47 protein-coding genes, 3 tRNA genes and 2 pseudogenes (1 of these 52 only partly in view) are annotated in these 56,820 nt (G+C 68.9%); 19 read left to right on the top strand and 33 right to left on the bottom strand.

Annotated elements, in window-relative coordinates:
• Positions 1 to 179: 179 nt before the first annotated feature.
• Positions 180 to 1,217 carry a YgfZ/GcvT domain-containing protein gene (locus tag ABFO07_RS09280; RefSeq protein ID WP_059890539.1) on the top strand — a complete coding sequence of 346 codons (1,038 nt, stop codon included), beginning with the start codon at positions 180 to 182 and terminating at the stop codon, positions 1,215 to 1,217.
• Positions 1,218 to 1,290: 73 nt separating this feature from the next.
• Positions 1,291 to 2,136 (top strand): NRDE family protein, encoded by an 846-nt coding sequence (locus tag ABFO07_RS09275; protein ID WP_347466975.1) that lies wholly within the window; start codon positions 1,291 to 1,293, stop codon positions 2,134 to 2,136.
• An 18-nt stretch (positions 2,137 to 2,154) separates the two neighbouring features.
• Here ABFO07_RS09275 and ABFO07_RS09270 read toward each other — a convergent pair whose 3' ends face one another.
• From ABFO07_RS09270 to ABFO07_RS09225, 10 genes are all read right to left on the bottom strand, one after another.
• Positions 2,155 to 2,595 (bottom strand): GNAT family N-acetyltransferase, encoded by a 441-nt coding sequence (locus tag ABFO07_RS09270; RefSeq protein WP_059809466.1) that lies wholly within the window; start codon positions 2,593 to 2,595, stop codon positions 2,155 to 2,157.
• Positions 2,596 to 2,623: 28 nt separating this feature from the next.
• Positions 2,624 to 3,583 carry an alpha/beta hydrolase gene (locus tag ABFO07_RS09265; protein WP_059567350.1) on the bottom strand — a complete coding sequence of 320 codons (960 nt, stop codon included), beginning with the start codon at positions 3,581 to 3,583 and terminating at the stop codon, positions 2,624 to 2,626.
• A 62-nt stretch (positions 3,584 to 3,645) separates the two neighbouring features.
• A complete protein-coding gene (locus ABFO07_RS09260) occupies positions 3,646 to 4,644 on the bottom strand; it encodes an NADP-dependent oxidoreductase (RefSeq protein ID WP_059809470.1) in 999 nt (332 codons plus the stop codon).
• A gap of 127 nt (positions 4,645 to 4,771) precedes the next feature.
• Positions 4,772 to 5,251: a PaaI family thioesterase gene (locus tag ABFO07_RS09255; protein WP_059567354.1), complete on the bottom strand. Its 480-nt coding sequence runs from the start codon at positions 5,249 to 5,251 to the stop codon at positions 4,772 to 4,774.
• Positions 5,248 to 5,562 carry a Dabb family protein gene (locus tag ABFO07_RS09250; RefSeq protein ID WP_059567356.1) on the bottom strand — a complete coding sequence of 105 codons (315 nt, stop codon included), beginning with the start codon at positions 5,560 to 5,562 and terminating at the stop codon, positions 5,248 to 5,250. The genes ABFO07_RS09255 and ABFO07_RS09250 overlap by 4 nt, the downstream gene beginning before the upstream one ends.
• A gap of 420 nt (positions 5,563 to 5,982) precedes the next feature.
• Positions 5,983 to 7,383, bottom strand: coding sequence for a sensor domain-containing diguanylate cyclase (locus tag ABFO07_RS09245; protein ID WP_059567358.1), 1,401 nt, complete (start codon positions 7,381 to 7,383; stop codon positions 5,983 to 5,985).
• A 303-nt stretch (positions 7,384 to 7,686) separates the two neighbouring features.
• Entirely contained in the window at positions 7,687 to 8,865 is a 1,179-nt protein-coding gene (locus ABFO07_RS09240) for an acetyl-CoA C-acyltransferase (protein WP_059567360.1), read from the bottom strand.
• A gap of 124 nt (positions 8,866 to 8,989) precedes the next feature.
• Positions 8,990 to 9,622, bottom strand: a complete 633-nt coding sequence (pncA, locus tag ABFO07_RS09235) for a bifunctional nicotinamidase/pyrazinamidase (RefSeq protein WP_059921452.1) — start codon at positions 9,620 to 9,622, stop codon at positions 8,990 to 8,992.
• A 37-nt stretch (positions 9,623 to 9,659) separates the two neighbouring features.
• A complete protein-coding gene (locus tag ABFO07_RS09230; RefSeq protein WP_124490573.1) occupies positions 9,660 to 11,744 on the bottom strand; it encodes a 3-hydroxyacyl-CoA dehydrogenase NAD-binding domain-containing protein in 2,085 nt (694 codons plus the stop codon).
• A 163-nt stretch (positions 11,745 to 11,907) separates the two neighbouring features.
• Entirely contained in the window at positions 11,908 to 13,551 is a 1,644-nt protein-coding gene (locus ABFO07_RS09225) for a 3-(methylthio)propionyl-CoA ligase (protein ID WP_347466970.1), read from the bottom strand.
• Positions 13,552 to 13,706: 155 nt separating this feature from the next.
• Between ABFO07_RS09225 and ABFO07_RS09220 the strand changes: the two genes are divergently transcribed.
• From ABFO07_RS09220 to ABFO07_RS09200, 5 genes are all read left to right on the top strand, one after another.
• Complete coding sequence (locus ABFO07_RS09220; protein ID WP_059809476.1) at positions 13,707 to 15,284, top strand: protein adenylyltransferase SelO; 1,578 nt, start codon at positions 13,707 to 13,709, stop codon at positions 15,282 to 15,284.
• Positions 15,285 to 15,322: 38 nt separating this feature from the next.
• Positions 15,323 to 15,754: a peptide-methionine (R)-S-oxide reductase MsrB gene (gene msrB / locus ABFO07_RS09215; RefSeq protein WP_059567371.1), complete on the top strand. Its 432-nt coding sequence runs from the start codon at positions 15,323 to 15,325 to the stop codon at positions 15,752 to 15,754.
• Between the two features lie 114 nt (positions 15,755 to 15,868).
• The gene (locus ABFO07_RS09210; RefSeq protein ID WP_059567373.1) at positions 15,869 to 16,399 is read left to right on the top strand and encodes a septation protein A; all 531 of its coding nucleotides are present in this window, start codon (positions 15,869 to 15,871) and stop codon (positions 16,397 to 16,399) included.
• A 1-nt stretch (position 16,400) separates the two neighbouring features.
• Positions 16,401 to 16,721, top strand: a complete 321-nt coding sequence (locus ABFO07_RS09205) for a BolA family protein (protein WP_059809482.1) — start codon at positions 16,401 to 16,403, stop codon at positions 16,719 to 16,721.
• A 9-nt stretch (positions 16,722 to 16,730) separates the two neighbouring features.
• Entirely contained in the window at positions 16,731 to 17,510 is a 780-nt protein-coding gene (locus ABFO07_RS09200) for a peptidylprolyl isomerase (protein WP_059567375.1), read from the top strand.
• 74 nt (positions 17,511 to 17,584) lie between these two features.
• Here ABFO07_RS09200 and ABFO07_RS09195 read toward each other — a convergent pair whose 3' ends face one another.
• Positions 17,585 to 18,115, bottom strand: a complete 531-nt coding sequence (locus ABFO07_RS09195; protein WP_059959106.1) for a GNAT family N-acetyltransferase — start codon at positions 18,113 to 18,115, stop codon at positions 17,585 to 17,587.
• Between the two features lie 4 nt (positions 18,116 to 18,119).
• Complete coding sequence (purL, locus tag ABFO07_RS09190) at positions 18,120 to 22,184, bottom strand: phosphoribosylformylglycinamidine synthase (protein ID WP_347466966.1); 4,065 nt, start codon at positions 22,182 to 22,184, stop codon at positions 18,120 to 18,122.
• Positions 22,185 to 22,413: 229 nt separating this feature from the next.
• On the opposite strand from purL, the gene ABFO07_RS09185 reads away from it, so the two are divergent.
• The 3 genes from ABFO07_RS09185 to pgi all read left to right on the top strand — a co-directional run bounded on the left by ABFO07_RS09185 (position 22,414) and on the right by pgi (position 27,040).
• Positions 22,414 to 23,718 (top strand): FAD-dependent oxidoreductase, encoded by a 1,305-nt coding sequence (locus tag ABFO07_RS09185; protein WP_059567381.1) that lies wholly within the window; start codon positions 22,414 to 22,416, stop codon positions 23,716 to 23,718.
• 43 nt (positions 23,719 to 23,761) lie between these two features.
• Complete coding sequence (locus ABFO07_RS09180; RefSeq protein WP_059987301.1) at positions 23,762 to 25,306, top strand: NAD(P)H-hydrate dehydratase; 1,545 nt, start codon at positions 23,762 to 23,764, stop codon at positions 25,304 to 25,306.
• Between the two features lie 111 nt (positions 25,307 to 25,417).
• Positions 25,418 to 27,040 (top strand): glucose-6-phosphate isomerase, encoded by a 1,623-nt coding sequence (gene pgi, locus ABFO07_RS09175; RefSeq protein ID WP_060017053.1) that lies wholly within the window; start codon positions 25,418 to 25,420, stop codon positions 27,038 to 27,040.
• A gap of 56 nt (positions 27,041 to 27,096) precedes the next feature.
• On the opposite strand, the gene ABFO07_RS09170 is transcribed toward pgi, so the two are convergent.
• Positions 27,097 to 27,810, bottom strand: coding sequence for an ABC transporter ATP-binding protein (locus tag ABFO07_RS09170; protein ID WP_059921465.1), 714 nt, complete (start codon positions 27,808 to 27,810; stop codon positions 27,097 to 27,099).
• Between ABFO07_RS09170 and ABFO07_RS09165 the strand changes: the two genes are divergently transcribed.
• Positions 27,809 to 28,486 (top strand): arylesterase, encoded by a 678-nt coding sequence (locus ABFO07_RS09165; protein ID WP_059809494.1) that lies wholly within the window; start codon positions 27,809 to 27,811, stop codon positions 28,484 to 28,486. The two genes, ABFO07_RS09170 and ABFO07_RS09165, sit on opposite strands and share 2 nt — an antisense overlap.
• Before the next feature lie 88 nt (positions 28,487 to 28,574).
• On the opposite strand, the gene ABFO07_RS09160 is transcribed toward ABFO07_RS09165, so the two are convergent.
• From ABFO07_RS09160 to tig, 7 genes are all read right to left on the bottom strand, one after another.
• The gene (locus ABFO07_RS09160) at positions 28,575 to 30,476 is read right to left on the bottom strand and encodes a peptidyl-prolyl cis-trans isomerase (protein WP_347466964.1); all 1,902 of its coding nucleotides are present in this window, start codon (positions 30,474 to 30,476) and stop codon (positions 28,575 to 28,577) included.
• 169 nt (positions 30,477 to 30,645) lie between these two features.
• Positions 30,646 to 30,722: transfer RNA gene (locus ABFO07_RS09155), tRNA-Asp, on the bottom strand.
• 23 nt (positions 30,723 to 30,745) lie between these two features.
• A tRNA-Val gene (locus tag ABFO07_RS09150) sits at positions 30,746 to 30,821 on the bottom strand.
• Positions 30,822 to 31,001: 180 nt separating this feature from the next.
• On the bottom strand, positions 31,002 to 33,425 hold the full coding sequence (gene lon, locus ABFO07_RS09145) for an endopeptidase La (protein ID WP_059567391.1): 2,424 nt from the start codon (positions 33,423 to 33,425) through the stop codon (positions 31,002 to 31,004).
• Positions 33,426 to 33,620: 195 nt separating this feature from the next.
• The gene (clpX, locus tag ABFO07_RS09140) at positions 33,621 to 34,892 is read right to left on the bottom strand and encodes an ATP-dependent Clp protease ATP-binding subunit ClpX (RefSeq protein WP_010092138.1); all 1,272 of its coding nucleotides are present in this window, start codon (positions 34,890 to 34,892) and stop codon (positions 33,621 to 33,623) included.
• A 156-nt stretch (positions 34,893 to 35,048) separates the two neighbouring features.
• On the bottom strand, positions 35,049 to 35,702 hold the full coding sequence (gene clpP / locus ABFO07_RS09135) for an ATP-dependent Clp endopeptidase proteolytic subunit ClpP (RefSeq protein ID WP_010092137.1): 654 nt from the start codon (positions 35,700 to 35,702) through the stop codon (positions 35,049 to 35,051).
• A gap of 140 nt (positions 35,703 to 35,842) precedes the next feature.
• Positions 35,843 to 37,189 carry a trigger factor gene (gene tig, locus ABFO07_RS09130; protein WP_059567393.1) on the bottom strand — a complete coding sequence of 449 codons (1,347 nt, stop codon included), beginning with the start codon at positions 37,187 to 37,189 and terminating at the stop codon, positions 35,843 to 35,845.
• A gap of 369 nt (positions 37,190 to 37,558) precedes the next feature.
• Between tig and ABFO07_RS09125 the strand changes: the two genes are divergently transcribed.
• Entirely contained in the window at positions 37,559 to 38,704 is a 1,146-nt protein-coding gene (locus ABFO07_RS09125) for a glycerate kinase (protein WP_347466960.1), read from the top strand.
• A 62-nt stretch (positions 38,705 to 38,766) separates the two neighbouring features.
• Entirely contained in the window at positions 38,767 to 39,216 is a 450-nt protein-coding gene (locus tag ABFO07_RS09120; RefSeq protein WP_059885109.1) for a MarR family winged helix-turn-helix transcriptional regulator, read from the top strand.
• Between the two features lie 66 nt (positions 39,217 to 39,282).
• Here the strand turns inward: ABFO07_RS09120 and ABFO07_RS09115 are convergent, their stop codons facing one another.
• Entirely contained in the window at positions 39,283 to 40,281 is a 999-nt protein-coding gene (locus ABFO07_RS09115) for a 2-dehydropantoate 2-reductase (protein ID WP_059809504.1), read from the bottom strand.
• 80 nt (positions 40,282 to 40,361) lie between these two features.
• Positions 40,362 to 40,514 (bottom strand): annotated as a pseudogene (locus ABFO07_RS09110) (LuxR C-terminal-related transcriptional regulator); the annotation flags it as partial.
• Between ABFO07_RS09110 and ABFO07_RS09105 the strand changes: the two are divergent.
• Positions 40,509 to 40,733, top strand: a pseudogene (locus tag ABFO07_RS09105) (class II histone deacetylase); the annotation flags it as partial. The pseudogenes ABFO07_RS09110 and ABFO07_RS09105 overlap by 6 nt on opposite strands.
• 107 nt (positions 40,734 to 40,840) lie before the next feature.
• Positions 40,841 to 41,056 (top strand): hypothetical protein, encoded by a 216-nt coding sequence (locus tag ABFO07_RS09100; protein ID WP_017332029.1) that lies wholly within the window; start codon positions 40,841 to 40,843, stop codon positions 41,054 to 41,056.
• A gap of 29 nt (positions 41,057 to 41,085) precedes the next feature.
• Here ABFO07_RS09100 and ABFO07_RS09095 read toward each other — a convergent pair whose 3' ends face one another.
• The 7 genes from ABFO07_RS09095 to ABFO07_RS09065 all read right to left on the bottom strand — a co-directional run bounded on the left by ABFO07_RS09095 (position 41,086) and on the right by ABFO07_RS09065 (position 50,114).
• Positions 41,086 to 42,129 carry a DUF4438 domain-containing protein gene (locus ABFO07_RS09095; RefSeq protein ID WP_060351975.1) on the bottom strand — a complete coding sequence of 348 codons (1,044 nt, stop codon included), beginning with the start codon at positions 42,127 to 42,129 and terminating at the stop codon, positions 41,086 to 41,088.
• A gap of 71 nt (positions 42,130 to 42,200) precedes the next feature.
• Positions 42,201 to 43,046 (bottom strand): hypothetical protein, encoded by an 846-nt coding sequence (locus tag ABFO07_RS09090; RefSeq protein WP_347466957.1) that lies wholly within the window; start codon positions 43,044 to 43,046, stop codon positions 42,201 to 42,203.
• A gap of 22 nt (positions 43,047 to 43,068) precedes the next feature.
• Positions 43,069 to 44,157: a hypothetical protein gene (locus tag ABFO07_RS09085; RefSeq protein WP_059567407.1), complete on the bottom strand. Its 1,089-nt coding sequence runs from the start codon at positions 44,155 to 44,157 to the stop codon at positions 43,069 to 43,071.
• 65 nt (positions 44,158 to 44,222) lie between these two features.
• Entirely contained in the window at positions 44,223 to 46,307 is a 2,085-nt protein-coding gene (locus ABFO07_RS09080) for a hypothetical protein (protein WP_347466955.1), read from the bottom strand.
• A gap of 61 nt (positions 46,308 to 46,368) precedes the next feature.
• Positions 46,369 to 47,640, bottom strand: coding sequence for a hypothetical protein (locus ABFO07_RS09075; RefSeq protein WP_059567411.1), 1,272 nt, complete (start codon positions 47,638 to 47,640; stop codon positions 46,369 to 46,371).
• A 31-nt stretch (positions 47,641 to 47,671) separates the two neighbouring features.
• A complete protein-coding gene (locus ABFO07_RS09070; RefSeq protein ID WP_059809517.1) occupies positions 47,672 to 48,751 on the bottom strand; it encodes a hypothetical protein in 1,080 nt (359 codons plus the stop codon).
• A gap of 25 nt (positions 48,752 to 48,776) precedes the next feature.
• Complete coding sequence (locus tag ABFO07_RS09065; RefSeq protein ID WP_347466953.1) at positions 48,777 to 50,114, bottom strand: hypothetical protein; 1,338 nt, start codon at positions 50,112 to 50,114, stop codon at positions 48,777 to 48,779.
• Between the two features lie 396 nt (positions 50,115 to 50,510).
• Between ABFO07_RS09065 and ABFO07_RS09060 the strand changes: the two genes are divergently transcribed.
• Positions 50,511 to 51,017, top strand: a complete 507-nt coding sequence (locus tag ABFO07_RS09060; RefSeq protein ID WP_059885123.1) for a helix-turn-helix transcriptional regulator — start codon at positions 50,511 to 50,513, stop codon at positions 51,015 to 51,017.
• A 74-nt stretch (positions 51,018 to 51,091) separates the two neighbouring features.
• Here the strand turns inward: ABFO07_RS09060 and ABFO07_RS09055 are convergent.
• Positions 51,092 to 51,178, bottom strand: a tRNA-Leu gene (locus tag ABFO07_RS09055).
• A gap of 222 nt (positions 51,179 to 51,400) precedes the next feature.
• Between ABFO07_RS09055 and hpnD the strand changes: the two genes are divergently transcribed.
• A complete protein-coding gene (gene hpnD, locus ABFO07_RS09050; RefSeq protein WP_059809538.1) occupies positions 51,401 to 52,234 on the top strand; it encodes a presqualene diphosphate synthase HpnD in 834 nt (277 codons plus the stop codon).
• Positions 52,235 to 52,241: 7 nt separating this feature from the next.
• On the opposite strand, the gene ABFO07_RS09045 is transcribed toward hpnD, so the two are convergent.
• From ABFO07_RS09045 to ABFO07_RS09035, 3 genes are all read right to left on the bottom strand, one after another.
• On the bottom strand, positions 52,242 to 53,456 hold the full coding sequence (locus tag ABFO07_RS09045) for a DUF1501 domain-containing protein (RefSeq protein ID WP_347466950.1): 1,215 nt from the start codon (positions 53,454 to 53,456) through the stop codon (positions 52,242 to 52,244).
• 61 nt (positions 53,457 to 53,517) lie between these two features.
• Positions 53,518 to 54,993, bottom strand: a complete 1,476-nt coding sequence (locus ABFO07_RS09040) for a DUF1800 domain-containing protein (RefSeq protein WP_059885125.1) — start codon at positions 54,991 to 54,993, stop codon at positions 53,518 to 53,520.
• 111 nt (positions 54,994 to 55,104) lie between these two features.
• Positions 55,105 to 55,383: a hypothetical protein gene (locus ABFO07_RS09035; protein WP_059565533.1), complete on the bottom strand. Its 279-nt coding sequence runs from the start codon at positions 55,381 to 55,383 to the stop codon at positions 55,105 to 55,107.
• Between the two features lie 258 nt (positions 55,384 to 55,641).
• Here ABFO07_RS09035 and ompR point away from each other — a divergent pair, with 258 nt between their 5' ends.
• Both ompR and ABFO07_RS09020 read left to right on the top strand, forming a co-directional pair.
• Positions 55,642 to 56,376, top strand: a complete 735-nt coding sequence (gene ompR / locus ABFO07_RS09025; RefSeq protein WP_004192636.1) for an osmolarity response regulator transcription factor OmpR — start codon at positions 55,642 to 55,644, stop codon at positions 56,374 to 56,376.
• A 41-nt stretch (positions 56,377 to 56,417) separates the two neighbouring features.
• Positions 56,418 to 56,820, top strand: the 5' portion of a protein-coding gene (locus tag ABFO07_RS09020; protein ID WP_059565535.1) for an ATP-binding protein. It continues 956 nt past the right edge of the window; the window shows 403 of its 1,359 coding nt (coding positions 1–403); it begins with the start codon at positions 56,418 to 56,420; its stop codon lies off the right edge, out of view.

Here is a 56,820-nt window from a genome sequence, read left to right as displayed (position 1 = left end):
GCGAGGTACTAGAATGATGCGGTCGGTTGCGGCACTCTTTATAGGGTATTGCGTCCAGTCGGGTGCCGCAACTCCGCATAACTTGAGTAAGTATTTGATTTGAAAATAGAAATATTTTCAGCAGCCCCAGGTAATATTTACTCGCCTACGTCAATCAGGGTTGACTGTTCCCTCATTCCATGAGCACTCCGTTCGCCTCAACGGCCGCCCCGGCTGCCGCCCCCGCATCGCTCCCCGTCTTTCCCCGCCCGCCGGCCGCCGATTTCGACGCGGCGGGCGCATACATGCTGCTTCCGCAATTCGGCGTGATCGACGTCGCGGGCGACGACGCGGCCACGTTCCTGCACAGCCAGCTGACCAACGACATCGAGCACCTCGACCCCGCGAGCGCGCGGCTCGCCGGCTACTGTTCGCCGAAGGGGCGCCTGCTCGCGTCGTTCCTCGCATGGCGCGCCGGCCACGACGTGCGCCTGCTGGTGTCGAAGGACGTGCAGGCCGCGGCGCAGAAGCGGCTGTCGATGTTCGTGCTGCGCGCGAAGGCCAAGCTGACGGATGCCAGCGGCGCGCTCGCCGTGGTCGGCTTCGCCGGCGACGTGCGCGCGGCGCTGTCGGGCATCTTCGACGCGCTGCCGGACGGCGTGCACGTGAAGGTCGACGGCCCCGCCGGCGCCCTGATCCGCATGCCGGACGCCGCCGGCAAGCCGCGCTATCTGTGGATCGGCCCGCGCGCGGAGGTCGACGCGCGCCTCGCCGCGCTCGACGGCAAGCTGCCGGCCGTATCGCCGGCCGTGTGGGACTGGCTCGACATCCGCGCGGGCGAACCGCGCGTCACGCAGCCGGCGGTCGAGCAGTTCGTGCCGCAAATGATCAATTTCGACGTGATCGGCGCGGTGAACTTCCGCAAGGGCTGCTATCCGGGCCAGGAGATCGTCGCCCGCAGCCAGTATCGCGGCACGATCAAGCGCCGCACGGCGCTCGCGCACGTCGCGGGCGACACCGATGCGGTGCACGCCGGCATCGAACTGTTTCACAGCGACGACCCCGGCCAGCCGTGCGGGATGATCGTCAATGCGGCGGCCGCGCCGGCCGGCGGTGTCGACGCGCTGGTCGAGATCAAGCTCGCCGCGCTGGACAGCGGCAGCGTGCATCTCGGCGCGGCGGACGGCCCGGCGCTCGCGTTCGAGCCGCTGCCGTACGCATGGCCGACGGAAGTGTGACCCTTTCCCCCCTTCGTACGCCGGCCTTCGCTTCACGGCCGGCGCCCGAGGTTTCAAGCGAGAGATTCGCCCGATGTGTCTGATTGCCTTCGACTGGCAGCCTGATGCCGCCGCCGGTCCCGTGTTCACCCTTGTCGCCAACCGTGACGAGTTCTTCCGCCGCACCAGCGCGCCGCTGTCGTGGTGGGAAGAGGCGCCCGGCGTGCTGGCCGGCCACGATCTCGAAGCCGGCGGCACGTGGCTCGGCGTGTCGCGCGACGGGCGTTTCGCCGCGCTGACGAACTATCGAGCGCCGTTCGACATCCGCGCGGGCGCACCGACCCGCGGCAAGCTCGTGTCCGACTACCTGAGCGGCCCGCCTGCCGCGCCGCTCGACTATCTCGCGCGGCTCGCCGAGCACGCGGCGGTGTACAACGGCTTCAACCTGCTGGTCGGCGACTGGAAGCGGCGCGAGCTCGCGTGGTTCTGCAACCGCGCGGCCGAAGGCGCGAGCGGCGTCGACGCGCCCGCGCGCGTGCCCGCCGGCGTGCATGCGCTGTCGAACGCGCGGCTCGACACGCCCTGGCCGAAGGTGGTGCGCAAGCGCGCCGAACTCGGCACGCGGCTGACCGATGATCCGGCCCCGCCGCTCGACGACCTGATCGCGATGATGCGCGACCCGCACATCGCCGCCGACGACGCGCTGCCGCACACGGGCATTCCGCTCGAGCGCGAGCGCGCGCTGTCGGCCGCGTTCATCGAGACGCCGGAGTACGGCACGCGCGGCACCACCGCGCTGCGCGTCACGATGAAGGAAGGGGTGCGGCTGACGGTCGAGATCAAGGAACGCTGCGACGACGACGGTTCGCACCGCATCGTCCGGCCCGGCGCGTTCGAGCGCGCGTTCACGTTCGACATCGACGCGGCACAGGTGCGCTGATACACCGCCATCGCACGCTCACGGCGCGCGCGTCATTTCGACGTGCGGCACGCCGATCTCGACGAACGGATCGCCGATCGCCGTGAAGCCGTGCCGGACGTAGAACGGCACGGCGGCTGCCTGCGCATAGAGCCGCACGAGCGGCTCGCCGCGGCGCCGCGCCTCGTCCATCAGCGCGCACAGCACCGCGGAACCGGCGCCCTGCCCGCGCGCGCCGGCCAGCACCGCGACGCGGCCGATCGTGCCCGACGGCAGCAGCCGCCCGGTCGCGATCGCGCAACGCGTGCCCGCCGCGGCGTCGAACCGGTAGGCGACCGCATGGCGCGACAGCGGATCGTCGTCGTCGAGTTCCCATTCCGGCGGAATGCGCTGCTCGCGCACGAACACCGCGTCGCGAATGCGTGCGGCGTCGCCGCCGAGCCTCGCCCAGTCGCCCGTTTCTACCACGCAGTCCGCCATATGCGCCCTCCGCGCGGCCGTGCCGCCGTCAGATCTCGTCGAATGCCGCCTTCAGCGCCGCCACCGCGTCCTCGTGCGCGGCGCGCACCTCGGGCACGAAGCCGCCCATCTTGAAGAATTCGTGAATCATCCCCGCGTAGCAGGTCAGCGTGACGGGAACACCCGCCGCGCGCAGCTTGTCCGCATACGCGGCGCCCTCGTCGCCGAGCGGATCGTATTCGGCGGTCGCGATCCACGCGGGCGCGACGCCCGCGAACGACGGCGCGCCGCGGGTGCCGTCGAGCGGCGCGAACCGCCAGTCGTCGCGGTCGGACGGCTCGCGCAGGTATTGCGAGAAGAACCACTGGATCGTGTCCTGCGACAGCAGGTAGCCGTTCGCGAGCCGCGCGTGCGAATCGGTCTGCTGATGGCCGGTCACGCCCGGATAGATCAGCAACTGCAGCGCGAGCCGGATGCCCGCGTCGCGCGCCAGCGCCGCGCAGACGGTCGCGAGCGTGCCGCCCGCGCTGTCGCCGCCGATCGCGAGCCGCGCCGCGTCGATGCCGAACGCGACGGCCTCGCGATGCAGCCAGCGCAGTGCGTCGTCCGCATCGTTCACCGCGGTCGGAAACTTGTGTTCGGGCGCGAGCCGATAGTCGACCGACAGCACCGCGCATTGCGCATCGCGCGCGAACATCCGGCACAGCGCGTCGTGCGTGTCGACGCTGCCCACCGTGAAACCGCCGCCGTGGTAATAGACCAGCGCCGGCAGCGGCTCGGCGAGGCTCGGCGCGACCGGCAGGTAGAGGCGCGCGCCGATCGAGCGGCCGTCGCGGGTCGGCACGACGCAATCGTCGACCGAATGCATCGGCGCGGGCATCACGTCGAGGATCGGCGCGCTCTTCTCGTAGGCCGCGCGCGCCTGCTGCGGCGTCTGGTGATGATAGGACGGACGTTTCGCGCGCTCGACCATGTCGAGTATCTGGGCGATCTTCGGATTCAGCGGCATCGAAATACCGGCGCCTGCGCGGCGCCGCTCACGGACAAGCGTCGTATGATGCCACGCCCGCGTCAGACGAGCTGAACGAGCTGCTTGCCGAAATTGTGGCCCTTCAGCATCCCTAGGAAGGCTTCCGGCGCACGCTCGAGACCGCATGCGATCGACTCGCGGTAATGCAGCTGCTTCGTCGCGACGAGCTCCGTCAGCTCCGCGAGCGCCGGCGGCCATGCGTCCGGATGCTCGAACACGATGAAACCCTGCATTCTCAGCCGCGAGCGCAGGATCAGCGCGGGATTCGTCAGCGGCGCGCTCGCGCCGTCGTAGGCTGCGATCATCCCGCACACGGCGATGCGGCCAAACGCGTTCATGCGGGCCATCGTCGCGTCCAGCACCGCGCCGCCGACGTTCTCGAAGCAGCCGTCGACGCCGTCGGGCGTCGCGGCCGCGAGATCGTCGACGAGCCGGCCGGCCTTGTAGTCGACGCATGCGTCGAAGCCGAGCGTGTCGACGACGTAGCGGCATTTGTCGGGGCCGCCCGCGATGCCGACCGCGCGACACCCGGCGCGCTTCGCGAGCTGGCCGACGACGCTGCCGACCGCGCCGCTCGCGGCGCTGACGACCACCGTCTCGCCGGCCTTCGGCACGATGATCCGGTTCAGCCCGTACCACGCGGTGACACCCGGCATCCCGGTTACGCCGAGGCAAGCCGACAGCGGCACACGCGACGTGTCGACCTTGCGCAGCCCGTGTCCGTCGGACGTGCCGTATTCCTGCCAGCCGAGGGTGCCGACCACGCGATCGCCGACCGCGAAGCCCGGATGCCGCGACTCGATCACCTCGCCCGCCGTGCCGCCGATCATCACCTCGTCGAGCGGCTGCGGTTCCGCGTACGACTTCGCGTCGCTCATGCGGCCGCGCATGTACGGATCGAGCGACAGGAAATGGTTGCGCACGCGCACTTCGCCGCTGGCGAGCGGTGCAAGCGGCGTCTCCACGAGCCGGAAGTTGTCGACGCTCGCCGCGCCCTGCGGACGCGACACGAGCAGGATCTGACGATTGACGACGCTCATCGCTGCCTCCTGTCGACCCGAGCCGGCGCTTCAGCGCCGACGCGGGCCCCATGCCCCGCGGCGCGCCGCAGCCCGCCGCAGGAAGAAAAACGGCCCTGCCGGACCGGCAGGGCCGCGCATTGCCGGCTTACGCGTCGCTCGGGCCCGGATGGGCGTCCGGCGCGGTGCGGCTGCGCTGCCGCTTGATGTCGCGCCCGACCGCGAGCCGCCGCATGTACTTGAACGTGCCGAGCGCCTTCGCGACGAAATGGCCTTCGCTGTCGCGCACCTCGCCTTCACAGTACGCCATCGTCGTCGAGCGGTGCATCACGCGCCCGTAGGCGCGCAGCTCGCCGCTGCCCGGCTGCATGAAGTTCACCTTCATCTCGACCGTGACGACGCCGACGCCGTCGTCGGTCAGGCTGCGCGCGGCCATCGCGAGCGCGACGTCCGCGAGCGTCATCGTCACGCCGCCGTGCGCGATGCTCCACGTGTTCATGTGGCGCGCGTCGAGCGGCAGCAGGATCTCGCTCTTGCCGTCCTTCGCGGACACGAGCTGCACGCCGAGCAGGTCGACGAACGGGCTCTCGATCGACGGACCGTCCGTCTGCGGTGCCGCGTCGCTCATTGCGCTGCGTCGACCAGATAGTCGATGCACTGGCGCGCTTCGCGCACCGCGCCGATGAACTTCTTCACTTCCTCGTGCACCGGATGCACCTGGTAGGCATCGAGGGCGGCCTGGTCGACGAAGTCCGAGACCAGCACGACGTCGTAGGTGGCTTCGAGGCCCGGCGTCGCGAGGCCGACTTCGAGATGAAGGATACCCGGCACGATGTTGCGGCACGCGTCGAGCTTGTCCTTGAGCCTGAGCGCGTTTTGCGCGCGCGTCGCGCCTTCCGCCGTTTCCTTCAACTTCCACATGACGATATGTCGAATCACTTCTTTGCTCCTGTTCGTGATGCTCCGCCGCACTGGCCGAGCCCTCTGCTGGCCGGGCATGCCCGGCGCGCCATCGTTCGCCTTCGGTCGCGATGATTCGCGATCGGACGGGAAAAAGCGCGTATCGAATCGGGTGGCCGACCGAATGTGCGGCGACGATACCCGCTTTTCCCCCTCCTGCTTGCCGACGTCAGCGCCCGGCAAGCGAAGGCAGGCACCAAGCCTACCAAACTTACCGGCTTCGATGGGTTGTATCTGGAGGGTGGCCGTTCGTGGCCGTGCGCGGGCCAGCGATGTCACGCACCTGAAAAACCGACCGGCGTCGCGACGCGTGAATCACCAGGGATGGGCATGCATCTCCACCGCGAACCGGGCCGCGATGGAGACGCTGGACTGGAACGTACTCGCGGCTTCAGGCCATCAATGCGCGACAACCCGATTGCGCCCTTCCCGCTTCGCCTGGTACAGCCGTTCATCGACCGCGCGCAGCAGCGCGTCGACCGTGCCGCCGTCGATCCCGTATTGCGCGACGCCGACGCTGACCGTCACCTGCACCCGCTTGAAATCGAGCCCGAACGGCGCGCTCGCGATCGCCGAGCGCACGCGCTCGGCCGTCATCCGCGCGCCCTCGAGCGGCATCTCCGGCAGCAGCGCCATGAATTCCTCGCCGCCGACCCGCGCGAGCCCGCCCGCCGGCCGGATCGCCTCGAGGCATTGCCGCACGACGCCGCGCAGCACCTCGTCGCCGATCTGGTGCCCATACGCATCGTTGATGTTCTTGAAATTGTCGAGGTCGAGCGCCAGCAGGCAGAACGGCGTGCCGTCGCGTTCCGCGCGCTGGATCTCGCGTTCGACCAGCGCGATGAACTGGCGCCGGTTCGACGCGCCCGTCAGCGGGTCGGTCGCGGCCAGGTATTCGAGCTTCTGGTTGGTGCGCCGCAGTTCCTGCAGCGCGCTTTCGGTGCGCGCCATCGACTCCGACAGCCGGCTCATCAGGTCCTCCTGGCTGTAGATCGCCGAGAACGAGCGCGTGGTCTGCAGCGCCTGCACGACGCCATAGCTGAGCAGGAAGAAACCGCCCGCGAAGATCGCATGCGCGAGCCACCACATGTGATTCCACGGCTTGCCGAGAATGAACGCGAGCGACGACAGCGCGAACGCGGTGATCGACATCCCGTAGATCAGCATCAGCGGCGAGCGGATGCGCCGCGCGAGCAGCACGCCGACGTTCAGCAGCGAAAACACGAGCGCGCCGCCTTCCATCGTGAGGCGCGTGCCGAGCGCGCCGGCCACCGGCGAATACGCGATATACGCAACGGCGACGTCGACCACCAGGAAAAACACGATCCACGGCAGCCACGTGCGCACGCTCGTGCGCCGGTCGACGCGATCGGACGGCTGCGAATACGACATCAGGCCGATCAGCAGCAGGATCGACATCACGAGCCGCGATGCCGGCCCATACAGCAGGAACAGCCAGATATTGTGATGCGCCATGCCGGTGAACATCCCGTGCAGCGCATAGATCATCGCGAAGCCGAGAAAGCCGAGCGTCAGCCAGCGCAGCAGCGGCTCGCCGGACGAGCGGTAGCAGACCCACGTCACATAGGTGACGAACGCGCCCTCGAGCGTCGCCGCGGCAATCGCGAGTTCATGGAATACGTGGCTCTCGTAGGTCAGGCGAGGATCGCCGAAGAACCACAGGTACGCAATGAGATACGCAGGCAACAGCGCAAACCCGACCATCAGGCACTTCGCGTAGATCTTCGCGACGGCGCTGACGGCGCGCGGCGGCTCGCCCGCAGAGAAAGTCGTGCTCAATTCGGCCCCCGATCGATCCGCTGCATTGTTCGAATGCGGAAGACGCCGGATCACGACACGCCGCCCGCTCCAGACTGCTTCAGACTTCGGGTCATGCACCGCGGTGGTCGGCTTGACGCGCGACGCGCGATCCGGCCCGCACTGCCGAAAGGCAAATGTCAGAGCTTAGTATAGGTGGGGCGATTCGTTTGACAAGTAAGGGGAAACGGCATCGCCACAATGGCACGAATTGAATCGTATACGGAATGGATCGCGAAGGCGGCCTTGCGATTCGCAATGAAGGCCGCCGCCGCCGCGCAATACTCAGATGATTTCGAACAGGCCGGCCGCCCCCTGCCCGCCGCCGATGCACATCGTCACGACCGCGTATTTCACGCCGCGCCGCTTGCCCTCGATCAGCGCATGGCCGGTCAGGCGCGCGCCCGACACGCCATACGGGTGGCCGACCGCGATCGCCCCCCCGTTGACGTTGAGGCGGTCTTCGGGAATGCCGAGCGTGTCGCGGCAATACAGCACCTGCACCGCGAACGCCTCGTTGAGTTCCCACAGGCCGATGTCCTCGACCTTCAGCCCTGCCCGCTTCAGCAGCTTCGGCACCGCGAACACCGGGCCGACGCCCATCTCGTCCGGCTCGCAGCCGGCGACCGCGAAGCCGCGGAACACGCCGAGCGGCTGCAGGCCCTCCTTCTGCGCGGCATCGGCGCTCATCACCACGCACGCGGACGCGCCGTCGGAGAACTGGCTTGCGGTGCCCGCGGTGATTACTCCGCCCGGCACGGCCGAACGGATCTTCGACACGCCGTCGAGCGTCGTGTCCGGCCGGATGCCTTCGTCGGCCGACACCGTCACCTCCTTCGTGAACAGCCGCCCGGTCGCCTTGTCGGCGATGCCCGCGCGCACGGTGATCGGCACGATCTCCGCGTCGAAGCGCCCGGCCGCCTGCGCGGCGGCCGCCCGCAGCTGCGACTGCACGCCGTATTCGTCCTGGCGCGCCTTCGAGATCCCGTAGCGCTTCGCGACGTTCTCGGCGGTCTGCAGCATGTTCCAGTAGATCTCCGGCTTGTGTTCGAGCAGCCAGCCCTCAGCCAGCATGTGCCGGTTCATCTCGTTCTGCACGCACGAGATCGATTCGACGCCGCCCGCCACGTACACGTCGCCTTCGCCCGCGATGATCCGCTGCGCGGCGAGCGCGATCGTCTGCAGTCCGGACGAGCAGAAGCGGTTCACCGTCATGCCCGGCACGCTCACCGGCAGCCCCGCGCGCAGCGCGATCTGGCGCGCGATGTTGCCGCCGGTCGCGCCTTCCGGGTTCGCACAGCCCATGATCACGTCCTCGACGCGCGCCGGGTCGAGCTTCGCGCGCTCGAGCGCGGCGGCCACCACGTGGCCGCCGAGCGTCGCACCGTGCGTCATGTTGAAGGCGCCGCGCCACGATTTCGCCAGCGGCGTGCGTGCGGTCGATACGATTACGGCTTCGGTCATGCGAGTCTCCTGTCGATTCAGAGTTGGCGCTTTGGCGCTTACGCTGATCCCATGCAGAACTGTCGATTCAGCGTTGGCGCTTTGACGCCCTCTCCCTGCTTCCGGGATTGAATGAGTGAATGCGCTACGCCGCAGGGCGCGCGCCGGCCGACGTGACTCGCGCCACGCCTGCCGCCTGCATCTGTTGCCATGCGCGCGCGAGCGACCCGTCGAGGTCGATCGCACGGCACGCGTCGTCGATCACCGCGGCCTCGAAGCCTGCCGAGCGCGCGTCGAGCGCCGACCACGCGACGCAGAAGTCGGTCGCGAGCCCGCAGCACCACACGCGCTTCGCGCCGAGTTCGCGCAGGTAGCCGGCAAGGCCCGTGCGCGTCGTGCGGTCGGCCTCGACGAACGCGGAGTAGCTGTCGACCTGCGCGTCGCTGCCCTTGCGGATCACGAGCCGCGCGTGCGGGATATCGAGGTCGCGATGCAGCGCCGCGCCGTCGGTGTCCTGCACGCAGTGCACGGGCCACAGCACCTGTTCGCCGTACGGCAGCGCGAGCGTGGAGAACGGGGCGCGCCCCGGGTGGTTGGCCGCGAACGACACGTGCGTGCGCGGGTGCCAGTCCTGCGTGAGCACCACGTGGTCGAAACGCGCGGCGAGCGCGTTGATGACCGGCACGACCGCGTCGCCGTCCGGCACCGCGAGCGCGCCGCCCGGCATGAAGTCGTACTGCGCGTCGATCACGAGCAGCACGTCGTCGGTGTGTTTCATCGTCCCTCTCCCCAAGCTGTCGCGCGCCGCGCGGCGGTCAGCCGTTGAAGCCGCGTCCGGCCTGTGCAAGTTCGGCGATCGACGGCGCGAGCTGCCATGCGTCGCCGTTCGCGCCGGCCGCGTAGCGGCGAATCGCCCGCTCGACGTTGTAGAGGCCGACCGTGTCCGCGTACAGCATCGGGCCGCCGCGCCACAGCGGGAAGCCGTAGCCGGTCAGGTACACCATGTCGATGTCGGACGCCTTCGACGCGATCTTCTCCTCGAGGATCTTCGCGCCTTCGTTGACGAGCGCGAACACGAGCCGCTCGACGATCTCGTCGTCGCCGATCTTGCGCCGCGCGACGCCGCGCTCCTGCGAATACGCGACGACCATCTCGTCGACCAGCGCCGACGGCTTCGCCTTGCGCTCGCCCGGCACGTAGTCGTACCAGCCCGCGCCGGTCTTCTGGCCGAAGCGGCCCTGCTCGCACAGGCGATCGGCGATCTTCGAATAGTGGAGGCCCGGATTCTCGACATAGCGGCGCTTGCGGATCGCCCAGCCGATGTCGTTGCCGGCGAGGTCGCTCATCCGGAACGGGCCCATCGCGAAGCCGAACTTCTCGATCGCGCGATCGACCTGCGCGGGCAGCGCGCCCTCCTCGAGCATGAACAGCGCCTGGCGGATGTACTGCTCGATCATCCGGTTGCCGATGAAGCCGTCGCACACGCCCGACACCACCGCGGTCTTGCGAATCTTCTTCGCGATCGCCATCACGGTCGCGAGCACGTCCTTCGCGGTCGCTTCGCCGCGCACGACCTCGAGCAGCTTCATCACGTTCGCCGGGCTGAAGAAGTGCATGCCGACGACGTCCTGCGGCCGCTTCGTGAACGCGGCGATCCGGTTCACGTCGAGCGTCGACGTGTTCGACGCGAGGATCGCGCCCGGCTTCGCGACTTCGTCGAGCCGGCCGAACACCTGCTCCTTCACGCCGAGTTCCTCGAACACGGCCTCGATGATCAGGTCCGCATCCTTCAGGTCGTCGTAGGACAGCGTCGGCGCGATCAGCGCCATGCGCGCGTCGAGCTTCTCCTGCGTGAGCTTGCCCTTCTTCACCTGCGCGTCGTAGTTCTTGCGGATCGTCGCGAGCCCGCGCTCGAGCGCGTCCTGCTTCGTCTCGAGCAGCGTGACGGGCAGGCCCGCGTTGACGAAGTTCATCGCGATGCCGCCGCCCATCGTGCCGGCGCCGATCACCGCGACCTTGCGGATTTCGCGCACCGGCGTATCGGCCGGCACGTCCGGAATCTTGCTCGCTGCGCGCTCGCCGAAGAACGCGTGCCGCAGCGCGCGGCTTTCCGGCGTCATCATCAACGCGACGAAACCCTCGCGCTCGGCCACGCTGCCCTTGTCGAAGCCGTTCAGCACGCCGGCCTCGATCGCGTCGATGCACTTGTGCGGCGCGGGGAAGTTCGGCGCGGCGGCCCGCGCCGAGTTGCGCGCGAACTGGATGAAACCCGCGGCGTTCTCGTGGACGATCTTGCGATCGCGCACGCGCGGGTGCGGCCCCGGCTGCGCGCCGGCCTTGCGGGCGAACGCGACGGCCGCATCGAGCAGGTCGCCTTCGGCCATTTCGTCGAACAGGCCGCTCTTCGCGAGTTGCTCGGACGGCACCGGCGCGCCCGACACGATCATGTTCAGCGCAACCTCGAGCCCGACCGCGCGCGGCAGCCGCTGCGTGCCGCCGGCGCCCGGCAGCAGGCCGAGCTTCACCTCGGGCAGCGCGATCTGCGCGCCCGGCGCCGCGATCCGGTAGTGCGCGCCGAGCGCAAGCTCGAGCCCGCCACCCATCGCGACACTGTGGATCGCCGCGACGACCGGCTTCGCGCTCGCCTCCACCGCGCGGATCACGGTGTGCAGCGACGGTTCCTGCAGCGCTTTCGGGGTATTGAATTCGGTGATGTCGGCGCCGCCCGAGAAGGCGCGGCCCGCGCCCGTCAGCACGATCGCGGTGACCGCCGGATCCTGCGCGGCGCGATCGAGCCCTTCCATGAGCCCGAGCCGGGTCGACAGACCGAGCCCGTTGACGGGCGGATTGTTGAGCGTGATGACGGCCACGCCGTCGCGAGTCGAGTAATCCACTGCCATCTGCCTGCCTCCATGCATCGCGCGCCGGGGTGGCTGCGCTTCATTGTGCGCGGTCGATCGGCCGCTTGTCCAAGACGAACGGAGGCAGCATACAACGAAAAAGAACGGTCGTTCAATTTATTCTTGCGCCGATCCGGGGGACGGATCGGCGCAGAGCAGACGCTTACTGCTGGCTGGCCGCCGTCGGCAGCACGTAATCGCGGAACATCTCGCGCAGCTTCAGCTTCTGCAGCTTGCCCGTCGCGGTGTGCGGCAGCGATTCGACGAACACGACGTCGTCCGGGATCCACCATTTCGCGACCTTGCCGTCGTAGAACGCGAGCAACGCGTCGCGACTCACGTCGGCGCCCGCCCGCTTGACCACGACGAGCAGCGGCCGCTCGGTCCATTTCGGATGCGCGCACGCGATGCACGCCGCTTCGGCGACGGCCGGGTGCGCAACCGCGACGTTCTCGATGTCGATCGAGCTGATCCACTCGCCGCCGGACTTGATCACGTCCTTGCTGCGATCCGTGATCTGCAGGAAACCGTCCGGGTCGATGCTCGCGACGTCGCCGGTCGGGAACCAGCCGTCGGCGAGCGGCGATGCATCGCTGCGGAAGTAGTGGTCGACCACCCACGGCCCGCGCACCTGCAGCTCGCCGAACGCGACCCCGTCGCGCGGCAGCTCGCGGCCATCGTCGCCGACGATCCGCATGTCGACGCCGAACAGCACGCGCCCCTGCTTCTCGAGCAGCTTGCGCTGCGCATCGCGCGGGCGCTGCGACTGCGCCCAGTTCAGCTTCGCCAGCGTGCCGAGCGGCGACATCTCGGTCATCCCCCATGCGTGGATCACGCGTACGTCGTAGTCGTCCTCGAACGTGCGCAGCATCGCCGGCGGGCATGCGGAGCCGCCGATCACGGTGCGCTCGAGCGTCGAGAACCGCACGCCCGCCTCGCGCATGTAGTTCAGCAGGCCGAGCCACACGGTCGGCACGCCGGCCGAGAACGTCACGCGCTCCGTCTCCATCAGCTCGTACAGCGACTTGCCGTCGAGATCCTTGCCGGGCAGCACGAGCTTGCCGCCCGTGAGCGGCACCGCGTACGGCAGCCCCCACGCGTTCACATGGAACATCGGCACGACGGGCAGCACCGCATCCATCGCGGACAGGTTCATCGAATCGGGCAGCGCCTCGCCGTACGCGTGCAGCACGGTCGAGCGATGCGAATACAGCACGCCCTTCGGATTGCCGGTCGTGCCCGACGTGTAGCAGAGCCCCGATGCCTGCTGCTCGTCGAGACGCGGCCAGTCGTAGCGGCCGTCCTCGGCGTCGACGAGCGTCTCGTAGCACAGGTACGGCGTCGCGCCGGACGGCAGGTGCGCGGCGTCGGTCATCGCGATCCAGCCCTTCACCTGCGGGCATTGCGGCGCGAGCGCGTCGACCAGCGGCGCGAAATTGATGTCGAACAGGACGTAGCGGTCTTCCGCGTGCTGGATGATGTATGCGATCTGCTCGGGAAAGAGGCGCGGATTGATCGTGTGGCAGACGGCGCCCATCCCGCTGATGCCGTAGTACGCCTCGAGATGCCGGTAGCCGTTCCATGCGAGCGTGCCGACGCGGTCCCCGGTGTCGACGCCGAGCCGCGCGAGCGCCTGCGCGAGCTGCTTCGCGCGCCGTTCGCAATCGCGGTACGTGTAGCGATGCAGGTCACCCTCGATCCGCTTCGATACGATCTCGACATCGCCCGCGTGACGCGCGGCATGCGCGATCAACGAGGACACCAGGAGCGGCATGTCCATCATCTGGCCCAGCAACGGCTTTCCCATCGTGTTGTTCTCCGGAAGGTCGCGAATCGGTACACGGCCCCGGGCCGGCGCACGCCCGTCGGCCGCGCGAACATGCCCTCGGGCACGGTGCGCGCGCGGCCATGCGGGCGGCGCAGCGCCGCCTTACAATATCGGCTTACCCAGAGGCGCTCAACATGTCGTTTTCCCGAAGCGCAGCCGACGCGGCTGACACCCTGCCCGACCTCCCCGATCTCGCCGCCACGCTCGGCGCCCCCGCCGACGGCGCATTCGTGCGGCTCGGCGCGGCGTTTCATACGCGCCTGCCGGCCGCGCCGCTGCCGGCGCCGTACGTGGTCGGCTTCTCCGACGAAGTCGCACAACTGCTCGGGCTGCCGGCGTCGCTCGCGGCCCACCCCGAATTCGCCGCGCTGTTCGCCGGCAACCCCACCCGCGACTGGCCCGCGGAAGCAATGTCGTACGCGTCGGTCTATTCCGGCCACCAGTTCGGCGTGTGGGCCGGCCAGCTCGGCGACGGCCGCGCGCTGACCATCGGCGAGCTCGCGGGCGCCGACGGCCGCCGCTACGAGCTGCAGTTGAAGGGCAGCGGCCGCACGCCTTACTCGCGGATGGGCGACGGGCGCGCGGTGTTGCGCTCGTCGATCCGCGAATTCCTGTGCTCGGAGGCGATGCATCATCTCGGCATCCCGACCACGCGCGCGCTGACCGTGATCGGCTCCGACCAGCCGGTGGTCCGCGAGGAAATCGAGACGTCGGCCGTCGTCACGCGCGTGTCGGAGAGCTTCGTGCGCTTCGGCCACTTCGAGCATTTCTTCTCGAACGACCGCCCCGACCTGCTGCGCGAACTCGCCGACCACGCGATCGACCGCTTCTACCCGGCCTGCCGCGACGCCGACGATCCCTACCTCGCGCTGCTCGAGGCCGCGACGCTGCGCACCGCCGACCTCGTCGCGCAATGGCAGGCGGTCGGCTTCTGCCACGGCGTGATGAACACCGACAACATGTCGATCCTCGGCGTGACGATCGACTACGGCCCGTTCGGCTTCGTCGACGCATTCGACGCGAACCACATCTGCAACCACTCCGACACGCACGGCCGCTACGCGTACCGGATGCAGCCGCGCATCGCGCACTGGAACTGCTACTGCCTCGCGCAGGCGCTGCTGCCGCTGATCGGCCTGCAGCACGGGATCGCCGACGACGATGCGCGCGCCGAACGCGCGGTGGAAGATGCGCAGGCCGTGCTCGCGAAGTTTCCCGAGCGCTTCGGCCCCGCGCTCGAAGGCCTCATGCGCGCGAAGCTCGGCCTCGAACTCGAACGCGACGGCGACGCGGCGCTCGCGAACCAGCTGCTCGAAGTCATGCACGCGAGCCATGCGGACTTCACGCTGACGTTCCGCCACCTGTCGCAGCTGTCGAAGCACGACGCGAGCCGTGACGCGCCGGTGCGCGACCTGTTCATCGACCGCGACGCGTTCGACGCATGGGCGAACCTCTACCGCGCGCGCCTGTCCGAGGAAACACGCGACGACGCGGCGCGCGCCGCCGCGATGAACCGCGTGAACCCGAAGTACGTGCTGCGCAACCACCTCGCCGAAGTCGCGATCCGGCGCGCGAAGGAAAAGGACTTTTCCGAAGTCGAGCGCCTCGCGCAGGTGCTGCGCCGGCCGTTCGACGAACAACCCGAATACGCGTCGTATGCGGCGCTTCCGCCCGACTGGGCCGGCTCGCTCGAAGTGAGCTGCTCGTCGTGACGCGCACGCACCGACCATTCCATCAGGAGAAACGAAACATGCCCCAGGATTCAGACGACAAGTCCTATCCGTTCCAGAAGGACGACGCGGAGCTGCGCCGCCGGCTCACGCCGATGCAGTACGAAGTCACCCAGCATGCGGCAACCGAGCGCGCGTTCACCGGCGAATACACCGACACCGAGGATTCGGGCATCTACAAGTGCGTCGTATGCAGCACGCCGCTGTTCGAATCCGGCGCGAAATTCCATTCGGGCTGCGGCTGGCCCAGCTACTTCAAGCCGATCAACGGCGAGGTGATCGAGGAAGTGATGGACTACACGCACGGAATGGTGCGTGTCGAGGTCCGCTGCAACCACTGCGGCGCGCATCTCGGCCACGTGTTCGAGGACGGCCCGCGCGACCAGACCGGTTTGCGGTACTGCATCAATTCGGCTGCGTTAAACTTCGACTCCCGGCCCGAAGACGAATAAGCGGCGTGCGGGCGAGCCTGCCGGTCATCCGGACGGTTCGCACCGGCCGCGCCCGGCGGGTCCCTACAACGGTGAAAGGCCGCGCCAGCGGCCTTTCACGCAGCTGCGATCACCATGAAATTCCTGTTCGATCTGTTTCCGATCATCCTGTTTTTCGCCGCCTTCAAGGTGTGGGGCATCTTCACCGCCACGGCAGTCGCGATCGTCGCGACGCTCGCCCAGGTCGCCTGGGTCGCATTTCGCCACCGGAAGGTCGACACGATGCTGTGGGTCAGCCTCGGCGTGATCGTCGTGTTCGGCGGCGCCACCCTCGTGCTGCATGACGAGAAATTCATTCAATGGAAACCGACTGTGCTGTACTGGCTGTTTGCAATTGGCCTGCTCGCCGCGCGCTATGCGTTCGGCAAAAACCTGATCGAGAAGATGATGGGCAAGCAGCTCACGCTGCCGCATCCCGTCTGGGACAAGCTGAACGTCGCATGGTCGATGTTCTTCGCGGTGCTCGGCGTCGCGAACCTGTACGTCGTGCGCAACTTCACCGAGTCGCAGTGGGTGAACTTCAAGCTGTTCGGCACGACGGGCGCGATGGTCGTATTCATCATCCTGCAAAGCCTCTGGCTCACGAAATACATGAAGGACGAATGACATGAGCGATGCCTTCCTGAACGCATCGCCCGACGCGCGCATCGCGCTGATCGAGGCGCGCCTCACCGCCGCGCTGGCGCCCGCATCGCTCACGGTGCGCGACGACAGCGCGCAGCACGCGGGCCACGCGGGCGCTGCCGCCGGCGGCCACTTCGCGGTCACGATCGTGTCCGCCGCATTCGCCGGCAAGCCGCGCGTCGCGCGGCACCGGCTGGTGTATGATGCGCTCGCTGATGCGATGCAGCGCGGCATCCACGCGCTCGCGATCGTGGCGTACACGCCCGAAGAATTCAACGCTTCTTCAATCCAGTCGTCTCATTAGGAATTCCCGATGACCCTGAAATCCCCCCGCCTGTGGGCCGCGGCAGTCGCTCTCGCAGCGGCGCCGGCATTCGCCCAGAACATTGCTGTCGTGAACGGCACGCCGATTCCGAAGTCGCGCGCCGACGCGATGGTCGCGCAGCTCGTCCAGCAAGGCCAGGCCGACAGCCCGCAACTGCAGCAGGCCGTACGCCAGGAACTCGTGAACCGCGAGATCCTGATGCAGGAAGCGATCCGCCGCGGCATCCCGAATCGTGCCGACGTGAAGGCGCAGGTCGCCGTCGCACAGCAGACCGTCGTGCTGCGCGCGATGATCGAGGACTTCCTGAAGAAGAACCAGCCGTCCGACACCGAGGTGAAGGCGCGCTACGACGAGCTCGTGAAGGGTGTCGCGAACCGCGAATTCCACCTGCACCACATCCTCGTCGACAACGAGCAGCAGGCGAAGGACCTGATCGCGAAGATCAAGGCCGGCGCGAAGTTCGAGGATCTCGCGAAGCAGTACTCGAAGGATCCGGGCTCGGGCAAGAACGGCGGCGACCTCGACTGGTCGGACCCGAAGGCGTACGTGCCGGAATTCGCGGCCGCCGCGACGAAGCTGCAGAAAGGCCAGATGACCGACGAGCCGGTGAAGACCCAGTTCGGCTGGCACATCATCCGCGTCGACGACATCCGCAGCATCGCGCCGCCGCCGTTCGACCAGGTCAAGGCGCAGATTGCGCAGCAGCTGGTCCAGCAGAAGCTGCAGGCGTTCGAGGAAAGCCTGCGCCAGCAGGCGAAGGTGCAGTAACGCCACGCGCTGTCCGCATGCGAAAAAGCCGCTCCTCGGAGCGGCTTTTTTCGTTCTGGCGGGCAGCGGCTCCGCTACGCGTAGAACGACGCGTGATACCGCACTTCGCCCGCCGCGCGCGGCGCGGCGTCGTCGAACGACAGCGCCGTCAGGTACTCGGGCGGCGCCTGCGGGAAGACGATCTCGCCCGCCGGCCCGAAGCCGAAGCGTGCGTAATACGCGGGATCGCCGAGCACCACGCAGCCGTGCGCGCCGAGCCGCCGCAGCGCGTCGAGGCCCGTGCGCACGAGCCCCGCGCCGACGCTGCGCCGCCGGCAGTCCGGCAGCACCGCGAGCGGGGCGAGCCCATACCAGCCGGGGCTGCCGTCGCCGATCGTCACCGGGGAAAACGCAACGTGCCCGATGATGCGCTCGTCGCGCTCCGCGACGAGCGATACGCTCAGGCAACCGTCCGCGCGCAGCGCCTCGACGATCCCCTGTTCGAGCCGCCCGCCCTGCGGCGCATCGGCGAACGCGGCGGCGATCACGCGGGCAATCGCCGCGGCATCGCGCGCGCGCTCGTCGCGCAGCGTGACGATGTCGACCGGGGCGTGCGGATCGAACATCGCGTCAGCCGAGCCAGCGGCGCGCGTTGCGGAACACGCGCATCCACGGGCTGGCTTCGTCCCAGCCTTCCGGGTGCCAGCTCATCGTGACCGTGCGATGCACGCGCTCCATGTGCGGCATCAGCACCGTGAAGCGGCCGTCGGCGGTCGTCACCGACGTGATGCCGGCGGGCGAGCCGTTCGGGTTGAACGGATAGCGCTCGGTCGCTTCGCCGCGATGGTCGACGTAGCGCATCGCGACCGCGACGCTGCCGATGTCGCCCTGCTGCGAGAAGTCCGCATAGCCTTCGCCGTGCGCGACCGCGACCGGAATCCGCGAACCCTCCATCCCCGCGAAGAAGATCGACGGCGACGCCTGCACCTCGACGAACGAGAAGCGCGCCTCGAACTGCTCCGACTTGTTGCGCGTGAACTTCGGCCACGCTTGCGCACCCGGGATCATCGACGCGAGGCTCGACAGCATCTGGCAGCCGTTGCAGATGCCGAGCGCGAACGTGTCCGGACGCGCGAAGAACGCCGAGAACATGTCGGACAGGTTCGCGTTGAAGCGGATCGTCTTCGCCCAGCCCTCGCCCGCGCCCAGCACGTCGCCGTACGAGAAGCCGCCGCACGCCACCGCGCCCGCGAAATCGGCGAGCGTCACGCGGCCCGCGAGCAGGTCGCTCATGTGCACGTCGTGCGCGTCGAAGCCGGCGCGGTCGAATGCATAGGCGGTTTCAAGGTGCGAGTTCACGCCCTGCTCGCGCAGGACCGCGACGCGCGGACGCGCGCCGGTCGCGATGTACGGCGCGGCGATGTCGTCGGCCGGCTCGAACGTCAGCACCGGCGCGATGCCCGGGTCGGCCGCGTCGAGCAGCGTGTCGTATTCGGCATCCGCGCAGGCCGGGTTGTCGCGCAGGCGCGCAATGCGCCAGCTCACCTCGGCCCACGCGCGATGCAGATCGACGCGCGGCGCGTCGAAGATCTTCTTCGCGTCGCGGAACACTTCGATCACGTCGCGCTCGTTGACCGTGCCGATCACGTGCGAGCAGGTCGACAGGCCGAATTCGCGCAGCGCGCCGAGCACCGCGTCGCGATCCGTCGCGCGCACCTGCACGACGGCGCCGAGCTCTTCCGAGAACAGCGCGCGCAGCGTGCGGTCTTCGCGGCGGCCGCTCGTCTGCTTCGCCCAGTCCTTCGCATCGCCGTAGTCGGATTCGTGGTTTTCGTCGAGCGTCAGCATGTCGACGTTCAGCGACACGCCCGCGTGGCCCGCGAACGCCATTTCGCAGACCGTCGCCCACAGGCCGCCGTCCGAGCGGTCGTGGTACGCGAGCAGCAAGCCCCGCGCGTTCAGCGACTGGATCGCCGCGAAGAAGCGCTTCAGGTCTTCCGGATCGTCGACGTCCGGCACCGTGTTGCCGACCTGCTGCGTGACCTGCGCGAAGATGCTGCCGCCCATGCGGTTCTTGCCGCGGCCGAGGTCGATCGCGATCAGCACGCTGTCGCCGGCGTCGGCGACGCGCTGCAGCTGCGGCGTCAGGTGGCGGCGCACGTCCTCGACCGGCGCGAACGCCGAGATGATCAGCGACACCGGCGCGACGACTTCCTTCGCGACGCCCGCGTCGTCCCACTTCGTCTTCATCGACAGCGAATCCTTGCCGACCGGGATGCCGATGCCGAGTGCCGGGCACAGCTCCATGCCGATCGCCTTCACCGTGTCGAACAGCGCGGCATCTTCGCCGGCGGTGCCGCACGCGGCCATCCAGTTCGCGGACAGCTTCAGCTTGTCGAGCGACGCGATCGGCGCGCTCGCGATGTTGGTGATCGCCTCGCCCACCGCCATGCGGCCCGATGCCGGCGCGTCGATCACGGCGAGCGGCGTGCGCTCGGCCATCGTCATCGCTTCGCCCTTGAAGCCCGCGTAGTCGAGCGCGGTGACCGCGCAGTCGGCCACCGGCACCTGCCACGGGCCGACCATCTGGTCACGCACCGACGTGCCGCCGACCGAGCGGTCGCCGATCGTGATCAGGAACGACTTGCTCGCGACGGTCGGGTGCTTCAGCACGTCGACGGCCGCCTGCGACAGCGCGATGCCCGTCACGTCGACCGGCGCGCGCTCGGTGCTCACGCGCGTGACGTCGCGGTGCATGCGCGGCGGCTTGCCGAGCAGCACTTCCATCGGCATGTCGACCGGGTATTCGTCGCTGCCGCTCGCCTGGTCGTCGACCAGTTGCAGCTGGCGCTCGTCGGTCGCGACGCCGACCACCGCGAACGGGCAGCGCTCGCGCGCGCAGATCGCCTCGAAGCGCGGCAGGTCGCCCGGCGCGATCGCCAGCACGTAGCGCTCCTGCGCCTCGTTCGACCAGATTTCGCGCGGCGACAGGCCCGACTCCTCGAGCGCGACCTTGCGCAGCTCGAAACGCGCGCCCTTGCCCGCGCCGTCGACGATCTCGGGGAACGCATTCGACAGGCCGCCCGCGCCGACGTCATGGATGCTCAGGATCGGGTTCTCGGCGCCGAGCTGCCAGCAGCCGTTGATCACTTCCTGCGCACGGCGCTCGATTTCCGGGTTGCCGCGCTGCACCGAGTCGAAATCGAGCTCGGCGGTGTTCGCGCCGGTCGCCATCGAGCTCGCCGCGCCGCCGCCCATGCCGATCCGCATGCCGGGGCCGCCGATCTGGATCAGCAACGAGCCGGCCGGCACGTCGTGCTTGTGCGTGTGCTGGTCGGCGATGTTGCCGAGGCCGCCCGCGATCATGATCGGCTTGTGATAGCCGCGCACCTGGCCGCCGACGTTCTGCTCGTACACGCGGAAGTAGCCGCCGAGGTTCGGGCGGCCGAATTCGTTGTTGAACGCGGCGCCGCCGAGCGGGCCGTCGACCATGATCTGCAGCGGCGACGCGATGCGGTCCGGGCGGCCGTACGGGCCGTGCGGCTCGTTCGGGTTGCGCTCGGCCACCGGCTGGGCCGCGTCGCGCGCGTTTTCCCACGGCTGGCGGGCATCGGGCAGGTCGAGGTTCGACACGGTGAAGCCTGTCAGGCCGGCCTTCGGACGCGCGCCGCGGCCCGTCGCGCCTTCGTCGCGGATCTCGCCGCCTGCGCCGGTCGCCGCGCCCGGAAACGGCGAGATCGCCGTCGGGTGGTTGTGCGTCTCGACCTTCATCAGCGTGTGCGTGAGCTCGGTGTGACGGCCGTAGCGCTCGCCCGGCTCGCCGGCCGCGCCCGTGTTGCGCGGGAACCAGCGTTCCGCTTCCGCGCCCAGCATGATCGACGAGTTGTCCGAATACGCGACGATCGTGCCCTGCGGGCTCAGCTTCTCGGTGTTGCGGATCATCGCGAACAGCGACATGTCCTGCGCCTCGCCGTCGATCGTCCACTGCGCGTTGAAGATCTTGTGGCGGCAGTGCTCGCTGTTCGCCTGCGCGAACATCATCAGCTCGACGTCGGTCGGGTTGCGCTCGAGCTTGCGGAACGCGTCGACCAGGTAGTCGATCTCGTCGTCGGCGAGCGCGAGGCCCAGCTCGACGTTCGCGCGCTCGAGCGCGCCGCGGCCCTGCCCGAGCACGTCGACGGTCGCGAGCGGCTTGGCCGGCAGTTCGTCGAACAGGTGCTTCGCGTCGTCGCGCGACGCGACCACGCTTTCGGTCATCCGGTCGTGCAGCGCCGCGGCGACGGCCGCGCGCGCTTCGTCGGACAGCGCCTTCTTCCCGCCGAGCAGGCCCGACTTCAGCGTGACCGTGTACTCGACGCCGCGCTCGATGCGGCGCACGTGCGTGAGGCCGCAGTGCTGCGCGATGTCGGTAGCCTTGCTCGCCCACGGCGACACCGTGCCGAGGCGCGGCAGCACGACGAACGACTCGCCGGCCCCCTTCTCGGCCGCCGGCTCGAACGGCGCGCCGTAGTGCATCAGCGCGTCGATGCGCGCGCTGTCGTCGGCCGACAGCGGCTCACTGGCGTTGACGAAATGCAGGAACTGGCCGCGGACCGCGACGATGTTGGCGTCGATCTGCCTGAGCGTGTCGAGCAGACGGGTCTGACGGAAATCGGAAAGGGCCGAAGCGCCGGGAAAACACGAGAAGTGAGCCATGGGCTGGACTGACGTCGATGAGTCGCGCAAGGTGGCGACGTGGGGCGAAAGGAAGGCCGTAATTATACCCGGAAGTCGGCCGCCCAAGGCCCGCCCGTGCGCGCCGTCGCGGCGCGAACGCCGCCGGCCGCCGGTTTGGCGCTATCATTGCCGGTTCACCGGGCCGCACGGCCCGTCACGCGAATCACCCACCGGGCGGCCGTGTTGCTGCCCGTCATCGAAGCAATCCATGGATGTCATCGTCATCGGCGGCGGAATCAGCGGCGTCGCCACCGCCTACCAGCTGCGCGCGGCCGGCCATCGCGTCTGCGTGGTCGAGCGCCACGCGACCGTCGCGCAGGGTGCGACCTACGGCGATGGCGGCACGCTGCTGCCGAGCCCGCTCGACGTCTGGTTCGGGCCGACCTTCATGCGCCAGCGCCACGCGCGCGACAGCGGCATCGTCTACAAGCCCGGGCTGAACGGCGCCGTGCGGCGCTTCGTGAAGCAGCTCGGCGCGCTGCGCGAACCCGACGCGTTCGCCGCCCAGTACGACCGGCTGCGCCCGCTGATCGACGCGTCGCGCGATACGTTCGCCGACATCGAAGCCCGCTTCGACCTCGAATTCGAACAGAAGACCGGCGTGCTGCACGTCGTGCGCGACGCCTCCGACTGGGACGCCGCGCAGCCCGCGCTCGAGCTGCTGCGCACGCTCGACCTGCCGCACCGCATGCTGACGGCCGCCGAATGCGCGGCGCTCGAGCCGTCGGTGCCCGCCGAACCGGCGTTCGCCGGCGGCGTGCTGCTCGAGACCGAGCGCACCGCGAACTGCCCGCTGTTCGCGAAGCTCGTCAAGCAGCTGCTCGACGAGCATGGCGTGCAGTTCCGCTTCGGCGCGGAAGTCGCCGCGATCCGCACGGACACCGGCCGCGCCGCGGTCGAGCTCGCCCCGCCGCGCGGCGACCGGCGCGCGGCGAAGGCGCGCGAGGTCGACGTGATTTCCGCCGATGCGATCGTGGTGGCCGCGGGCGCGGGCAGCCTCGCGCTGCTCGAACGGCTCGGCATGCGCGTGCCGCTGCATCCGCTGCGCGTGCACACGCTGACCGCGCCGGTTGCCTACGTCGAACACGCGCCGCACCTGACCGTCGTCGATTCGGTCAAGCGGATCGCGATGACGCGAACGCAGCAGCGGCTGCGCGTCGGCGGCGGCGCGGTGCTGCAAAGCGCGCAGGACGCCGCGCGGCCGCTCGCCGAACCGCTCGCCGAGGCCGCGCTCGCGCTGCTCGGCCAGGCCGCCCACGACTGGGTGCCGGGCGCGGCGAAGATCTCCGCCGCGCTGTCGTGGCAAGGCACGCAGTTGCTGTCGCCGGACGGCCTGCCGGTCGTCGGTCCGACCCCGCATCCACGCGTGTTCGCCAACTTCGGGCATGGGCCCGCTGGTTGGGGGCTCGCGTGCGGGTCTGCTAAAGTGGTGGCGGATTACCTCGGCGGCTCGACGCAGCACTGGCCCGCCGACACGCTCGCCGCGCTGCGCGCCGAGCGCTTCACGCACTGACCGGCCGCACGGGCATGCCCGGCGGCGCCACCGTCCCGCCGCCATGACCGTCGCCCACCCGCCTCCCCACCCCGAACCGATCGCGCTGTGGCGCGCCGCCGACCTGCGCGCCGCCGAAGCCGCCGCGGCCGCGGCGCTGCCGCCGCACGCGCTGATGGCGCGCGCGGGCGCCGCGGCCGCGCGCTGGCTGTCCGAGCGCGTGGCCGGCGACGACCGCCCCGTGTGGTTCGCGGTCGGCCCCGGCAACAATGGCGGCGACGCGCTCGTCGCGGCCGCGGAGCTGCAGCAGCTCGGCGTCGCGACGCAGGCGTGGATGCCCGTCACGGTAAAGCCCGACGACGCGCAATGGGCACTCGGCCTCGCCCGCGCCGCCGGCGTGCCGGTGTCGGCCGAACCGCCGGCGTCGCTCGACGGCTACGCGTGGGTCGTCGACGGCCTGTTCGGCATCGGCCTTGCTCGCGCGCTCGACGGCGCGTTCGCCGCCGAAGCCGGCCGCATCGCCGCGCGCGCCCGCACCACCGGCCGCGTGCTCGCGCTCGACGTGCCGAGCGGGCTCGACGGCGACACCGGCCGGATCGTCGGCGCGGGCGCCGCGGTGGCCGCGACGCACACGCTGACCTTCATCGGCGCGAAGCCCGGCCTGTACATGGGCGAAGGCCGCGATCTCGCCGGCGAGATCGTAATCGCGTCGCTCGACGTCCCGCCTCCGGCCGCGCCGGACGTGGTGCTGAACGCGCCGGCCCGGTTCGCGGCCGCGCTGCCCGCACGCGCGTTCGCCTCGCACAAGGGCACGTTCGGCAGCCTGGCCGTGATCGGCGGCGACACCGGCATGTGCGGCGCGCCGATCCTCGCCGCGCGCGCCGCGCTGTTCGCCGGCGCGGGCAAGGTGCATGTCGGCTTCCTCGGCGCGGGCGCGCCGCCCTACGATCCGCCGTTCCCCGAACTGATGCTGCACCCGGCCGACGGCCTCGATCCGGGCGCGATGACCGCGATCGCGGCCGGCTGCGGGCTCGGCACGCGCGAGGCCGCGGCGACGCTCGTGCGCGACGTGCTCGCACACGATGCGGCCATGCTGCTCGACGCCGACGCACTGAACCTGATCGCCACGCACCCCGAGCTGGCGGCTGCGGTGGCCGCGCGCGGCGCGCGGGGCCTCGCGTGTGTCCTGACCCCGCATCCGCTGGAAGCGGCACGGCTGCTCGGCAGCGACACCGCGACCGTGCAGCGCGACCGCCTCGCGGCCGCCCACGCGCTCGCGGCGCGCTTCGCGAGCGTCGTCGTGCTGAAAGGCGCCGGCACCGTGATCGCCGCGCCCGACGGCCGCCTGACGGTCAATCCGACCGGCAACGCGGCGCTCGCGACGGGCGGCACCGGCGACGTGCTCGGCGGCGTGATCGGCGCGCTGCTCGCGCAACGCGTCGCGCCCCATGCGGCCGCGCTCGCGGGCGTGTACCTGCACGGCCTCGCGGCCGACACGCTGGTTGCGGACGGCACGGGCCCGGCCGGCCTGACGGCCGGCGAACTCGCGCCCCGCGTGCGCGCGCTGATCAATCGGCTTTTTTACCCGTGCAGGCGCGCGAACACATAACGCCGCTATACTGACTCCCCCGCCGACCGGCGGGCCCGCTCGTCCGTCGGCCGTTCGAACCCGACGCGCCGGCGCGGCATTCCTCCCGATTCACGCTTCACTCGAACCGTCATGACGCTGAATTCGTTCCCCGCCTGGACTGCCCTTCAAACCCACTACGAACAGATCCGCGGCGCCCGGCTGCGCGACTGGTTCACACCGGAAAACGACCCCGCGCCCACCCGTGCCGAGCGCTTCACGTTCTCCGGCGGCGGCCTTGCGGCCGACCTCTCGAAGAACCGCATCACCGACGACACGCTGCGCCTGCTCGTGCAGCTCGCACGCGAGGCCGGCGTCGAAGCGCGCCGCGACGCGATGTTCGCGGGCGACATCGTCAATCCGACCGAAGGCCGCGCGGCGCTGCACACCGCGCTGCGCGCGACCGATCCGCACGCGCCGTTCCACGCGCAGGTCAGCGCCGAGCGCGCCAAGATGGCGACGTTCGCGCGCGCCGTGCGCAGCGGCGCGTGGACCGGCTACACCGGCAAGCGCATCCGTCACGTGATCAACATCGGCATCGGCGGTTCGGATCTCGGCCCGAAGATGGTCGTGCACGCGCTGCACCACGTCGCGACGCCCGAGATCTCGACGCACTTCGTGTCGAACGTCGACGGCGCCGATCTCGCGCGCGTGCTCGAGCAGGTCGATCCGGAGGAAACGCTCGCGATCATCGTGTCGAAGACCTTCACGACGCTCGAGACGATGACCAACGCGCACTCGCTGCGCGACTGGTTCGTCGCGAAGGGCTGCCCGGAAAGCGCGCTGTCGAAGCACTTCGTCGGCGTGTCGGCGAACCCGGCCGAAGTCGTCCGGTTCGGCATCGACGAAAACAACGTGTTCGAGATGTGGGACTGGGTCGGCGGCCGCTATTCGCTGTGGTCGGCGGTCGGGCTGTCGATCATGATCGCGGTCGGCCCTGAGCATTTCGACGAACTGCTCGCCGGCGCGAACGACATGGACCGCCATTTCCGCGACGCGCCGCTCGAGCGCAACCTGCCCGTGCTGCTCGGCCTGATCGGCATCTGGTATCGCAACTTCTTCGGCTCGCAGAGCTACCTGGTCGCGCCGTACTCCGAGGCGCTGCATTTCCTGCCGTCGTACCTGCAGCAGCTCGAGATGGAGAGCAACGGCAAGTCGGCGCGCCTGGACGGCCGCTTCGTCGACTACCCGACCTCCGCCGTGACCTGGGGCGAGCCCGGCACCAACGGCCAGCATGCGTTCTTCCAGATGCTGCACCAGGGGCCGACGATCGTGCCGATCGATTTCATCGCGGTGCTGACGCCCGAGCATCCGCTCGCGAGCCATCACCCGAAGCTGCTCGCGAACTGCTTCGCGCAGAGCGAGGCGCTGATGCTCGGCCGCACGCTCGACGAGGCGCGCAAGGTCGCCGGCCCCGGCAACGAGGCGCTGGCGCCGCACCTGACCTTCCCCGGCAACCGCCCGACGACGACGCTGCTCGTCGACGCGCTGACGCCCCGCTCGCTCGGCGCGCTGATCGCGCTGTACGAGCACAAGGTGCTGGTGCAGGCATCGGTGTGGCAGATCAATCCGTTCGACCAGTGGGGCGTGGAACTCGGCAAGATCCTCGGCAAGGTGGTCGAGGCGGACCTGAACGGCGATGCGCTCGATCCGGCGAAGCACGACTCGTCGACGACGGCGCTGATCACGCGCGCACGCGCGGCGCTCGAACGCTGACGGAAACGACGCCGGCCGCGCGACGCATGGGTGCGGCCGGTTCGTCAAAGTAACGATCAGGTGCCGCGGTGCATCGCGCGCGGCGTCACGATGCGGCCCGCATCGAGCATCACCGTCGTCGCGCAGCGGCGCGCGAGCTCGGGATCGTGCGTGACCAGCACGAGCGTCGAGCCGTGCGTGCGGTTGAGTTCGAACATCAGGTCGATGACCGCGTGGCCGGTCGCGGCATCGAGGCTGCCGGTCGGCTCGTCGGCGAACAGGATCGACGGATGGGTGACGAACGCGCGCGCGAGCGCGACGCGTTGCTGCTCGCCGCCGGAAAGCAGCTTCGGGTAATGCGTGGTGCGTTCGCCGAGCCCGACCTGCACGAGCAGCGCACGCGCGCGGTCGGCCGCGTCGCGCGCGCCGATGCCGCCCTGCAGTTCGAGCGGCAGCATCACGTTTTCGAGCGCGGTCAGGTGCGGCATCAACTGGAACGACTGGAACACGAACCCGACCGCGCCGTTGCGCAGCGCGGCGCGCGCGTCCTCGTCGAGCTGCTCGAGCGGCTGGCCAAGCAGGCGAACCGTGCCGCTCGTCGCGCTGTCCAACCCCGCAAGCAGGCCGAGCAGCGTCGATTTGCCGGACCCCGACGCGCCGACGATCGCAAGGCTGCTGCCGGCGCGCACGGCGAGCTCGATGCCGTCGAGGATCGTCAGCTCGCCGGTTGCGTCGGCGACACGCTTGCTCACGCCATGGACTTCGATGATCGGATCGCTAATCTTGAGCATGGACACGACTATTCGCAGAAAGAGACGCGCGGCGCTCGCCGCGCTGTTGAGCGGTGCGCTCGCCGCGACCGCCGCCGGCCTCGCTTGCGCCGCGACCTCGCCGGCCGCGTCGCCAGGCCAGCCCGTGATCGTCGTGCTGGGCGACAGCCTGTCCGCCGAATACGGCCTGCCGCGCGACACCGGATGGGTCGCGCTGCTGCGGCAGCGGCTTGCGACCGAGCGAATCGATTATAGCGTCGCGAACGCGAGCATCAGCGGCGACACCACGAGCGGCGGACGCGCGCGCCTGCCCGCGGTCCTCGAGCGGCTCAAGCCCGCGATCGTCGTCGTCGAGCTCGGCGCGAACGACGCGCTGCGCGGCGTGCCGCTCGCGACGACCGAGCGCAACCTGCGCGAGATCGTCGCCGATGCGCAGCGCGCCCGCGCGAAGGTCGTGCTGGTCGGCATGTACGTGCCGCCCAACTACGGGCCCGACTACACGCAGAAGTTCCACGGCATCTACACGAAGCTGTCGAAGGATCTGCGCGTGCCGCTCGTGCCGTTCCTGCTGGCCGGCCTCGAAAACAAGCCCGAGATGTTCCAGGCCGACCAGATCCATCCGACGCAGCAGGCGCAGGGCGCACTGCTCGACAACGTGTGGCCGTCGCTGAAGCCGCTGCTCAAGCCGCGCGGCTGAGCGCACGCCACGCGCGCGCCCCGTCTGCACCGGGCCAACAAAAAGCCCCGCTCGATGGCGGGGCTTTTTGCTGTCGACGAAGCGGCGATCAGTTTCCGCCGTCCTGCGTCGTGCTGGCCGTCGAACCGTACAGCTTCACCTTCGAACGGTCGCGCAGCGCGGCGAGATACGCTTCACCTTCGCTCTGCGCATCGACCTGCGCCATCTGCTGCTGCGCGGCCGCGAGCTGCTGCGGGTCGACCGCGGAGCCCGGGATCACCGCGTTCACGCGATAGATCGCATAGCCGTCCGCGCCGAGATCGACGCCGACGTAGGCCGGCAGCGTCTTCGCATCGACCTTGTAGACCGCGCTCAGCGCCGCCGGCGACAGGCCGTGCGACTGCGTGCGCGAAACCGTCTCGGCCGCCGCGAAGCCCGAGGTCGCCTTCGACTTCTGCAGCTCCGCGAGCTTCGCCGCGCCGTCCTTCTTCGCGAGCTCGGCCGCCTGCTCGGCGATCACCTTCTGGCGCACCGTATCCTTGATCGCGTCGAGCGCGGGCACGGCGGCCTGCTTGTAGTCGGTCACGCGCGCCGAGATCAGCGTGTTGTTGCCGATGTCGATCGCCTGCGTGTTGTTCTGGCTCTTCACCGCGTCGTTGGCGAACACGGCGGCCAGGAACTTCGCGTTGTTCAGCGGGCTGGTCGGCGGCAGCGCCGGGTTCGGCGTCGGCGTGACGGTGGCCGTCTGGATCGTCAGCTTGTACTTGTCGGCGGCCGGCTGCAGGCTCTTCGCCTTTTCGTAGACGGTCGACGTGAAGCCTTCCGCGTTGTCCGAGAACGCCTTCGACGCATACTGCTGCTTCAGGTCCACGGCAATCGCATCCTTCACTTCCGCGAACGGCTTGACCGCCGCCGGCTTCACTTCGGTCGCCTTCAGGATGTGGAAGCCGAGATCCGACTGCACGACCCCGCTCACGTCGCCCTGCTTCAGCGCGAACGCGGCATCGTCGAATGCCTTGCCGCCCGCGGTCGAGCCGCGCGTGATGAAGCCGAGGTCGCCGCCCTTCGCCGCCGACGGCGCGTCCTGCGAGCTCTTCTGCGCGATCTGCGCGAACTGGTCCGGATGCGCCTTCACGTCGGCGAGCAGCTGCTCGGCCTTCGCCTTCGCGGCCGCCTTGTCCGCGGCGCTCGCGTCGCTGGCCGCCGCGATGAAGATGTGGCTCACGCGCACCTGCGCTTCGGTGCGGAAGTGCGTCGGGTTGTCGTCGTAGTACTTCTTGATGTCCGCGTCGGTCGGCTGCGCGCTTGCCGCGGCAGCGGCCGGCGAATAGACGACATACTGGATCGTCGCGGTCTCGGGCGTCGCGAAGCTTTGCTTGTGCGCGTCGTAGTATGCGGCGAGCTGCGCATCGGTCGGCTGCACCTTCGACGCGTAGTCGCTCGTCTTCAGCACGAGCGCCTGCACTTCACGCTGCTGCGCGGCGAGTTCGGACAGGCGCTGCGCAAGGCTCTTCGGCGTGAACGCGCTCGACACGATGCTCGCCGGGATCTGCTGCAGCGACAGGCTGTAGCGCACGCGCTCCTGATACTGCTCGGGCGTCATGCCCTGGAACGACAGCAGCTGCGCATAACGCTCGACGTCGATCGAGCCGTCCGGCTTCTTCAGCGACGCGATCATCGGGTCGCTCAGCAGCGCTTCGCGCACTGCGTTGTCGGATGCGGTCAGGTGCAGGCGCTGCGTCTCGTCGGCGAGCACGCGCTGCTGGATCAGGCCGTCGAGCACTTCCTTGCGGTGCTCGGGCGTATCGAACGCCTTCAGGTCGAACTGCGCGCCGAGCGCCTGGCGCGCGCGGTCGACCTGCTGACGGAACGCGCCGTCGAATTCGACCCGCGTGATCTTGTGCCCGTTGATCGCCGCGACGTTCGCGTTATCGTCGAAGAAGCCGCGGAAACCTTGGATCCCGACGAAACCCAGCCCCGGCAAGACGATCAGGAGCAGGAGCGCCATCATCAGGCGCTGGTGATTACGGAAGAAATCGAGCATGCGTGACGGGGAAAATTGGACAAAACGTCCGATATTACAACAGCGGGCGGGAAAAAAGCGAAACTGACGCCGTGCTGATGCAGGCACAAACGACCGACAAACAAAAATGCCCGCACAAGGCGGGCATTTATTGTTTTGGCGGAGCGGACGGGACTCGAACCCGCGACCCCCGGCGTGACAGGCCGGTATTCTAACCGACTGAACTACCGCTCCTTGGTCTTGCAGAATCACGAAACTGGTGGGTGCTGAGAGGCTCGAACTCCCGACCTACGCCTTGTAAGGGCGCCGCTCTACCAACTGAGCTAAGCACCCGCTTCGGATTCAATCTGGCTGCAATCTGCGTTTCGGCATCAACAACCAGCGAGCCCGCTACTTTAACCCATCCATCAACACTTTGCCAGCCCAGAAACGCGAAATTTTTTGCAGCGCCGCGAACACATAAAAAAACCCGCGGACACGCCGCGGGTTTCGTGAACAACCGTCACATGAGGCTCAGTGCTTGACGACTTCCGTCGAGCCGGCATCCTTCGCCGTTTCCGCGACCGGGGCCGCGGCCTTCGCCTCTTCTTCCGGCGGCAGCGGCGTCGGCGCGCGTTCGAGCGCGAGCTCGAGCACCTTGTCGATCCAGCGGACCGGCACGATCTCGATCGCGTTCTTCACGTTGTCCGGAATCTCCGCGAGATCCTTCACGTTCTCTTCCGGAATCAGCACGAGCTTGATGCCGCCGCGATGCGCCGCGAGCAGCTTCTCCTTCAGGCCGCCGATCGGCAGGACTTCGCCGCGCAGCGTGATTTCGCCCGTCATCGCGACATCGGCGCGCACGGGAATGCCCGTCAGCACCGACACCAGCGCGGTCGTCATCGCACCGCCGGCAGACGGACCGTCCTTCGGCGTCGCGCCTTCCGGCACGTGGATGTGGATGTCCTGCTTCTCGAACGCTTCGTCCTTGATGCCCAGACGCCGCGAACGCGAACGCACGACCGAACGCGCGGCCTCGACCGATTCCTTCATCACGTCGCCGAGCGAACCCGTGCGGATCACGTTGCCCTTGCCCGGCATCACCGCGGCTTCGATCGTCAGCAGGTCGCCGCCGACTTCCGTCCACGCGAGGCCCGTCACCTGGCCAACCTGGTTTTCCTTCGCCGCGAGGCCGAAGTCGTACTTGCGCACGCCGAGGAACGTATCGAGATTCTCGCCATCGACCTTGATCGCGCCCGATGCCTTCTTCAGCAGCAGCATCTTCACGACCTTGCGGCAGATCTTCGACACTTCCCGCTCGAGCGAACGCACACCGGCTTCGCGCGTGTAGTAGCGGATGATGTCGCGGATCGCCTGCTCGGTGACCTCGATCTCGCCTTCCTTCAGGCCGTTGTTCTTCTTCTGCTTCGGCAGCAGGTAGCGCTGCGCGATGCTGACCTTCTCGTCTTCCGTGTAGCCCGACAGACGGATCACTTCCATCCGGTCGAGCAGCGGCGGCGGGATGTTCAGCGAGTTCGACGTCGCGACGAACATCACGTCCGACAGGTCGAAGTCGACCTCGATGTAGTGATCGGCGAACGTGTGGTTCTGTTCCGGATCGAGCACTTCGAGCAGCGCCGACGACGGATCGCCACGGAAATCCATGCCCATCTTGTCGACTTCGTCGAGCAGGAACAACGGATTGCGCACGCCGACCTTGGTCAGGCTCTGCAGGATCTTGCCCGGCATCGAACCGATATACGTGCGACGGTGGCCGCGGATCTCGGCTTCGTCACGCACGCCGCCGAGCGCCATGCGGACGAACTTGCGGTTCGTCGCGCGCGCGATCGACTGGCCGAGCGAGGTCTTGCCGACGCCCGGAGGCCCGACGAGGCACAGGATCGGCGCCTTGACCTTGTCGACGCGCTGCTGCACCGCGAGATACTCGAGGATCCGTTCCTTGACCTTCTCGAGGCCGAAGTGATCCTCGTCGAGCACCTGCTCGGCGTTCGACAGGTCGTTGTTGACCTTGCTCTTCTTGCGCCACGGCAGGCCGATCAGCGTGTCGATGTAGTTGCGCACGACGGTGGCTTCCGCCGACATCGGCGACATCAGCTTCAGCTTCTTCAGCTCGGCGTCGGCCTTCTTCTTCGCTTCCTTCGGCATGCGCGCGGCGTTGATGCGCTTCTCGAGTTCCTCGAGGTCCGCACCCTCTTCGCCTTCGCCCAGTTCCTTCTGGATCGCCTTGACCTGTTCGTTCAGGTAGTACTCGCGCTGGCTCTTCTCCATCTGGCGCTTCACGCGCCCGCGGATGCGCTTTTCGACCTGCAGGATGTCGATCTCGGCTTCGAGCTGCGCGAGCAGGTGCTCGAGTCGCTCGACGACCGGGAACATCTCGAGGATGTGCTGCTTCTGGTCGAGCTTCAGCGGCAGGTGCGCGGCGATGGTGTCCGCGAGCCGGCCCGCTTCGTCGATGCCCGACAGCGACGTGAGGATCTCCGGCGGGATCTTCTTGTTCAGCTTCACGTACTGGTCGAACTGCGACACGATCGCGCGGCGCAGCGCTTCCGTTTCCGCGCTGTCCGCGTGATCCGGTTCGAGCGGCAGGACTTCGCACGAGAATTGCGTTTCCTGCTCCTCGATCGACAGCGCCTTCGCGCGCTGCAGGCCTTCGACCAGCACCTTCACGGTGCCGTCCGGCAGCTTCAGCATCTGGAGGATGTTCGCGACGCAGCCGACCTCGTACATGTCCTTTTCGGTCGGCTCGTCCTTGGCCGCGGTTTTCTGGGCGACCAGCATGATGTGCTTGCCGCCTTCCATCGCTGCTTCGAGGGCCTTGATCGATTTCGGCCGGCCCACGAAGAGCGGAATCACCATGTGCGGGAAAACGACGACGTCCCGCAGCGGCAGCAGCGGGAGCGTGATGCGTTCCGGCGGGAGAAGTTGGGTGCCTGACATTTCATTTCCCCATGAGTGGAATCAATTGTTCGGTAATTGAGGCCGGCACTTCGGATTGCAAGGCCTTCAAGCGTGGGAAATATTCGGTAAGAAAGTAACCGCCGCGTGTCGAGTCAGATTACCCACAAGATAAACGAAAAAAAGCCGTCCACGCTTTGATGAACGGCTTTTTTCGTCAGTACATCGTCAAGCCGGTCAATTCGAACCCGCCACCTTCGGCGTGTCCTCGTAGATCAGCAGCGGCTTGCCGTCGCCGTCGATGACGTTCTCGTCGATGATGACTTTGCTGACCCCTTTCATCGTCGGCAATTCGTACATCACGTCGAGCAGCGCCTGTTCGATGATCGAACGCAGGCCGCGCGCGCCGGTCTTGCGGCGGATCGCCTTGCGGGCGACCGCCTGCAGCGCGGCCGGGCGGATTTCCAGCTCGACGCGCTCCATCGCGAACAGCTTGTGATACTGCTTGACGAGCGCGTTCTTCGGCTCGACGAGGATCTTCATCAGCGCAGCCTCGTCCAGCTTGCCGAGCGTCGCGACGACGGGCAGGCGGCCGATCAATTCGGGGATCAGACCGAATTTGATCAGATCCTCCGGCTCGACCTCACGCAGCACCTCGCCGGCATCGCGCTCCTGCTTGCTCTTGACCGTCGCGCCGAAGCCGATGCCCGTTTTCTCGGTACGGTCGGTGATCACCTTCTCCAGCCCGTCGAACGCACCGCCGCAGATGAACAGGATGTTGGTCGTGTCGACCTGGATGAAATCCTGGTTCGGATGCTTGCGGCCTCCCTGCGGCGGCACCGACGCCATCGTGCCCTCGACGAGCTTCAGCAGCGCCTGCTGGACGCCCTCGCCCGACACGTCGCGGGTGATCGACGGGTTGTCCGACTTGCGGCTGATCTTGTCGATTTCGTCGATGTAGACGATCCCGCGCTGGGCCTTCTCGACCTCGTAGTTGCAGTTCTGCAACAGCTTCTGGATGATGTTCTCGACGTCCTCGCCGACGTAGCCGGCTTCGGTCAGCGTCGTCGCATCGGCGATCACGAACGGCACGTTCAAGAGACGTGCCAGCGTCTGCGCGAGCAGCGTCTTGCCGGAGCCCGTCGGGCCGATCAGCAGGATGTTGCTCTTCGACAGCTCGACGTCGTCCTTCTTGTCGAGATGCTTGAGACGCTTGTAGTGGTTGTAGACCGCCACCGCGAGGATCTTCTTCGCGCGCTCCTGCCCGATCACGTACTGATCGAGGATGTCGCGAATTTCCTGCGGGCTCGGCAGATCCGACCGGGACAGGCTGGCCTCGACGCCCGCGGCTGCCGCCTCGTCGCGAATGATCTCGTTGCACAGGTCGATACATTCATCGCAGATGAAGACCGACGGGCCGGCAATGAGTTTTTTCACCTCATGCTGGCTCTTGCCGCAGAACGAGCAATACAACAGCTTCTCGCTGTTCGAACCTTTTTTGTCCGCCATGAATGTATGAGCCTCCGGACAGGTAAATGACATGATACGCCGATGCTCCGGGCGCCACGACCTAGGGCGCGACCGGAGTCGGCTGGATGCGCTTGCCGCAGATGCTCAGGGCGTATCGGGACGTGCCGGCCCTAATGGGGCGGCACCCCACTAAGTTCACGGACGCTTCAGCAGCACCTGATCGATCAGCCCGTACGCCTTCGCGTCCTCGCTCGACATGAAGTTATCACGGTCGGTATCGCGCGCGATGCGCTCGACGTCCTGGCCCGTGTGCTGCGCGAGCAGCTGGTTGAGCCGTTCCTTCAGGTAGAGGATTTCGCGTGCCTGGATCTCGATATCCGACGCCTGGCCGCGCGCGCCGCCGAGCGGCTGGTGAATCATCACGCGCGAGTTCGGCAGCGCGAAGCGCTTGCCCTTCGCGCCCGACGCGAGCAGGAACGCGCCCATGCTGGCCGCGAGCCCCATGCACAGCGTCGACACGTCCGGCTTGATGAACTGCATCGTGTCGTAGATCGCCATGCCGGCCGATACCGAGCCGCCCGGGCTGTTGATGTACAGGCTGATGTCCTTGTCCGGATTCTCGCTTTCGAGGAACAGCAGCTGCGCCACCACGAGGTTGGCGGTCTGGTCGTTGACTTCGCCGACCATGAACACGAGGCGCTCCTTCAGGAGACGCGAATAGATGTCGTACGAACGCTCGCCGCGGCCGCTCGTTTCGACGACGATCGGAACCAGCCCCAGCGCCTGGGCCTCGAAGCCCTGCGGCGCGTTCGAAGCAAGCATGTCAAGCAATTCAGCGCGAGTGATCATTCAATGAACCTTGTTCGAATTGAAAATGGAACGGAGGAAAGCCGCCCGCTCAATCGCCATATTAATGGCAACCGCGCGCCTGACGTAAAAACGGCGTGCGGGCCGTCGCTCCGACAGCCGGCACGCCGCTAGAGCGACACTTACGCTTGCGCCGATGCGCTCGCGAGTGCCTCGAAGCTCACTTCCTTGTCCGTCACCTTCGCCTTGCCCAGCACGAAATCGACGACGTTGCTTTCAACGACGAACGCTTCCATCTCGGCGAGGCGCTGCTGGTTCGAATAATACCAGCGGACCACTTCCTTCGGGTCTTCGTAGCTCTTCGCGAACTCGTCGACTTCCGCACGGATCTGCTCCGGCTTCGCTTCCAGGTTGTTCGCCTTCACCAGCTCGGCGAGCACGAGGCCCAGCTTCACGCGGCGCTCGGCCTGCTCGGCGAACATTTCCGCCGGGATCGGCGCATCCTTCGCGTTCGGCACGCCGCGCTGCGCGAGGTCCTGGCGCGCCATTTCGACGAGGCGTTGCTGGTCCTGCTCGATCAGCGCCTTCGGCACCTCGAGTTCGGAAATCTTCAGCAGCGCGTCCATCACCTGGTTCTTGACGATCGACTGCGTGCGGCGCTTTGCCTCACGCTCGAGGTTTTCCTTGATCTCGCCGCGCATCTTGGCCAGATCGCCGTCTTCGATGCCGAGCGACTTCGCGAAGTCGGCGTCGATTTCCGGCAGGTGCGGCCATTCGATCTTCTTCATCGTGACCGTGAACTGGGCCGTCTTGCCGGCCACGTCCTTGCCGTGGTAATCGTCCGGGAACTTCAGGTCGAACTGGCGCGATTCGCCGGCCTTCAGGCCCAGCGCAGCCGTTTCGAATTCCGGCAGCATGCGGCCTTCGCCGAGCACGAACGGGAAGTCTTCCGCGGTGCCGCCCTGGAATGCGACGTCGTCGATCTTGCCGACGAAGTCGACCGTCACGCGGTCGCCGTTCTTGGCTGCGGTGTCCGCGCCGCCGTCGCCGTGCTCGCCGGCTTCGCCGCGTGCGTGGAAGTGCACGCGCTGCTTGCGCAGGATGTCGAGCGTGCGGTCGATTTCCGCGTCGCCGATCGACGTGGTCGAGCGCTCGACTTCAGCCGTCGCCAGATCGCCGATCTTCACTTCCGGGTAGACCTCGAACGTCGCGTCGAACGCGTATGCGTCTTCCGCCTGCTCCTGCTTCGGCGCGAAGCTCGGCTGGCCGGCCACGCGCAGGTTTTCCGCGCGGCTGATCGTGAAGAATTCCTGGCCGATCTTGTCGCTCAGCACTTCCGCCTCGACCTGACCCGCATATTGCTGCGCGACCATCTTCAGCGGCACCTTGCCCGGGCGGAAACCCGGCATGCGCACGTTCTTCGCGAGTTTCTGGATACGGGCGTCGATTTCCTTCTGCACCGTGTCTTTCGGCAGGGAAATCGTCACACGGCGTTCAAGCTTGCCGAGGTTTTCAACAACGTTAGCCATGGCTTCAATCGTCCTAAAATTATTCGAGCGAATCGGGTTTTCCTTGCCGTGCCTGCCTGGCGGCGTGATCGCACGCCGCGCCGGGGCGCCACGCCATCCATGCAAGCGCCGGGTGGGCAAGCGCAAGCGGCTCGGAGCACGGCTTTGGCCGGAAGAATCGACTATTCTAGCAAACAATTTTCCCTGTACCTCCAGATCCGCGCGCCGCGTGCGCGCAGCCGCCGCGCGGCACCCGGCGATGCACGCGGATCGCCGTTATGCCGCGCGCCATATCCACGCCGGCCCGCCATCCTGTAAGCTCCGATAGAGATCCCGCCGTGTTTGCGCGGCGCCGTTTCGTCCGACCAAACCAAGCCTTACGGAGACACCATGCCGCATCACCCGTCCGCGCCTGTCGTCGTCATCGCGCCCGATTCGTTCAAAGGCTCGCTTTCCGCGGCGCAGGTCGCGGACGCGATCGCCTCGGGCATCCGCCGCGCGCGGCCCGACGCGGTGGTGCGCTGCTGCCCGATGGCCGACGGCGGCGAAGGCACGCTCGACGCGATGCTCTCCGGCGGCGGCACGCGGCGCACGATGCGGGTGGCCGGCGCGTCGCTCGCGGCGCGCGACGCCGCGCTCGGCGTGATCGACGGGCGCACCGCGATCGTCGAGACGGCCGAGATCGTCGGCATCACCGACCCGGCCGGGATGAGCGTGCCGGTCGACGCGCGCAGCACGCGCGGGATGGGCGACGCGATTCGCCAATTGCTCGATGACGGCGTGCGCCGGTTCTTCGTCGCGCTCGGCGGCAGCAGCACCAACGATGCGGGCGCGGGGCTCCTCGCGGGGCTCGGGCTGCGCTGCCTCGATGCGGCCGGCCAGCCGGTCGAGCCGGTGCCGGCGCGCCTTGCCGAGATCGTGCGAATCGACGCGTCCGGGCTCGACCCGCGCGTCGCGGAAGCGGAATTCATCGGCATGTCCGACGTCGACAACCCGCTGACGGGCGCGCATGGCGCCACCGCGGTGTTCGGCCCGCAAAAGGGCGTGACGCCCGAGCAGGTCGCGACCCTCGATGCGGCGCTCGGCCATTTCGCCGACCTGCTCGAAGCGGCGCTCGACCGCCGCGGCCGCAACCTGCCGGGCGCCGGCGCGGCCGGCGGCCTCGGCTTCGCGCTGCACATGCTCGGCGCGCGCTTCGAAGCCGGCGCGGAAGTCGTCGCGCGCCAGGTCGGGCTCGACGCGGCGCTCGCGGGCGCCGACTGGCTGATCACCGGCGAGGGCCGCTCGGACGTGCAGACGCTGCACGGCAAGGCGCCGTTCATCGCGTGCCGTCACGCGCAGGCCGCGGGCGTGCCGGCGTCGCTGCTGTCGGGCGCCGTCGACCCGGCCGCGCTGCCGCGCCTGTCCGAACATTTTTCCGGGTGCTTCTCGCCTGCGCCGGGCCCGATCACGCTCGACGTCGCGATCCGCGACGCCGCGAACCTGCTCGCGAACGAGGCGGAGCAGCTGACACGCCTGAAATACGGCACGCGCTGACCGTTGACCCGAGCGCGCGATACAGGAACAATCGGGCCCGCCCTTTTTCTTCAGGATTCGACATGAAAGGCCGTCAAGCCGGGCTCGATCAGTATCTGACCTATCGCCTCCACGTGCTCACGAAGCGCTCCGACCGCGGGATCGGCGAAGTGTACCGGGACAAGCTCGGCATCTCGCTGCCCGAGGCGCGCGTGATCGCAGCCGTCGGCGCGTTCGGCCCGTTCTCGATCATGGAGCTCGCGCGCCACACCAACCTCGACAAGAGCCAGGCGAGCCGCGCGGCCGAGGCCCTGCTGCAGCAGGGCCTGCTCGAACGCAGCGCGAGCGAGGAAGACGGCCGGATCGTGCTGATCGCGCTGACGCCGGACGGCCGCGCGCTGCATCGGAAAATCATGCCGATCGTGCGCAAATGGAACGACGGGCTGCTCGCGTGCCTGTCCGACAGCGAGCGCAACACGTTCGAGCGGCTGCTGGACAAGGTCGTCGCCCACACGCTCGAGCGCGACGAGTAACGCGCGCGACGCGCGATTCACGGCGCGCCGGCACGTCCGCCCGGGCATCATCCCGGCGCTCCGCCCCTATAGTCCGCTGTTCGCCGCGCGCTGGCGCAACAGGCCGAGCACCGCGTCGCAATACGGCGTCGGCACGCCGAGCTTGCGCCCCAGCTCCGGAAACACCCCCAGGATCGGCCCGACCTCGAGCGGCCGCCCCGCGTCGAAGTCCTGCAGCATCGACGTCCGGAACGCGCCGAGCTTGCGCGTCACCGCGATGCGCTCCGGTGCGCTCATGCCGGTGGACAGGCCGAGCTTCTCGCCGATCGCGGCCGCCTCCTCCATCATCCGCAGCGCCAGCGCGTGCGTGAACGGATCGTCGAGCAGCCGGTCGGCCGTCGAGCCCGTCAGCGCGCTCAGCGGATTCATGTTCATGTTGCCCCACAGCTTCGCCCAGATCTCGGTGCGGATCGCGGGCGTCACCTCGACGTCGAAGCCGCCGGCGGCCAGCGCCGCCGCGAACCGCGATGCGGCGCCTTCGAGCGCCGGCGCGGGCGCCCCGACGATCAGGCGATTGCCGCGCCCGCGGCGCACGACACCCGGCGCGTCGGTGCTCGCCGACAGGTGCACGACGCAGCCGATCGCCTGCGCCGGTGGCAGCGCCGCGGACACCGCGCCGCCCGGGTCGACCGCCTCGAGCGGCACGCCGTCGAGCGGCCCGGCACACCCGTGCGTGAACCACCACGGCAGGCCGTTCATCGCCGCGACGATCACCGTGCGCGGCCCGACGAGCGGCGCGAGGCGCGCGGCCACGCCCGGCAGCGCCTGCGCCTTCAGCGCGATCACCACGTAGTCCTGCACGCCGAGCGCCGCCGCGTCGTCGCTCGCGTCGAGCGCCACCGACGTCTGCGCGCCCGTTTCGTCCAGCACGCGCATGCCGTGCGCGTTCAGCGCGTCGAGTGTCGCACCGCGCGCGTAGGCGCTCACCTGCATGCCGGCCCGCGCGAGCGCGGCCGCGAGCAGTCCGCCGATCGCGCCGGCGCCGACGATTGCCGCGCGCACCGGCCCTGAATTCGTCTCGTTCATGGTGGGATTCCGTCTCCTCGAAGCTGACGAGCATAGCGCTCAATGGTTGCGCGCACAACCATCATGGCGCACGCCCATGCTCAGTCCCGCCCGCTGCCCGCGCCGAGCACGCTCGCGATCTGGCTCTTGTCGTGCATGCCGAGCTTGCGGTATGCGCAGCGCAGGTAGTGCCGCACGGTGGTCGGCGAGATCGCCATCTGCTGCGCGACCTCCTTGTGCGAGCGCGCAGCGCCGCCGCGCAGCGGCTGTGCGCCGGGCGGCTCGTGGTCGTTCACGAAGGCGGCTACTCGGAGGCATACGTGCCGTTTTGCGGGCTCGCGATCGTCGAGGAGCTGGCGGGGGTGCGCGCCGACCCGATGCTCGAGCTCGCGATCGCGCAGCAGCCCGGCGAACGGTTCCTCGCGTTCCAGCGCGGGCTGCTCGACGAGCTTGCGGCGTCGTTCGGCCTGTGACGCCTGCCGCGCGCGGCGATGCGTCGTGCGGCAAGCCTTGCGCGATCGGCGCGGATGCGGTCTCCTGTGCGTTTGCGCTCACCAGGCCAGGAACCCGCACTCTTCCGATGAAACCGTCCCCGCACGAGAAGCCGCGCCGCCGGCCGTCGACCCTGATGCTGAATATCGTCGCGATACTCGTCGGCCTCGTCACGTTCGCGATCGGCGCCGGTTGGGTGATCTACAGCTGGATCGTCGACCGCGAAGCGCAGTATTTCGCGATTCCGCTGGTGTTCTCGGTGCCCGTGATCGTCGCGGTCGCGATCCGGAGTTTCTGGGACTAGCGGCGCCGCAACGCCAGGCACCGCGCGCTTCACGCCATTCCCGCGCGACCACCTGCGTCGAACGCCAGCCGCGCAGGCGGCTCGCGCAGCACGCGACGGCGCCGGCAGTCGATCTCGGCGAGCGTCGGGCGCTGTCGCGGCACCGCCGCACGGCGGATCCCGAAGATCTCGGCGAGATTCGCGCGCGGCGCGTGCATCGGGATCAGCACGTCGGCGGGGCCGGTCAGCAACGGCGTCACGCCGGGGCCATGGCCGCTGACCGTGCTGTCGCCGTGCACGATGACGCCGATGGTCACGCGGCCCGAATGATAGAGCGGGCCGCGTCGCGTATCGGCATCGGTGATCGCCACCATGTCGCCGAAGCGCAGGCTGCCGAGCCGGTAGCGTTCGCGGGTCGGCCGGTCGGACAGCTGGATGTCGTAATCGCCGCGCCATGCGGTGTTCTTGCCGAGGCCCGAGCCCATCAGGCGCGACGGCACGAGATGGGTGACCGGCACGTGCAGGCGCCCGTCCCGCGCCAGGATGCCCCAGCGGCGCAGCAGGCGCGGCGCGCAGTTCAGCACCTCGACGCGCGGCCACGCCGGCAGCCGCAGCCCGAGGCCGTGCGACATGATCTGCACGCGATCGCCGATCCGCAGCCGCATCAGCACGTCGGTCGGGAAATCCACCAGCACATGATTGACGCCGCCGTGCTTGCCGGTGACCATCCCGACCTTGCCGCAGCATGGCCCGCTGACCACCCGCGCCACATTGCCGACGCACGCGGCGGTCATCAGCGCGTTGTTGGGGCCGTCGCGCGGGCCGGTCACTTCGCGGCCGTTGTTGTGCAGCGCGACGCCGGGCTCCACATGGTCGCCGGCGAGGCCGACGCACAGATCGCCGATCCGCTTGTTCAGTGCGATGCCGCCGGTGCCGGGCAGCACGCGCGCGACGCCGTCGTAGCCGATGCGATAGGCCGACGCCTGGCCGACCGGATGCGCGATCTGGCCGGCGACGGTGGTGGCGACCAGCTGGTCGGCGTTGATGCGTGGGCCCGTGCGGCCGTCACGCGGGATCGACAGGCTGCGGCTCATCGCGAATCTCCGATAGAGGGCGTCGGCTCGCCGCGCCGCCATCGCGGCGCAGCAGCGCGACACGTTGCCGCTTACAGGTAGTACCACCACGCGCGCACGTCGTCCCACGGGTTCGCGGCCGCGATCCGGTCCGGCGTACCCGGCCCTTCCTCCGCGCAAGGCGGAACGGGCATCCACGCCGCCTCGCGCATCGCCGGCACGACGTTCACATGCAGCGCGACCAGCGGCGGCAGCGCCTGCGCCAGGCTTGCCAGCCCCGCCGCCGCGAGCGCGTCGCGCAGCAACGTCCGCTCGGCGGCGAACAGCGACGCGGACCGCTCGTCCGGCAACGGATCGAGCAGCCGCGCAGGGTGGCCGATGCGCGCGAGCGCCTGCACCGGCCAAGGCTCCTGCTCCGCCATCGCGGCCGTCAGCACCAGCGCGCCGTCCAGCGCCGCCGACAACGCGAGCGTGTCGACGCTCGCCTCGCGGTGATCCCAGCGTGACGGCCAGATGCCATGCAGCGGCGCGTCGTCAGGCCGCAGGCGCATCAGCAGCGCCTCGGCCAACGTTTCGTAATCCATGACGATGCCCGGATCGGCTGCGCCGTCCAGCTGCGACTCGGCCAGGTTGTCGCCGATCCAGCGGAACGGCCACGCGCCCGCATCGGTGGCGTCGCGCAGTGCGATCCACGCGCGCAGCACGTCGGCCACCGGCCAGCGCGCGTCGTCGCGCTGCGACGCGGCGGCGAGGCCGGGCAGCAGCAGCTCGCTCGCATCGATCACCTGCCAGAAGCTGCGCGTGAGCCACGGCTCCAGCACCCGCGACAGCCGCAACGCGAACGGCAGGCCGACGCGCGAGCCGAGCACCAGCGCCGGGTCGAGCACGCAAGCGAGCTTGCGGCTTCGCACCGAGACCAGCATGTCGTCCGCGCGCATGGCCGTTCACCCGCTCGCCGCGTCACGCGCTGATCGCCTGCGGGACGCCCAGCACGCTCTTCAGCGCAGGCGTCACGCCGGGGAAGCCGCGCCCTTCCGGCGTCATCCGGTAAGCCGCGAGCCACGCTTCCGCATGTGCGCCCATCGGCCGCACGACGTTCTGGAACAGGATCGGGTCGATCGCGGTCTTGAAATCGTTGTCGGCGACGAACTGCAGCATCCGCCGGCCGCTCTCGGCCATCTTGGCGCGCTGCGACGGCTCGGCCACCCCGCCGAGGTAGCGGTTCGACACGATCTCGACGACATCCCACTTGGTGTTCGCGTCGAACGCCTTCTTGATGTCCGGCGAATCCAGCAGCTTCAGCACCTGGATCAGGTAGTGCCCCGTCTCCATCGCCAGCGCGAAGATGTTGCCGTAGGTCGAGCGGTCCAGCGCGTAACGCAGGTCGAGGCCGATGCGCTGGATCGTGCCGACGCTGCCGAACGGCCGCTGGTCGATCAGCTGGCCGCCGCGGATCACCTCGCCGATCAGCAGATCGCGGAAGTACTGGCCGATCGCGACCATGAAGCCGACCATCTGCCGATGGAAGTTGCGGTTGACGATCGCGCCGGCCGGCGCCTGCGCGTTGCCGTAGCTGAACGCGCGGCGATAGGCGATCATCCGGTCGGCCTTCTTGTAGCGGATCGGCTGCCACTTCTCGAGCAGGTACAGGCCGCGCGCGCCGGGGCCGCGCTGGATCCGCATCTTGCCGAGCCGGAACAGGCGCAGCAGCGTCTCCACCACCTCGAAGATCTTCATCCGCTCGTGCTGGTAGATGTAGTACAGCTCGGCCGCGGCATGCAGCTGGCTCGGCACGATCGAATCGTCGAAATCCGGCTGCAGCGACGGATAGGCGATCTTGTCGAAGCCCACCTCACCCTGCGGGCCGAGGCCCAGCAGATCGAAGAAGCCGGCGTCGCCGCCGCCGTTCGGCTTGCCCAGCAGTTCGCCGAAACGCTGTTCGAACTGGTTGGAGAACGCTTCCCGCTGATCGGGCGGCATGCTCGCGAGCTGCTCCTGCAGGAACGTGTCCCACAGGCGCTGGATCGTCTCGTTGGTCTGAAAGTTCATGGCCTACTCCTGTGAGCGAAGTCGATGCGCGGAACGAACGACGGGCGTGGTGCGGCGTGCCGCCATCAAGCGCCGCTCTCGCCGTTGGGGCTTTGCCGCGGCCGCGACCGCCGCCGGCCGTTCACCACCTCGACATCGGTGCGGCCAGTGCCACCCTGCGCCGGTGACGGCAGTTGCGCGTTCTGCCCCGTCACCTCGGCATGGATGCGGGAGATATCGTCCCAGGAGGTTTCGGCGTCGCGCGGAATGCGCAGGTCACCCAGCCGATTCAGCCGATCGACGTGCATGCCTTCGTCCACGAGCCACAGGCCGCCATGCTGGAAGGCCGCGAGCACGCCGAGACCGGCGACGTCGAGACCCTCTTGCGCGTTCGAGCCTCCCACGGTCTTCTCCATCCCGCCGAAGACCTGGCCGATCGGCACGCAGCCGGAGGCCATCTGCTCGACGATCGGCCGCCAGTTTTCGTCGGTCTGCGCCTGCAGCATCAACTCGTGGCGCAGCCTCGCGCGCGCCGGAAGCGGCACGGTCAGGCCCGCGTCCTCGACGTTCGGGTACCGTGGCGCCACGTCGTGCCAGCCTTCGGCGGAACCGGGATCCCAGTAGGCCGCGAAGCGGCTGTGGTGATGCTTGCCCGCCTTCTGCGGGATCAGCAGTGCCTGCAGGTCGTTCAGTTGCTGGTCGACGCTCAGCGATTGACCGGCGTCCCGCGCGTTGTCGTCGAATGAACCGAGATAGGACAACGCGTCGACGTCCAGGGCCTGGGTCGAGGCTGCGGGCCTCGCCCAGCTCTGCGGGTAATGCGCCGCGAAGATCAGCACGCCGCAGGCCGCCGCCCGCAATTCGGGATCCCCGAAATCCTTGTCCCCGATCGCGTACAGGTCGATCGCGCGATCGATATCGAACAGGATCCGGTCGAGCACGATCTGCGCCTTGACCACGTTGTCGCTGCACATGCAGCGCGTCAGGCAGTCGATCGTCGACGCGAACTGGCCGCGCCGGTTGACCAGCTCGATCAGGCGGTTCTCCGCGGCGGTCAGTTGCGTCGAGCCGTACAGCCCGTACAGCAGCACCGTCGGCCGCGAGATCCGCAGCAGGCGGAATCCGCCGGAGTTGTTGAAGCCGTCGATGAAGAGCTGCAGCGCCTCCTGGAACCCGGCCAGCGCCGGCGACTGCGGATGTACCGCGTGCAGCGTGATCTGCACGAAGCGCTGGAAGCGGTTCAGCGGCGCCCACGCAGTCGCGCCCACGCGCCGCATGCCGCTCGTCGAGCCGCCGCCGGCCGCCTGCACGAGATCGTCCATCGCCCGCGCCAGTTCGGCTTCCGACAGCAGCGACCGGAGTTCGAGCTGGCCGCGCTCCTCGAGCACGCTGTAGAGCTGCCGGTACGCGTCGAGGCCGCGCGGCCAGGTGCTCTGGTTCAACGATTCCTGCGCGCCGCCGGACAGGTTGCGCAGCGCCACCAGCACCGCGTCGCGGCGCGCCTGCAGCTCGGAGTACGGCACCTGCAGCAGATAGCGGCCGCCCGCGAAGCCGTTGTTCGCGAGCGATTCGCCCATCAGCACCAGCAGCACCGCGCAGACTTCGTCCAGGCTCTGCGCGAGATTGCGGTAGTCCTCGTTGAGCTCCGGCGTCAGCGCGCCGATCAGCCGCGCGAGGCGCGCATATTCGCCGAGCTGGCGGCGCATCGCGAACGCGCGGTCGCGGCTGTATGCGTCGAGCCCCTGCTGCGCGGCGCTCACGCCATCGTCGATCAGGTCGTTGATCGCCGACTGCCACCCTTCCAGCTCGGGACGAATGTCCTTCGCGAGATTGCTGGACAGCAGCTCGGCCAGATCCTGGTCGACGTCGCCGCGCGCCTGGTCGAGATCGAGGCGGGTGGCGGTCGGGGCCGCCGCCGCGGCCGGCAGCGACGGCGTGTTGAGGAACGGCAGCCCGCGCGCTTCGCCGCCGATCGCCTGCGCACGCGGATTGTTCTGGTAACGGTCGAGCAACGCGCGGGCGATCTGTGCCGGGTCGGCCGGATCGCCCACTTTCAGTTCGCGCCGGATCAGGTTGTCGAACGCGGTGCGCTGCGTGCCCGCGCTCGCCGGCGCGCTCGTCCCGCCGGACTGCGGCCAGCCGTTGTACGGAAGATTGGCGGGGATGGACATGGCGGTACCTCGCTGGAAAGGGCTGGACGGGTGTGGGTTCGATAGCTCGGCTCGTGCGGCCTCACGCGGCGATCCGCAACCGCGGCGCGCTGCGCGGCGGCGACAGGTGCGCGGTAAGCGTCGCGGTCACGCATTGCGCGAGCCGCTGCGGCGCGATGCCGCCGCCCGCGAGTGCGTAATGCGCGGCGCTGACGAGATGCCGCGGCGCGAGATCCGGCGCGCGCCCGGCGGCGAGCCGGCGCGCGCCGTCGCGAATCGCCGCCTCGTCGTCGGGGTGAAACGGGATGATGTCGACGAGCGCGCGCTGCGCGAGGTTGCGGCGGGTCTGGAACGCGATCTCGTCCACCACCTCGGGAATCAGGCGCGGCGCGCTCGCCATCAGCGGCGCCGGGATGCGATGGCCGGCGCGCGCGCGGTACAGGCCCTGCCAGACGCGCAGCAGCCGCGTCGCGTCGGCGCCGAAGCCGAGACGGCGCAGCATTTCGGCGAGCAGGTAGACGCGCAGGTAGGCCGTCGGATGCGCGCCGCCGGGCCGGTAGGTCATGGTCCGCGGCTGCGGATGCGCGAGGAAGTCGGCCATCCCCCACGCGGCGGCCGGCCCGCCGAGCAGGATCGCCGCCAGGTCCGCGAAGATCTCCTTGTGCCAGCGGCCGTAGATGCCGGCCAGGAGCGGATCGCGCGCGCTGCCCATGATTCGCCGCAGCACGGCCTGGCGGTTTTCCTGCCAGATGCCGAGATCGGCCTGCAGGTTGTGCGCGACCTCGTGGAGAAACACGGACTGCCAAGGTTGGTCGCGGTCCCACGGAATGCGGATCAGCGGGAACGGATTTTGCTCGCCGAGCAGGCGCGACAGCTGCACGCCGCGGCGCATCGTTGCGGGCGAGTAGCCGTGTTCCATGTAGCACACCGGCTTCAGCAGCGGGCCGTCGAAGATGCGCGGCGCGGCCTGGCGAATGGCCTGGTAGCAATCGTCGGCGATCGCGTCGTGGGCCGCCAGCGCCGGGCCGTAGCTCGTGCCGCGCTGCGCGAACACTTCGTAGAACATGCCGAACAGGCGCCGGGCCCGGTCGAGCTCCCGCTCGACCAGCGCGATATCGATCAGCACCCGCTGCGGCGCGCGCCGCTCCCACTGCCGCAAGCCGGCGAAGCGCGCGCGGATGCGCTGCTCGACCTGCGCGAGGCGCGCGTTCGCCGCGTCGAAATGACGGGCGGACGGCGCGTACGGCATGTCCTGCGGGCGCAGGCCGACGAATGCGTTGTCGATCCGCGCCAGCCGCGACAGCCGGGCCGACAGGCCGCCGATCTTCGCTTGCAGAAAGCGGTGCAGGTCCATGGCCGGCTCCGTGAGCTCCGGTGGCGGAAGGTTAGCGAACGCCGCGAATCGTGATGGTCACCGGGCCGCGCAGGCGCACGTGCCGCACGCCGCAATGCGGGCACGCGCCGGCGGCCGCACCCGGCAGACGCCGCCCGGCGGTGGCCGCCACGCGGCGCGCCACGGGCGCGATCGCGCGTGCGACCGTCCGCGCGCCCTGGCCGCGCGGCGTCGCGCGGCGCGCGGCCGGCACCAGCGGCCGCGCCAGCCGGCGGATCGCCTGCGGCCGGCGCGCGACCTGCTGCGCGACCCGCCGCACGATCTGCGCCGCCGCGCGCGGCGCCACGCGCTGGCGCTGCACGATGCGCCGCGTCGCACGTACCGCGCGGGCGACGGCGCGAGCGGCCGGCGGCCCCTGCCGCCGCGTCGCCGTGCGCACCGCCCGGGCGACGCCGTGCACCGCCGCGCGCCGGACCTGCGGCGCGCTGCGCGCCAGCGCCGGCACCGCGCGCCGCACCAGCATGCCGGCGAGCACCGGCGCCGCCGCGTCGATGCCATCCTCGTCGAGGCCGTCGACCATCTCGTCGAACACCTCGAACTCGTCGGCGCCGTCGGCCAGCAGGCGGCCGGCAACGTTGGCGATCCGGCCGATCAACTGCGCCTGCGGCAGCGGGATCATGTTCGCGACCGGCGCGATCGCACGCGCGGCCGTGCCGATGCCGCGCCCGACGGTGCGCGCGACGCGCGCGAGCCGCCGGAAGAACTCGTCGCCGTCGGCCGCGTCGAGCGCATCGGCGACGGCGTCCTCCATCGCGTCGAACTCGTCGGCGCCGTCCCACTCGTCGGCCGCGTCGAACTCGTCGCCTTCGTCGGCCTCGTCCGCGAATTCGAATCCGTCGCCTTCATCGTATTCGTCGAACCCGGCGCCGCCGCCGCCCGCGAGACCGGCGACCACGTTGCCGATGCCGCCGAGCACCCGGCCGAGGAACTCGTCATCGCCCTCGTCGCCGTAGTCGCCTTCGTCGAAGCCGTCTTCGTCGAACTCGTCGTAGGCTTGCGTCGAAGCGCCGGCCGGACCTTCCGCGGCTTCGTACATGAGGTCGTCCATCACATCCGTTTCGAATCGGTCCATGGTGTGCTCCTTTCAGCGCCAAGAGTCAGTGGGAGGTGATCGTCAGCGTGACCGGGCCGCCGAGTTGAAACGTGCGGCTCCGGCCGACGCGGGCGCTCCGCGTGCCGCGCCCGATATCCGTGGAGCGCGCGAGCGGTCTCGGGGCGCGCGGCGGAACCGCGCGACGGATCAGGCGCGGATTCTGCGCAAGCCGCCGGGCGGCCTGCGGCAGCCCGCGGCGCACCAGCCGCACGGCCTGCGGGGCCGGCAACTGACGTTGCGCGACGGCCGCGGCGGAATGCGCGAGACGCGGCAACGCACGCATCGCGTGCGGCGCGCGCGATCGCGCCAGTTCGCGCGCCGCCGATGCGACACCCCGCACCAGCGCGCGGCGCGCGGCCGCCGACAGCTGCGCGGCATTGCGAAAGCCGAGCCCGCGCGCGGCCGCGCGAGCCGCGAGGCCGATGATCGGCGGCAAGGCTTCGTCGACGCCGTCTTCGAGATAGAGATCCGCGAGCGCATCGAACGCGTCGTCCGCGCCGTCGCCGCGGCTCAGCAACTGGCTGATCTGCCCGAACAGGCCCTGCGCGCCGCCCGCCATCTGGCCGAACGAGCCGGCCGCTTGCCGGGTCTGCCGTGCGGCGCGGCCGACGCGTTGCGCGACCTGCCCGACGCGGCCGAGCGTGTCGGCCGCGCCCGGCGCGCCGGCGACCCGCGCCAGGCGCGCAAGGGCCTCGGCCGCCGGCGAAACGGCGTTCGCGACGTCATTGATCCGGCCCGCGACGGCGCCCGTGCGCCGCGCGATCGCGCCGGCCTGCCCTGCCGCACCGGCGGCCCGGCCCATTCCGCGGCCGATCACGCCTGCCGCGCGACCGATGCCGCCCAGCAATCGTCCGACGAATTCATCGTCGTCTGCCGCGTCGAGGCCATCGGCCAGCTCTTCTTCGAATGCGTTCCAGAGCGCCATGTCGTCGACGTCGTCACCTTCGTCGAACGATGCCGCATCCGCGTCGTCCTCCAGCGCGTCGACGGCGAAGTCGTCGCCTTCGTCGAACTGCTCGTCGCCGAACGCATCGTCGGCGCTCTGTTCGTCGAAGTGCTCGAACGCGCCCGTCTCGTCGCTCAGGTCGGCTTCGTCCGCCACGTCGCCATCGAATGGTTCGTTCATTGCCTTTCTCCGCGATCGATCCGCAACAGCAGGAATGCCGGCATGCGCCGCCGGCGACGCACGGCCGACCGACAACGTTGACCCAACTCTAGTGGAACGGCCTCGTCTGCAAATCGCCCGATCGGGCCGATTCGATCGCGCTCGCCGCGTCGCGCTGCCCCGTGCGAACGCGCGTATTAAGGCGACAGCGAACAAGCGCGTGCGAACGCTCGCCATTCATCGGCTTAACCCATATGGGGTAGCGCGTTTGGGGCGCGTCGCCGAGCTTGAATTTCATCTGACCTTGTGCCACAAAAGAGAGGTCGCAGCCGCGACGGACGGATGCATCGCAGCAGGGAAGCACGCCGCGCGTTAAAGGGTTCCATCGACGGGAGGTCGACGGGCAACGGCACGGCGACGAGCGGAGCGCTTGCGCTCGCGCATCGATCAGGATTACAAACTCAGGAGACTGTGCTGCGCCTCCCGCGTGGGAGTGTCCACAACGCAGATCAAGTAACGAGCGCAGCACTTCACGGGTTCCGCATGGCCATGCGGCGGGCCCGGCCAACCATGTTGGGGGACCCTTCCGTGCCGGTATCTCAACCCGATGACGAGCGGTTGCCTGACCCGAGCATGTTCTGGATCGATCGGTCGGCGGCCGACCCGCCGCGGCCGTTGCCGCGCCCGTTCATCGGCCGTGAGATCGGCGAGGTGGAACTCGCGGGACGCAAGTGCCGCGTGCTGCTCGCCGACGGCGCCGAGGCGTTCGATTGCGACCTCGACCCTGCGCATCGCGCGCGAACGGCTGGTGCCGACGATGAGATCGTGCGCTTCGAGTTCGAGGGGCACCGCTATGTGCTGGTTGCCGAGGCGCGTCGACGCCGCGAAGTCGCGCCGGTTGTCGACCCGGCAGCCGGCATCGATATCGGCAGGCTGCTGAGCAGCCGCGAGATGCAGGTGGTGCAGTTGGTGTGTATGGGTTTTCTGACCAAGCAGATCGCCGATCGGCTGCATATCAGCGAATTCACGGTGCGGTCGTATTTGAAGACGATCTACGCGAAGCTGGGGGTGCGATCGCGCGCCGCGCTGGTGTTCCGGTTCATGAAGACCTTCAATGCGGATGCGGGGACGCGGGAGTGAGAATGAAAAAAACCCGCGAAGCGAGGGGCTGTCGCGGGTTTTTTGCGTCTTCCGGGGGAAGCCGGAATGACAGATGGTGCGTGAGGCCGGACTCGAACCGGCACACCCTTGCGGGCGTCAGGACCTAAACCTGGTGCGTCTACCAATTTCGCCACTCACGCGAATGAAGTGTCCCGCCGCTGGCGCGGCAAAGATCCGGCGCGTCGCCGATACAAAAACCGGCACGCCCGATCAGGCGAGCGCGAGATTCTACCCGATCCGCGCGGCGTTGTCTGCCCTGATCGGCGGCGTTCGCGCGCCGATGCTAGAATCCCGCGCTTGACGCGTCCGGCGGTGCGCCACCGCGCGCACCCCAATACCGCTCCCCCGACACGATTCCGCACGTGAATTTCGACGACTACTGTCAGCAGAAGGCCGCGCCCGCCGGCTCCAGCGTCTACTACGCGTTGCGGCAGGCGCCGTTTGCCGTCCAGCCGCGCCTCACCGCCCTCTTCGCGCTGCGCCGCGAACTCGAGGAAACCGTCAAGGAAACCAGCGATCCGACCGTCGGCCACACCAAGCTCGCGTGGTGGCACAAGGAGCTCGCGGCGCTGGCCGCCGGCACGCCGTCGCATCCGGTGACCAAGGCGCTCGCGCAGCACCATCCGGCGATCGCGGCCGAGCACGATGCGCTGCGCGCGCTCGTCAGCGGCTACGGGATGGATCTCGAACAGGCGCGCTACCTCGACTTCGCGAACCTGCGGCGCTACATCGCGCAGGTGGGCGGCGGCTTCGCGTCGCTCGTCGCGCGCGCAAGCGCCGCGCGCCCCGCCGAGCCGCAGCCGTGGGCCGACGAGGTCGGCCACGGGCTGATGCTCGCGCAATTCGTGCAGGAACTCGGCAACGATGCGCGGCACGGCCGCATCTATCTGCCGATCGACGAGCTGCAACGCTACAACGTGACGGCCGCGGACCTGCTGAACCGTCGCTACAGCCCGGCGTTCACCGAACTGCTGCAATTCCAGACCCAACGCGCCCGCGACGCGCTCGCCGCCGCAGACACGGCGATCCCCGCCGCCGAGCGCCGTGTGCAGCGCACGCTGCGCGCGCAGCTCGCGCTCGCCGGCGCACTGCTCGACGAGATCGAGCGCGACGGCTATCAGGTGCTGCACCAGCGCATCGCGCTGACACCGATCCGCAAGCTGTGGATCGCGTGGCGCGCCGCACGCAGGCGCTGAAGCGCCGTCACGCCCTTAACAGCGGCAGCGGCTCGAAGCGCTGCTGCAGCACGCGGGTCGCGTCGAGCCCCCACCACGGGCCGAGCACGGTCGCGTAGAGCTGGCGGAAATCGACCGCAACCGGCAGGTTGCCGTTGCCGTCGAGCTGCCCGAGCGCGGGCGGCGCACCGTACAGCCCGCCCGCCACGCGCCCGCCCATCACGAAATGCGGCGCGGCCGTGCCGTGGTCGGTGCCGTTGCTCTGGTTCTCGCGCACGCGCCGCCCGAATTCCGCATACGTCATCACGAGCGTCTCGTTCCAGCGCCCGAGCTCGATCAGCGCATCGCGCATCGCGCTCATCCCTTCCGCGAACTGCTTGAGCAGCGCGGCCTGCTGGCCCGGCTGGTTCTGGTGCGTGTCGAAGCCGTTGAGCGTGAGCCGCAGCACCGCGACCCCGTCCTGCGCCCCCGCGCCCGACGCCTCGCACGCGGCCAGCACCTGCATCGCGGTCTTCACCGAGGTGCCGAACGCGCCGGCCGGAAACGCGGTCTTGAACGCGCGCATGCCGCCACGCGGGCGCAGCCGGTCCGCGGCCTTCACGATGTCGTTCTCGACGTCGATGATGTGCGCGAGCGCCGGATTCTGCTCGCGCAGCGACGACGGTTCGGCGAGCCGCGCGGCGCGGATGAATTGCGCCGGATTCACGAGTGCGATCGCACGCGCGCCGTTGGCGAGCGGCCCCATCTCGGCGCTGCCGAGCACGACGCCGTCCGCCGCGAAGCCGGCGGGCACGGGCGCCTGCGCGAACGTGCGCGTGAGCCAGCCTTCGTGCAGGTATTGATCGGAGCGCGACGCGGTATCCCAGATCTCGATCGAGCGGAAGTGCGACAGGTTCGGCTGCGGATAGCCGACGCCCTGCACGATCGCGACCTGCCGGTCGCGCCACAGCGGCAGCAGCGGCGCGAGCGAAGGATGCAGCCCGGTGCGTTCGTCGAGCTGCAGCACCTGGTCGCGCTTGATGCCGATGCCGCGCCGGAACTGGTAGTACAGCGGATCCGCATACGGCACGACGGTATTGAGGCCGTCGTTGCCGCCCTTCAGCTCGACCAGGATCAGCACGTTCGCATAGCCTGCCGCCTGCTTCTGCGCGGCCAGCGTCGCCGCGAGCGCGCCCGGCTGCCAGAGCGACACGCCCGCGGTCGCGGTGGCGCCGGTGAGCGCGAGGAAATCACGTCGGTTCATCGTGCGTCCTTTGCCGGCCGCGTCGCATGCGTGCATGCCGCGCCGGCGTCTCGGTTCGAGTTCATTTCAATTGATAGGCCGGATCCATCAGCAGCGCCTCGAGATATGCGCTGCCGGTCGACCCGGTGTCGATCGCCGCGACGGGCGGCACCGGCAGCACCGCGTGCTGCAGCTGAAGCTCGGTGGATAGCCCCGCGGCCGCCTGCGGCCGCACGCGGTATTGCGCGAGCCAGCGTTCGAGATCGAAGCGCAGGCCGCCGCGCCCGGGTTTCGGCGGCGCGCCGCGCGGCATGCCGACGTTCATCGTCGCCATCTCGCGGGCACTTCCGTTGACTGCCGCAGGCCGCATGCCGGCCGTCTCGGTCGCGCGAAACAGCTGCTCGACGAACTGCTTGCGCGCAAGCAGCGTCGTGCTGTTGATCCACGCCGCGCCGCCCGGCCAACCTTTCACGTTCGGCGGATAGAACAGGTTCTGCCCGAGCGTGCGCACGGTGTTCGCGAGCATCTGCGGGTCGCCGTAGCCGACGTCGAACAGCCGCACCGTCCCGACCACGAACTCCGCCGGCGACTTGACCAGCACGCCGCGATTGCGCGGATCCCAGAACGCGTCGGTCGACCACAGCGCGCCGAGCGCCGCGCGAATCTCGTAGCCGCTCGCGCGAAAGCGTTCGGCGACCGTCTCCAGCTCGCCCGCGTCCGGCGTATCGGACACGAACTCGCGCCACAGCCTGGCCGCGATGAAACGCGCGGCCTGCGGTTGCTTCAGCAGGATGTCGAGGAAGCCGTCGCCGTCGAAGGCGCCGGTCTCGCCGAGAATCGTCTTGTCACCGGCATCGTGCCACTCCGGCCGCGCCACGAAGCGCAATGTGTCGGGATCGATCGTCCAGCCCGTCATCGCACGCGCGGCCTCGGTCACGTCGCGCTGCGTGTAATGCCCTTCGCCGAGCGTGAACAGCTCCATCACCTCGCGCGCGAAGTTCTCGTTCGGACGCCCCTTGCGATTGCTCGCGCCGTCGAGGTACTGAAGCATCGCCGGATCCTTCGCGACCGCGTGCAGCAGCGTGCCGAAATTGCCGAGCGCCTCGCGGCGCAGCAGCGCGTTCTGCGCGGCCATCGTCTGCGGAAACGGCACCTTGTCCTGCCCCGACGTGAAGTGCCCGTGCCAGAACAGCGTCATGCGCTCGGTCAGCGGCGACGGCGTCGCGACCATCTCGTTGATCCACGCCGCGCGCAATCCGTCGTAACGCTGGTTGCGCAGCCGCTGCGCGTCGCGCCGCTGGTCCGGCGCCTGCGCCTGGCGTTCGGCGCGCGTCGGCGGCAGTTCGCCGAGCCAGTCGGGCCACGTCGTAATGGGCTCGTGCCGCACGTTGCCGAGCACCTCGGCAACCGCCTGCGCGCGCGTCATGCCGACGAGGCGCGCGACGTCGGCGGGCGCCGGCGTGAAACCGGTGCGGCTCAGGAAGAACTGCGCGTCGTCGGCCTCGAGAGGCGTCTGCATCGCAGGCGGCAGCGACGGTGCGGTGTTCGCTCGACTCATGGTCTTGGGCTCCCGGAATGCGCGGTGCGCGCATGTGCCCATTCAACGGCATCCGGCGAACGAAAGTTGACTGGAAAATTGCTACGGAATCTTTCCGTACGGTGCGCGGGATCAGCGCTTGTACAGCTCGCGGACGGCGTCCTCGATGTGCTGGCGCAGCAGGTGGCGCTCCTCGGGCGTCATGTGCCCGTCGCGGCGGCGCTGTTCGAGATCGGGAGGCACGGCGGAGCGGGCGACGGTATCGGCGCGATCGTCCTGCTGCGGCGCCTTGCCGCGCGGCAGCTTGCGCGACGACGCCCCCTGCTCGGGGCGCTGCGCATATGCGAAGTTCGACGCATACGGACCGGCAAGCGCGATCGTCAGCATCAGTGCAATCCGGGCAGATCGCATGACCGTCCTCGCTTCTTTGGTCGATTTGTTCCCTTCGTCACGCGGCAACCGGCTACCTCTGGTACTTGAAAAACCCTGCGGAAATCGGGTGTGCAAACCATGAAAGATTAAGTGCAGGGAGTATCCACCGAATTTCGGCTAAGAGTAAAGGAATCTCTATAGCCTGCCTTTACTCCGTACCACACCACGGGTAAATTTTGTAACTGACTGTAACGTGCCAAAATACCCGGCCGTGCGCCATTTCCCATTCGCGATAAGATGCCGCTCATGGAAACGAAAAACCCCTCCAAGATTCTCGTCGTCGACGACGACCCGCGCCTGCGCGATCTGCTGCGCCGCTACCTCGGCGAGCAGGGCTTCAACGTGTACGTCGCGGAGAACGCGACCGCGATGAACAAGCTCTGGGTGCGCGAGCGCTTCGACCTGCTCGTGCTCGACCTGATGCTGCCCGGCGAGGATGGCCTGTCGATCTGCCGCCGCCTGCGCGGCAGCAACGATCGCACGCCGATCATCATGCTGACGGCCAAGGGCGAGGATGTCGACCGCATCGTCGGCCTCGAGATGGGCGCCGACGACTACCTGCCGAAGCCGTTCAACCCGCGCGAGCTGGTTGCACGCATCCACGCGGTGCTGCGCCGCCAGGCGCCGGCCGAGCTGCCGGGCGCGCCGTCGGAAACGACGGAGGTGTTCGAATTCGGCGAGTTCTCGCTGAACCTCGCAACGCGCACGCTGACGAAGTCCGGCCAGGAGATTCCGCTGACCACCGGCGAATTCTCGGTGCTGAAGGTATTCGCGCGTCACCCGCGCCAGCCGCTGTCGCGCGAAAAGCTGATGGAACTCGCGCGCGGCCGTGAATACGAAGTGTTCGACCGCAGCCTCGACGTGCAGATCTCGCGCCTGCGCAAGCTGATCGAACCGGATCCGGGCAGCCCGCGCTTCATCCAGACCGTCTGGGGCCTCGGCTACGTGTTCATCCCGGACGGCGCCGCCTGACCTCCCCTCCTTCCGGTTTCGCCCGCCCCACGGCCCGTCCCATGCGTATCGACCGGCGCCTTGTGCAGCTCGCCTTCGGCGGGCTGTTCTGGCGCACCTTCCTGCTGATCGCGCTGCTGATCTCGTTCAGTCTCGCCGCGTGGTTCCAGAGCTTTCGTGTGATCGAACGCGAGCCGCGCGCGCAGCGCGTCGCGCTGCAGCTCGTCGCGATCGTGAAGCTCACGCGCACCGCGCTGCTCTACTCCGATCCCGACCTGCGCCGCGCGCTGCTGCAGGATCTCGAGAGCAACGAAGGCGTGCGCGTGTATCCGCGCGAAAAGACCGACAAGTTCAAGCTGCAGCCCGACGAATCGCTGAACCGGCTGATCGAGCACGACATTCGCAGCCGCCTCGGCGACGACACCGTGATCGCGCAGTCGGTCAACGACATTCCCGGCGTGTGGA

The organism is Burkholderia stagnalis (genome assembly GCF_039848545.1).
Lineage (GTDB): Bacteria > Pseudomonadota > Gammaproteobacteria > Burkholderiales > Burkholderiaceae > Burkholderia > Burkholderia stagnalis.
The sequence above is the reverse complement of the archived record's forward strand: the minus strand, read 5'-3'. Positions and strand labels throughout refer to the sequence as shown.

Coding starts and splice junctions, on each gene's coding strand:
- ABFO07_RS09280 (WP_059890539.1), top strand. CDS start 180: ATGAGCACTCCGTTCGCCTCAACGGCCGCCCCGGCTGCCGCCCCCGCA.
- ABFO07_RS09275 (WP_347466975.1), top strand. CDS start 1,291: ATGTGTCTGATTGCCTTCGACTGGCAGCCTGATGCCGCCGCCGGTCCC.
- ABFO07_RS09270 (WP_059809466.1), bottom strand. CDS start 2,595: ATGGCGGACTGCGTGGTAGAAACGGGCGACTGGGCGAGGCTCGGCGGC.
- ABFO07_RS09265 (WP_059567350.1), bottom strand. CDS start 3,583: ATGCCGCTGAATCCGAAGATCGCCCAGATACTCGACATGGTCGAGCGC.
- ABFO07_RS09260 (WP_059809470.1), bottom strand. CDS start 4,644: ATGAGCGTCGTCAATCGTCAGATCCTGCTCGTGTCGCGTCCGCAGGGC.
- ABFO07_RS09255 (WP_059567354.1), bottom strand. CDS start 5,251: ATGAGCGACGCGGCACCGCAGACGGACGGTCCGTCGATCGAGAGCCCG.
- ABFO07_RS09240 (WP_059567360.1), bottom strand. CDS start 8,865: ATGACCGAAGCCGTAATCGTATCGACCGCACGCACGCCGCTGGCGAAA.
- pncA (WP_059921452.1), bottom strand. CDS start 9,622: ATGAAACACACCGACGACGTGCTGCTCGTGATCGACGCGCAGTACGAC.
- ABFO07_RS09230 (WP_124490573.1), bottom strand. CDS start 11,744: ATGGCAGTGGATTACTCGACTCGCGACGGCGTGGCCGTCATCACGCTC.
- ABFO07_RS09225 (WP_347466970.1), bottom strand. CDS start 13,551: ATGGGAAAGCCGTTGCTGGGCCAGATGATGGACATGCCGCTCCTGGTG.
- ABFO07_RS09220 (WP_059809476.1), top strand. CDS start 13,707: ATGTCGTTTTCCCGAAGCGCAGCCGACGCGGCTGACACCCTGCCCGAC.
- msrB (WP_059567371.1), top strand. CDS start 15,323: ATGCCCCAGGATTCAGACGACAAGTCCTATCCGTTCCAGAAGGACGAC.
- ABFO07_RS09210 (WP_059567373.1), top strand. CDS start 15,869: ATGAAATTCCTGTTCGATCTGTTTCCGATCATCCTGTTTTTCGCCGCC.
- ABFO07_RS09205 (WP_059809482.1), top strand. CDS start 16,401: ATGAGCGATGCCTTCCTGAACGCATCGCCCGACGCGCGCATCGCGCTG.
- ABFO07_RS09200 (WP_059567375.1), top strand. CDS start 16,731: ATGACCCTGAAATCCCCCCGCCTGTGGGCCGCGGCAGTCGCTCTCGCA.
- ABFO07_RS09195 (WP_059959106.1), bottom strand. CDS start 18,115: ATGTTCGATCCGCACGCCCCGGTCGACATCGTCACGCTGCGCGACGAG.
- purL (WP_347466966.1), bottom strand. CDS start 22,184: ATGGCTCACTTCTCGTGTTTTCCCGGCGCTTCGGCCCTTTCCGATTTC.
- ABFO07_RS09185 (WP_059567381.1), top strand. CDS start 22,414: ATGGATGTCATCGTCATCGGCGGCGGAATCAGCGGCGTCGCCACCGCC.
- ABFO07_RS09180 (WP_059987301.1), top strand. CDS start 23,762: ATGACCGTCGCCCACCCGCCTCCCCACCCCGAACCGATCGCGCTGTGG.
- pgi (WP_060017053.1), top strand. CDS start 25,418: ATGACGCTGAATTCGTTCCCCGCCTGGACTGCCCTTCAAACCCACTAC.
- ABFO07_RS09165 (WP_059809494.1), top strand. CDS start 27,809: ATGGACACGACTATTCGCAGAAAGAGACGCGCGGCGCTCGCCGCGCTG.
- ABFO07_RS09170 (WP_059921465.1), bottom strand. CDS start 27,810: ATGCTCAAGATTAGCGATCCGATCATCGAAGTCCATGGCGTGAGCAAG.
- ABFO07_RS09160 (WP_347466964.1), bottom strand. CDS start 30,476: ATGATGGCGCTCCTGCTCCTGATCGTCTTGCCGGGGCTGGGTTTCGTC.
- lon (WP_059567391.1), bottom strand. CDS start 33,425: ATGTCAGGCACCCAACTTCTCCCGCCGGAACGCATCACGCTCCCGCTG.
- clpX (WP_010092138.1), bottom strand. CDS start 34,892: ATGGCGGACAAAAAAGGTTCGAACAGCGAGAAGCTGTTGTATTGCTCG.
- clpP (WP_010092137.1), bottom strand. CDS start 35,702: ATGATCACTCGCGCTGAATTGCTTGACATGCTTGCTTCGAACGCGCCG.
- tig (WP_059567393.1), bottom strand. CDS start 37,189: ATGGCTAACGTTGTTGAAAACCTCGGCAAGCTTGAACGCCGTGTGACG.
- ABFO07_RS09125 (WP_347466960.1), top strand. CDS start 37,559: ATGCCGCATCACCCGTCCGCGCCTGTCGTCGTCATCGCGCCCGATTCG.
- ABFO07_RS09120 (WP_059885109.1), top strand. CDS start 38,767: ATGAAAGGCCGTCAAGCCGGGCTCGATCAGTATCTGACCTATCGCCTC.
- ABFO07_RS09115 (WP_059809504.1), bottom strand. CDS start 40,281: ATGAACGAGACGAATTCAGGGCCGGTGCGCGCGGCAATCGTCGGCGCC.
- ABFO07_RS09100 (WP_017332029.1), top strand. CDS start 40,841: ATGAAACCGTCCCCGCACGAGAAGCCGCGCCGCCGGCCGTCGACCCTG.
- ABFO07_RS09095 (WP_060351975.1), bottom strand. CDS start 42,129: ATGAGCCGCAGCCTGTCGATCCCGCGTGACGGCCGCACGGGCCCACGC.
- ABFO07_RS09090 (WP_347466957.1), bottom strand. CDS start 43,046: ATGCGCGCGGACGACATGCTGGTCTCGGTGCGAAGCCGCAAGCTCGCT.
- ABFO07_RS09085 (WP_059567407.1), bottom strand. CDS start 44,157: ATGAACTTTCAGACCAACGAGACGATCCAGCGCCTGTGGGACACGTTC.
- ABFO07_RS09080 (WP_347466955.1), bottom strand. CDS start 46,307: ATGTCCATCCCCGCCAATCTTCCGTACAACGGCTGGCCGCAGTCCGGC.
- ABFO07_RS09075 (WP_059567411.1), bottom strand. CDS start 47,640: ATGGACCTGCACCGCTTTCTGCAAGCGAAGATCGGCGGCCTGTCGGCC.
- ABFO07_RS09070 (WP_059809517.1), bottom strand. CDS start 48,751: ATGGACCGATTCGAAACGGATGTGATGGACGACCTCATGTACGAAGCC.
- ABFO07_RS09065 (WP_347466953.1), bottom strand. CDS start 50,114: ATGGCGAGCGTTCGCACGCGCTTGTTCGCTGTCGCCTTAATACGCGCG.
- ABFO07_RS09060 (WP_059885123.1), top strand. CDS start 50,511: ATGTTCTGGATCGATCGGTCGGCGGCCGACCCGCCGCGGCCGTTGCCG.
- ABFO07_RS09045 (WP_347466950.1), bottom strand. CDS start 53,456: ATGAACCGACGTGATTTCCTCGCGCTCACCGGCGCCACCGCGACCGCG.
- ABFO07_RS09040 (WP_059885125.1), bottom strand. CDS start 54,993: ATGAGTCGAGCGAACACCGCACCGTCGCTGCCGCCTGCGATGCAGACG.
- ABFO07_RS09035 (WP_059565533.1), bottom strand. CDS start 55,383: ATGCGATCTGCCCGGATTGCACTGATGCTGACGATCGCGCTTGCCGGT.
- ompR (WP_004192636.1), top strand. CDS start 55,642: ATGCCGCTCATGGAAACGAAAAACCCCTCCAAGATTCTCGTCGTCGAC.